General features: G+C 48.1%; 49 protein-coding genes (2 of these 49 running past the window's edge). 45 read left to right on the top strand and 4 right to left on the bottom strand.

Annotated elements, in window-relative coordinates:
- Positions 1–1,113, top strand: partial view of a leucine--tRNA ligase gene (leuS, locus tag CRO25_RS20450; protein WP_079696223.1) — the final stretch only. 1,332 nt of this gene lie to the left of the window's left edge; only the last 1,113 of its 2,445 coding nucleotides appear in the window; its start codon lies off the left edge, out of view; its stop codon occupies positions 1,111–1,113.
- Here the strand turns inward: leuS and comER are convergent.
- Positions 1,094–1,939: a late competence protein ComER gene (comER, locus tag CRO25_RS20445; protein ID WP_063567276.1), complete on the bottom strand. Its 846-nt coding sequence runs from the start codon at positions 1,937–1,939 to the stop codon at positions 1,094–1,096. The two genes, leuS and comER, sit on opposite strands and share 20 nt — an antisense overlap.
- 187 nt (positions 1,940–2,126) lie before the next feature.
- On the opposite strand from comER, the gene CRO25_RS20440 reads away from it, so the two are divergent.
- The 3 genes from CRO25_RS20440 to CRO25_RS20430 all read left to right on the top strand — a co-directional run bounded on the left by CRO25_RS20440 (position 2,127) and on the right by CRO25_RS20430 (position 6,297).
- Positions 2,127–2,714, top strand: coding sequence for a helix-hairpin-helix domain-containing protein (locus CRO25_RS20440; protein WP_256863707.1), 588 nt, complete (start codon positions 2,127–2,129; stop codon positions 2,712–2,714).
- Between the two features lie 95 nt (positions 2,715–2,809).
- On the top strand, positions 2,810–3,331 hold the full coding sequence (locus CRO25_RS20435) for a cytidine/deoxycytidylate deaminase family protein (protein ID WP_079696222.1): 522 nt from the start codon (positions 2,810–2,812) through the stop codon (positions 3,329–3,331).
- Positions 3,332–3,435: 104 nt separating this feature from the next.
- The gene (locus tag CRO25_RS20430; RefSeq protein WP_079696221.1) at positions 3,436–6,297 is read left to right on the top strand and encodes a ComEC/Rec2 family competence protein; all 2,862 of its coding nucleotides are present in this window, start codon (positions 3,436–3,438) and stop codon (positions 6,295–6,297) included.
- Between the two features lie 620 nt (positions 6,298–6,917).
- On the opposite strand, the gene CRO25_RS20420 is transcribed toward CRO25_RS20430, so the two are convergent.
- Positions 6,918–7,220, bottom strand: coding sequence for a hypothetical protein (locus tag CRO25_RS20420; protein WP_053781298.1), 303 nt, complete (start codon positions 7,218–7,220; stop codon positions 6,918–6,920).
- A gap of 350 nt (positions 7,221–7,570) precedes the next feature.
- Between CRO25_RS20420 and CRO25_RS20415 the strand changes: the two genes are divergently transcribed.
- From CRO25_RS20415 to holA, 3 genes are all read left to right on the top strand, one after another.
- Positions 7,571–8,119 carry an RNA polymerase sigma factor gene (locus CRO25_RS20415; RefSeq protein ID WP_024628507.1) on the top strand — a complete coding sequence of 183 codons (549 nt, stop codon included), beginning with the start codon at positions 7,571–7,573 and terminating at the stop codon, positions 8,117–8,119.
- Positions 8,116–9,375, top strand: coding sequence for an anti-sigma factor (locus CRO25_RS20410; protein WP_079696220.1), 1,260 nt, complete (start codon positions 8,116–8,118; stop codon positions 9,373–9,375). The genes CRO25_RS20415 and CRO25_RS20410 overlap by 4 nt, the downstream gene beginning before the upstream one ends.
- Before the next feature lie 257 nt (positions 9,376–9,632).
- A complete protein-coding gene (gene holA / locus CRO25_RS20405) occupies positions 9,633–10,649 on the top strand; it encodes a DNA polymerase III subunit delta (RefSeq protein ID WP_079696219.1) in 1,017 nt (338 codons plus the stop codon).
- Between the two features lie 165 nt (positions 10,650–10,814).
- Here holA and rpsT read toward each other — a convergent pair whose 3' ends face one another.
- On the bottom strand, positions 10,815–11,087 hold the full coding sequence (rpsT, locus tag CRO25_RS20400) for a 30S ribosomal protein S20 (protein ID WP_024628504.1): 273 nt from the start codon (positions 11,085–11,087) through the stop codon (positions 10,815–10,817).
- A gap of 175 nt (positions 11,088–11,262) precedes the next feature.
- Here rpsT and gpr point away from each other — a divergent pair, with 175 nt between their 5' ends.
- The 18 genes from gpr (at position 11,263) to CRO25_RS20310 (ending at position 29,305) form a co-directional block, all read left to right on the top strand.
- A complete protein-coding gene (gene gpr, locus CRO25_RS20395) occupies positions 11,263–12,264 on the top strand; it encodes a GPR endopeptidase (RefSeq protein ID WP_063567283.1) in 1,002 nt (333 codons plus the stop codon).
- 160 nt (positions 12,265–12,424) lie between these two features.
- Entirely contained in the window at positions 12,425–13,720 is a 1,296-nt protein-coding gene (locus tag CRO25_RS20390; protein ID WP_064636355.1) for a stage II sporulation protein P, read from the top strand.
- 54 nt (positions 13,721–13,774) lie between these two features.
- Complete coding sequence (locus CRO25_RS20385) at positions 13,775–14,134, top strand: hypothetical protein (RefSeq protein ID WP_079696218.1); 360 nt, start codon at positions 13,775–13,777, stop codon at positions 14,132–14,134.
- 146 nt (positions 14,135–14,280) lie between these two features.
- Positions 14,281–16,095: a translation elongation factor 4 gene (gene lepA / locus CRO25_RS20380; protein WP_063567286.1), complete on the top strand. Its 1,815-nt coding sequence runs from the start codon at positions 14,281–14,283 to the stop codon at positions 16,093–16,095.
- A gap of 322 nt (positions 16,096–16,417) precedes the next feature.
- Positions 16,418–17,602 carry a radical SAM family heme chaperone HemW gene (gene hemW, locus CRO25_RS20375; protein WP_024628499.1) on the top strand — a complete coding sequence of 395 codons (1,185 nt, stop codon included), beginning with the start codon at positions 16,418–16,420 and terminating at the stop codon, positions 17,600–17,602.
- 117 nt (positions 17,603–17,719) lie between these two features.
- Positions 17,720–18,190 (top strand): N-acetyltransferase, encoded by a 471-nt coding sequence (locus CRO25_RS20370; protein WP_063567287.1) that lies wholly within the window; start codon positions 17,720–17,722, stop codon positions 18,188–18,190.
- A 254-nt stretch (positions 18,191–18,444) separates the two neighbouring features.
- On the top strand, positions 18,445–19,476 hold the full coding sequence (hrcA, locus tag CRO25_RS20365; protein WP_062328691.1) for a heat-inducible transcriptional repressor HrcA: 1,032 nt from the start codon (positions 18,445–18,447) through the stop codon (positions 19,474–19,476).
- A 39-nt stretch (positions 19,477–19,515) separates the two neighbouring features.
- A complete protein-coding gene (gene grpE / locus CRO25_RS20360; RefSeq protein ID WP_063567288.1) occupies positions 19,516–20,091 on the top strand; it encodes a nucleotide exchange factor GrpE in 576 nt (191 codons plus the stop codon).
- Between the two features lie 156 nt (positions 20,092–20,247).
- Complete coding sequence (gene dnaK / locus CRO25_RS20355; protein ID WP_063567289.1) at positions 20,248–22,092, top strand: molecular chaperone DnaK; 1,845 nt, start codon at positions 20,248–20,250, stop codon at positions 22,090–22,092.
- A gap of 129 nt (positions 22,093–22,221) precedes the next feature.
- Positions 22,222–23,343, top strand: a complete 1,122-nt coding sequence (dnaJ, locus tag CRO25_RS20350; protein WP_063567290.1) for a molecular chaperone DnaJ — start codon at positions 22,222–22,224, stop codon at positions 23,341–23,343.
- Positions 23,344–23,494: 151 nt separating this feature from the next.
- A complete protein-coding gene (locus tag CRO25_RS20345; protein ID WP_063567301.1) occupies positions 23,495–23,863 on the top strand; it encodes a hypothetical protein in 369 nt (122 codons plus the stop codon).
- A 271-nt stretch (positions 23,864–24,134) separates the two neighbouring features.
- The gene (locus CRO25_RS20340; RefSeq protein WP_024628492.1) at positions 24,135–24,314 is read left to right on the top strand and encodes a YfhD family protein; all 180 of its coding nucleotides are present in this window, start codon (positions 24,135–24,137) and stop codon (positions 24,312–24,314) included.
- Positions 24,307–24,699, top strand: coding sequence for a hypothetical protein (locus CRO25_RS20335; protein WP_072734512.1), 393 nt, complete (start codon positions 24,307–24,309; stop codon positions 24,697–24,699). Before CRO25_RS20340 ends, CRO25_RS20335 begins: the two co-directional genes overlap by 8 nt.
- 161 nt (positions 24,700–24,860) lie before the next feature.
- Positions 24,861–25,826 (top strand): 50S ribosomal protein L11 methyltransferase, encoded by a 966-nt coding sequence (prmA, locus tag CRO25_RS20330; RefSeq protein WP_079696217.1) that lies wholly within the window; start codon positions 24,861–24,863, stop codon positions 25,824–25,826.
- 3 nt (positions 25,827–25,829) lie between these two features.
- Positions 25,830–26,507, top strand: coding sequence for a site-2 protease family protein (locus CRO25_RS20325; protein WP_063567293.1), 678 nt, complete (start codon positions 25,830–25,832; stop codon positions 26,505–26,507).
- A gap of 138 nt (positions 26,508–26,645) precedes the next feature.
- The gene (locus CRO25_RS20320; protein ID WP_063567294.1) at positions 26,646–27,410 is read left to right on the top strand and encodes a 16S rRNA (uracil(1498)-N(3))-methyltransferase; all 765 of its coding nucleotides are present in this window, start codon (positions 26,646–26,648) and stop codon (positions 27,408–27,410) included.
- A gap of 2 nt (positions 27,411–27,412) precedes the next feature.
- Entirely contained in the window at positions 27,413–28,759 is a 1,347-nt protein-coding gene (gene mtaB / locus CRO25_RS20315; RefSeq protein WP_079696216.1) for a tRNA (N(6)-L-threonylcarbamoyladenosine(37)-C(2))-methylthiotransferase MtaB, read from the top strand.
- A 111-nt stretch (positions 28,760–28,870) separates the two neighbouring features.
- Entirely contained in the window at positions 28,871–29,305 is a 435-nt protein-coding gene (locus CRO25_RS20310) for an NUDIX hydrolase (protein ID WP_064636374.1), read from the top strand.
- A gap of 53 nt (positions 29,306–29,358) precedes the next feature.
- On the opposite strand, the gene CRO25_RS20305 is transcribed toward CRO25_RS20310, so the two are convergent.
- Positions 29,359–30,360: a Na/Pi cotransporter family protein gene (locus CRO25_RS20305; RefSeq protein WP_079696215.1), complete on the bottom strand. Its 1,002-nt coding sequence runs from the start codon at positions 30,358–30,360 to the stop codon at positions 29,359–29,361.
- Positions 30,361–30,722: 362 nt separating this feature from the next.
- Here CRO25_RS20305 and CRO25_RS20300 point away from each other — a divergent pair, with 362 nt between their 5' ends.
- The 20 genes from CRO25_RS20300 to era form a co-directional block, all read left to right on the top strand.
- Positions 30,723–32,099, top strand: a complete 1,377-nt coding sequence (locus CRO25_RS20300) for a class I SAM-dependent rRNA methyltransferase (protein WP_079696214.1) — start codon at positions 30,723–30,725, stop codon at positions 32,097–32,099.
- 194 nt (positions 32,100–32,293) lie between these two features.
- On the top strand, positions 32,294–35,797 hold the full coding sequence (gene addB / locus CRO25_RS20295) for a helicase-exonuclease AddAB subunit AddB (protein WP_079696213.1): 3,504 nt from the start codon (positions 32,294–32,296) through the stop codon (positions 35,795–35,797).
- Positions 35,794–40,119 (top strand): helicase-exonuclease AddAB subunit AddA, encoded by a 4,326-nt coding sequence (gene addA, locus CRO25_RS20290; RefSeq protein WP_079696212.1) that lies wholly within the window; start codon positions 35,794–35,796, stop codon positions 40,117–40,119. The genes addB and addA overlap by 4 nt, the downstream gene beginning before the upstream one ends.
- Before the next feature lie 71 nt (positions 40,120–40,190).
- A complete protein-coding gene (locus tag CRO25_RS20285) occupies positions 40,191–41,375 on the top strand; it encodes an exonuclease SbcCD subunit D (protein WP_063567299.1) in 1,185 nt (394 codons plus the stop codon).
- Positions 41,372–44,791, top strand: a complete 3,420-nt coding sequence (locus tag CRO25_RS20280) for an AAA family ATPase (RefSeq protein WP_079696211.1) — start codon at positions 41,372–41,374, stop codon at positions 44,789–44,791. The genes CRO25_RS20285 and CRO25_RS20280 overlap by 4 nt, the downstream gene beginning before the upstream one ends.
- Positions 44,792–45,214: 423 nt before the next feature.
- Complete coding sequence (locus CRO25_RS20275; protein ID WP_063567035.1) at positions 45,215–45,553, top strand: hypothetical protein; 339 nt, start codon at positions 45,215–45,217, stop codon at positions 45,551–45,553.
- A gap of 203 nt (positions 45,554–45,756) precedes the next feature.
- Complete coding sequence (locus tag CRO25_RS20270; protein ID WP_079696210.1) at positions 45,757–46,116, top strand: histidine triad nucleotide-binding protein; 360 nt, start codon at positions 45,757–45,759, stop codon at positions 46,114–46,116.
- Between the two features lie 189 nt (positions 46,117–46,305).
- Entirely contained in the window at positions 46,306–46,479 is a 174-nt protein-coding gene (gene rpsU, locus CRO25_RS20265) for a 30S ribosomal protein S21 (RefSeq protein WP_005547957.1), read from the top strand.
- Positions 46,480–46,494: 15 nt separating this feature from the next.
- Positions 46,495–46,938: a GatB/YqeY domain-containing protein gene (locus CRO25_RS20260; RefSeq protein ID WP_053781272.1), complete on the top strand. Its 444-nt coding sequence runs from the start codon at positions 46,495–46,497 to the stop codon at positions 46,936–46,938.
- Positions 46,939–47,274: 336 nt separating this feature from the next.
- On the top strand, positions 47,275–48,597 hold the full coding sequence (locus CRO25_RS20255; RefSeq protein ID WP_097115806.1) for a nodulation protein NfeD: 1,323 nt from the start codon (positions 47,275–47,277) through the stop codon (positions 48,595–48,597).
- Between the two features lie 162 nt (positions 48,598–48,759).
- Positions 48,760–49,770 carry a flotillin-like protein FloA gene (floA, locus tag CRO25_RS20250; RefSeq protein ID WP_162493573.1) on the top strand — a complete coding sequence of 337 codons (1,011 nt, stop codon included), beginning with the start codon at positions 48,760–48,762 and terminating at the stop codon, positions 49,768–49,770.
- Positions 49,771–49,783: 13 nt separating this feature from the next.
- Entirely contained in the window at positions 49,784–50,401 is a 618-nt protein-coding gene (locus CRO25_RS20245) for a hypothetical protein (RefSeq protein WP_079696208.1), read from the top strand.
- A gap of 172 nt (positions 50,402–50,573) precedes the next feature.
- The gene (gene yqfC, locus CRO25_RS20240) at positions 50,574–50,867 is read left to right on the top strand and encodes a sporulation protein YqfC (protein WP_024628472.1); all 294 of its coding nucleotides are present in this window, start codon (positions 50,574–50,576) and stop codon (positions 50,865–50,867) included.
- Complete coding sequence (yqfD, locus tag CRO25_RS20235; RefSeq protein ID WP_064636389.1) at positions 50,864–52,057, top strand: sporulation protein YqfD; 1,194 nt, start codon at positions 50,864–50,866, stop codon at positions 52,055–52,057. The genes yqfC and yqfD overlap by 4 nt, the downstream gene beginning before the upstream one ends.
- 6 nt (positions 52,058–52,063) lie before the next feature.
- Positions 52,064–53,035 carry a PhoH family protein gene (locus CRO25_RS20230; RefSeq protein WP_063567030.1) on the top strand — a complete coding sequence of 324 codons (972 nt, stop codon included), beginning with the start codon at positions 52,064–52,066 and terminating at the stop codon, positions 53,033–53,035.
- A 15-nt stretch (positions 53,036–53,050) separates the two neighbouring features.
- Positions 53,051–55,300 (top strand): HD family phosphohydrolase, encoded by a 2,250-nt coding sequence (locus CRO25_RS20225; RefSeq protein WP_064636393.1) that lies wholly within the window; start codon positions 53,051–53,053, stop codon positions 55,298–55,300.
- A gap of 33 nt (positions 55,301–55,333) precedes the next feature.
- A complete protein-coding gene (ybeY, locus tag CRO25_RS20220; protein WP_063567028.1) occupies positions 55,334–55,831 on the top strand; it encodes an rRNA maturation RNase YbeY in 498 nt (165 codons plus the stop codon).
- On the top strand, positions 55,831–56,202 hold the full coding sequence (locus tag CRO25_RS20215; RefSeq protein WP_063567027.1) for a diacylglycerol kinase family protein: 372 nt from the start codon (positions 55,831–55,833) through the stop codon (positions 56,200–56,202). The genes ybeY and CRO25_RS20215 overlap by 1 nt, the downstream gene beginning before the upstream one ends.
- 290 nt (positions 56,203–56,492) lie before the next feature.
- Complete coding sequence (locus tag CRO25_RS20210; protein WP_063567026.1) at positions 56,493–56,906, top strand: cytidine deaminase; 414 nt, start codon at positions 56,493–56,495, stop codon at positions 56,904–56,906.
- Positions 56,907–56,947: 41 nt separating this feature from the next.
- Positions 56,948–57,671 carry the 5' portion of a GTPase Era gene (gene era / locus CRO25_RS20205; RefSeq protein WP_063567025.1) on the top strand. Its footprint extends 176 nt past the window's final position, so the window shows 724 of its 900 coding nt (coding positions 1–724); its start codon is at positions 56,948–56,950; its stop codon lies beyond the right edge, outside the window.

Genomic DNA, 57,671 nt, shown 5'->3' with positions numbered 1-57,671 from the left:
ATGAAGACGGTGCCGGAAGATCAACTGCCTCTGCTGTTGCCGGATATTGACCAGATCAAACCCTCGGGCACTGGAGAGTCACCACTGGCGAATGTTACGGAATGGGTTAACACCGTAGATCCGGAAACGGGAATGAAAGCACGTCGCGAGACGAACACAATGCCACAATGGGCCGGTAGCTGCTGGTATTACCTGCGCTTTATTGATCCACACAATGACAAGGAACTGATCTCTCAGGAGAAACAGCAGCAATGGCTGCCAGTTGATCTGTATATCGGGGGAGCAGAGCACGCGGTGCTTCACTTGCTGTACGCTCGTTTCTGGCATAAAGTGCTGTATGATCTGGGTGTGGTGCATACCAAAGAGCCGTTCCACAAACTGGTCAACCAAGGGATGATCCTGGGAACCAACAATGAGAAGATGAGTAAATCCCGTGGTAATGTTATTAACCCGGATGAGATCGTCAATGAATTCGGTGCAGATACATTGCGTCTGTATGAAATGTTCATGGGGCCTCTGGAGGCGACAAAACCTTGGAACGCTAACGGGGTTGAGGGCATGCACCGCTTCCTGTCACGTGTATGGCGTCTGTTCATCAATGAAGATACAGGTGCAATTAATGACAAGATCACAGCAGATGGTGGAACCGATGAGTTCAAGCGGACTGCACACAAGACAATCAAAAAGGTTACAGAGGATATGGAACATCTGCGTTTCAACACAGCGATCAGCCAGTTGATGATCTTCATCAACGATGCGTACAAAGCAGATACGCTGCCGCGTGAAGCAATGGAGAACTTTGTACAGCTGTTGTCACCGCTGGCACCGCATATGGCAGAGGAGCTGTGGAGCCGTCTCGGTCATGAAGGTGGAATCTCTTACGTAGCTTGGCCTGAGTATGATGAGTCCATGACGGTGGACGCCGAAGTGGAGATTGTTGTTCAAGTGAATGGCAAAATTGTTACCCGTGCTACGATCGCGAAGGATCTGGACGCACAGGGCATGCAGGACTTTACAATGGAACTGGCACCTGTGAAACAGGCACTGGAAGGCAAGACCATTCGCAAGGTCATTGCCGTTCCAGGCAAACTCGTTAATATTGTTGCCGGTTAATCTCACCGGCTTTGAATAGTTCATCCAGCTTCAACAAATCTTCATCATATTTGTCATGAGTCGTCTGGATCAGGCTGTCAAAAACCCCATTCAGACTGACCTTTAGCAGGGCAAGTGCCTGTGCGGTGATGCCGCCAGGTACAGCCACGCGAGCCTGAAGTTCTTGCGGGGTGTATCCTCCTTCGGTGAGCAGCTTGCCTGTTCCCAGGAGCATCTCGCCGGCAAGAGCGCAGGCGTCGGCTCGTTTGATGCCTGTAAGCTTGACGGCACTCTCAATCCATTGCTCCAGAAAGAACGATATGAATGCAGGTCCGCAGCTGGAGAAGTCGGATGTGATCCGGGTACAGGCTTCATCCACTTGATAGGGTCTGCCGATATGACTGAGCAGCCCTTCCAGCACCGCGCGGTCTTCGGTAGTCATTCGCTCACCGTGTATACACAGGGACGCTCCGCTGCCGACCTGGTGCGTAACGCTGGGGATAACTTTGGAGACTTTGCAAGGAAGTGAAGATTCCAGATGGCGCAGCTGCACGGGACTGGTGATCGAGACGATTATATGATTGGGATTCACGACAGGCAGGATGTCGTCAATGACATGTTTGAATTCAAGTGGCTTCACGCACAAAAAGATGATATTGCTGCGGATGACGGTTTCCCGGTTGCTCTGTGATTCATGCAGACCGGGGTAACGGAGGGATAGCTGCCGTACTTTGGAAGGGGTTCTATTGCTGGCGGCGATCTGCCGTGGCTCAAGTGCACCGGATTGAATCAAGGCATAGATCAGCAGGCTGCCCATGCTGCCGGTTCCGATAAATCCAACCTTCATTGTTCAGGCCTCCTTTCATGCTTTACGGTAATGGCGCAGTTCTTTCCCTCTAGTGTATGCGTCAGGACCTGCTTCACATGACATGAAAATAGTACAGCTTGGTTTACCAGGCAAATCCAACGGTTCGGAAGCACCGCCCGTGTTCAGAATAGATTTATTTTGAATCCAGGGAGAGGTGTGGAAGAAAATGAGATGGAACAAGGGGATGACCATTGCTGCGGCGGTGGTCGGATGTATTCTGATATTATGGTCGGGCAAAAGTGAACAGCCGCCTTCGGGCTGGGAACCTATGCAGCTCGCCACCGAGAAGCCGACGATAGAGCAGGAAACCCCTGCTGTACAGTCGGCTACTTTGGTTCAGGAACAAACGAAGGCTTCCGATGCAGAACAGAGATCGTCAACAACAGAGGCCCCAGTAGAGACTAATCAGGTTGATGCCGCAGTAGGGAAAGTGGCTGATCAGACAGTTGAAGTTAAGCAAACGGATACTTCTACAAGTGGGACACAAACGAAATCCGAGGCAGCGGTTGTTTTACCAGACAATAACCAACCATTGGTGAGCAATGAAGCTGTCGACAATGGCAAAATTGATGTCAATACAGCTCCGGCAGCGAAGCTGATGGACCTTCCTGGAATTGGGGAGAAAAAGGCGCAAGCCATTATTGATTATCGTAATTCACATGGTCCGTTTACCAAAGTCAGCGATCTGACCAAGGTGAAAGGAATCGGAATGAAGATGCTGGAGAAAATGGCTCCTTATGTTCAGATTAGGTAATCACGCAATATTAAATATTAGGATATAAGTTGAATTGGAAATGACATAAGAACGAAGGATGGGTTCAACTTGTATCCAATGGGAGGGAAACGGTTATGAGCACGGCAGACGTACGCAAAGACTGGGATACGTATTTCATGGACATCGCATATATGGTCTCTACCCGTTCCCGCTGTTCACGCCGTCATGTTGGGGCTGTACTTGTGCAGGGGAAGAAACTGCTTGGAACAGCCTATAATGGTGCGCCCATGGGGGTTCCGGACTGCTCTGAAGCAGGATGCATGATCTCGGAAGAATATGAGCTGGTGGTAACCGACGGTCAGGAGGAAATGGTTAAAAAGCAACGCTGTATTCGTACCATTCATGCGGAGCAGAATTTGCTTTTGTTCACCGATCGAATTGACCGTGAAGGCTCTTCTGTATATGTCACGGATGAACCTTGCTGGACTTGCTCCAATATGCTCGCGAATAGCGGTATTACAGAAATCGTGTTTCATCGCCCGTATCCCAAGGACACAGGCAAGGTGACAGATATGATGAAGCAAAAAGGTATTACGTTTCGTAAGCTGGAAAATTACCAGCCTCCACGTGAGACGATGATGACGGTAAGTGATTAGAACCAATATAATATTCGAATTTGCGGGGAAGAACCTCCGGTTGCTGTATCAGCTGCCGGGGGTTTTTCTGCGTTCATACGGGTGACACAAAGGAGGGGAAGAAAATGAAAGGCAGACCTTTACTGGTATTTACCGTCTGCTGGTTATGCGGTAGTGGGATGGCATGTGCATTATCGGGTTGGTCCTTGATCGTGGGAATGATCGGGGCATTCGTTTGTCTGCCACTTTTACTACGATGGATTGATATACGCGGTTGGTCCATCTTGTTACTGATTGGAGCACTCGTTGGCGGTGCTGTGCACTGGGAATGGAATGATGCGCGGAATCGGAGCAGTCTGCCCGATATCACACATACGACAGCCGAGGATTTGGACGGTTATGCAGCTACATTCGAAGGAACCCTTATGTCGGATGTACGCATAGATGGGGATCGGGCCGATTTTGAAATGCAGGTCACGTCGATGCTTCCACTATCCGATGCATCCTCGGCGCCAGCGTCGGAAGCGCGAACTGCGCCTAACGTGAGAGAACGTCTAATGGTCCAAGTTCGCCTGGTTGAGGAAGAAGAACAGCAAGTAGCAGCAGGGTGGAAGCGAGGAGATACGATCACGTTAACGGGTGCGCTTGCGCTTCCCAGCGAAGCTAGAAATTTTGGTGGGTTTGACTATCGAAATTACTTAAGGACTCTTCATATCCATTGGTTGTTTAAAGTGAAGGGTGCCAGCTCGGTAACCACCTTTCCGCCGGAAGGGCTGGGGAAACTCAATATCCTCCGGTGGAATGACATCGTAAGGCATAAGCTTGGCGCAGCGGTAGAACAGATATTTCCCCAACCTCATGCGGGCTATATGAAAGGCCTCATTATCGGGATGGCTAATGATATCGATCCGGATACATATGGACAATTTTCACAGCTTGGTTTAACTCATATATTGGCGATCTCCGGAACACATGTCGCGGTGTATGTGGCATCGCTGCTTCTCCTTTTATCATGGCTTAGGTTAACCCGAGAAACCTCGCTCACCATTGTGTTGCTGCTAATACCTGCATATGTACTGTTGTCTGGCGGTTCGCCATCAGTCATTCGTGCGGGTATCATGTCGATGATTGGTTTGTATATGGCGCGGCGCGGGCTTGCGAGGGATGGATTGCAGATGATCAGTGCAGCAGCGTTGTTGATGATGTGGTGGAACCCGTATTTTTTACTGAGCGTGAGCTTTCAGCTATCTTTTCTTGTAACGGCTGGACTGATGATTTACATGCCACTGATTAATCGGATATTTAGCAGTTGGCCCAAGGGCCTTGCAGCAACAGCTTCTGTGACGGTAACAGCACAGCTCATTTCTTTTCCGGTCACGATTCTGTATTTCAACCAGTTTTCACTGCTTTCATTTGTCGCAAACTTCCTGCTTGTATCTTTGATCAGTGCCATTGTACTTCCTCTTGGAACGGTTGCCCTGATTTTATCGTTCATTTGGATACCTCTGGCTAAACCATTGGCGTGGATTGCTATTATGTTGAACAAATTGACCTTTGTAAGTGTGGAGTGGATGAATAGTTTGCCTGGATTTATGCTGATCTGGGCTACCCCATCGCTACTGTGGATAACAGCATATTATGCCGTTCTCTATGCGCTTCTGCGGGTCCTTCATCGTGGTCGAGGTGACCAGCCTGTAGTTCAGGGCACAGAAGAGGATACGGCTCCGCTGGATCGCCGATTTGTCGGGGGAACGCATAAAGCGGCTCTGGGGCTGTCTGGGTTGTCTAATGTATCATCACAAGGATTAAACAAAGGTGGACGTGAGACTAGCCCGGGTTCGATGACAACATTAAGTGCAAGTATTGCCTGGCCGGAATATACCAGTGCATTTGCTGCGCGTGGGGCGGGTTTTTACTCTGGTGAACGGATGAACGTCTTCCACAAATGGATGTGTGCGCTGCTGGCTCTCAGCTTTGTGGTGGGATTATGGTGGGCATACCAGACACCGCAGCCTGCGGGGACAGGAGTGGTGCAGTTTTTGGATATCGGACAAGGGGACAGTACACTTATTACAACACCTGAAGGTAAACATATTTTGGTCGATGGTGGAGGTACGGTCCAGTTCGGGAAGTCTGAACAATCCTGGAAGGCACGGCGTGATCCATACGAAGTAGGGGCCAAGGTGGTCGTTCCTTTATTGAAAAAGCGGGGCATTCATCGGCTGGACGCCGTAATCGTAACCCATGCCGATCAGGATCATGCTGGTGGATTACAGGCCGTGCTCGAACAGATTCCAGTGGAACGATTCATGTTCAATGGGACAACCAGCGGTACAGCCAATTTCGAGAAATTGCTGGATACCGTTATAGACAAGCAGATTCCGTTATATGCCATTCGCCAAGGGATGTCCTACGCTCCGGATGGGGAGACCAGACTACATTTTATATATCCGGATCTGGAGAAAGCGATGGATACAGAAGAAAGATTGCCCTTCTCGGAACATCAGAATCATGATTCGGTTGTCTTTATGCTGGAAATGGCAGGCGCCTCATTATTGTTCACAGGAGACATGGATGCTGCAGCCGAGCAGGATCTGCTCTATATGATTCAAGATGGATCGCTCTCAGCCTCGTTTGGACAGTACGATGCGGATGCTACGTTAGTAGATGTTACTATTCAGGAGATGTTTACACGTCATTTGGGGGAGAATCATGAGGTTCCTGTCACCATAGACGTATTAAAAGTTGCACACCACGGTAGCAAAACATCGTCAACGGAAGCTTGGTTACAGTACTGGAATGCATCTGCATCCGTGATATCTGCTGGGGCCAACAATACATATGGACATCCCAATCCTGGGGTGCTTGAACGTCTTGTAGATTCGGGTACAGAGATCTATCGAACAGATCAAATGGGGGAGATTCAGATGAAGATCAAAGATGGGAAGATTGATGTGCGCTACAAGTTGACGATGGATGATTCATGAATTTCTGTGGGAGTTGGCTAAAATGGATTACTCTCTTGCTTTTGAAATACCAACTATTAAGCTAATTATAGTCGCACTGAATAAGTTAATCGTGTGATCGATTTGATCCCAAGTTTTATGGCGTATCATCATATTATATACAATAAATAATAGACTACAGAGTAGAAAAAATCCCAGGAAGTACTTTAAAAAGATTTTCAAATTCATTTAATCTGCCTCATATCTGCTTAGAAATTTTGTTGCGCCGTTGTGAGTTCTAGTCCGTCTGTGCGACTTGAATTACTATTAAATAGTGTCCAGTTTTCCGTTAGTTGTCTGATTTCGCTCCTCTACGTGCCTATATTTTCTATTTTAAGTTATAAAATGGGATTGATTATGCTGTTTATGTGAAATTAATGTAAAATTTCGTGAAAGATACGTAATACTTCTGTGTTCATCATGTTCGCTCAATAAAGATAAAATCTATACAGTCCCAATCTACAACTGGTTGTCATTTATTAATTTTCTGTATGAAGTACATCATTTGCTCGAAGAATGAAAACAAAAGCCCGCTTTCCGGTATACTCCTCGGGGAGAATGCAGGAAAGCGGGCTAATTTTGAAATGACTTATAACAACGAATTATTCAACGCCATCTTTGAAGTGTTTACTCCAATGTTTGTCGCCTTTGTGCAACAGATCTTCTACGGTTTTCTCAAGCGTCAGCAAGAGCTGTGCTCGTACATCAAGCACGGTTTCTCTGTACAAGCGTTCTTCCGATCCGACGATTTTATCGCCGTATAATGCCTGTGCAGCGGTGTATTTCCGATGTTCCTCAACCAGGGTATCAATAGACTGCAAAGCATGTTCCACAAAATGGGATATGCTTTGATATTCTTTGGGCATTTGTTCTTTTAACGCTTGAATTTTTGCAAGAGCTGGCATGCTCATCACCTCGTGTTATGAATGTAAATTTACAATACACTGTTTTCATGAAAATTACATTAAAACGAGCTTAAATTTGTACAAAATTTGAACTTTTTTATTTTCAATGCTATAAGTGTTGTTGAGCTATAATGTATGCCATTGTAATAAAATTGAGTCGTGTAAGTACTGGAATGACTTTTGAGCTGGCTTGATGACTCGTTATGCAATTTCTGTTATTCTAAGAGAAGATTTCAGCGGCCCCAATACATAAGCCGTTATTTTGTTATGGCAATAAAAAAAATACTTAACTTTGCAACAATTTTATTGATGGTCACGTCTGTAAGGTTGCAGGGAGAGGGGGATCCTTTGTGGTAGAGCCGGAACTCATCAGAGCCGCTCAATCGGGCGATCGCGACGCTCTAATTACCCTATTGCGGGACATTGAACAGCATGTTTATCGGACCGCATATTACATTCTAAATAATGAACAAGACGCTTTGGATGCTGCTCAGGAAGCGTTGATCCGAATTTACACCAAGATTAATTCATATGAGGAAAAGGCCCAGTTTAAGACATGGGTTCAGCGCATCGTCACGAATATCTGTATTGACAAATTCAGAAGAACCAAGCCCTCCGTCTCCATTGACGAGCATGATATGGTTTTTCAGGACAATCAGGATGTGGAATTCGAAGTGATGTCCACATATGTGGCAAAGGATATTCAGGATGCCATTAACAAGCTGCCTGAGCATCATCGTACCGTTATTGTTCTAAGATATTTGCAGGACTTATCCTATAACGAAATTGCGGATTGCCTCGATCTTCCGTTGAATACGGTTAAATCTTATTTATTTAGAGCCAGACAGCAATTACAGAATCTACTACAGGAGTATCAGAAAGGTGGTGTGACAGGATGAAATGCGAAGAGGTGGTGGAATGGATGCACCGGTATCTGGATCATGATCTGGGCGAGGCGGAAACTGCGCAGATGCTACAGCATGTGGCCCAATGCGCGGAGTGCGCCGAAAATTTTAGTTTGCTCAGAGCTCTCTCCAGAGAACTGGAAGATTTGCCGCAGGTAACCCCGAGATTCAGTCTGGTTGATGCCATTATGCCGCAACTGGATGCAATCGACGAAGCGAAAAGGGAACAAAGCAGTACAATACAGGAAATGAGTCCTGTCCCTGCTGCATTTGAGAATTTACAGCGTTCAAGTGAGCGGAAACCGAAGCAAAAATGGTTGAATTCTATGGCGGGCCGGATGTCCATGGGCGCAGCAGCAGCCGCTGTTGTACTGGGCGTTGCCATTTTCGGATATCAGCCAGAGAAGATTGAAAATGCAGAAATGATAATGAGCACGGGCAGTACCCAAGAAGGCGGGAATGAGGATCAAAATCCACTGAGCAGAGAGATCAACAATGAAGATTCCTCCTCCTCACTACAGAGCGATAACAGTGTGTGGATCGATAGTTCGGAAAGTCAGCCATCCGCTGAAGATAAACAAGCTCAAGAGGTTGGTCCTGAAGAAAATGGTTCAGAAAAGGTGCAGGAACCAGAATTGAAGGAAGACCAACCTTCTAAACAGCCGGATACTGGATCAGAATTGAAAAAGAGTGATGCAACGAAAAACGCCCCTTCCAGTTCCAATCCTGCCGATAGTACCAAGAGTGCAGATCAGCAAAAAAGTCAGGGTTCAGGAGCTGCTACCGGACCTTCGGCAGGTTCTACTGAGAGCGGAGCAACGGAGCCTGAAAATGGGGATGCACAATCATTCACTACTTCTCAGGATATGCCTGATGTTAAGGTAGAAGAGCCAACAGAGGGCGTGACGAGTCCTGATTCCGAGACAGGCATGGATGCAGCGGGAGGAAATAAGGGATTGGCTGCCACGGATTCAGGTGCACTTGCTACGACGACTCCAAAAGAATGGAAGTCACCCGATGGCTCCTATCTGGTCATGCTGCTCGGCGATCAGATCAGCATTTACTCTAAACCTGCCGCTGACCCGGATGTGCTTAATCTGGTCGAGCAACGTAGTGTGGAGGGTACACTAAAATCTGCGAGCTGGTCCAAGGATAGCACCGTATTCAATTACGAGACAGATCAAGATGGCACAACAGTGAAGAAATCGTTTAATGTGTCCAATGGTTCAAGCGGGACCTCTGGCAAATAGGCTGTAAATTATACGTTTGGCCTCAAGACTTGCCGAACATTTCAGTTATATCAAGAATATATTGAAAGTAACAACAACGTCCTATCTCAGTTGGCATAACTGACGTCGTATGACCGCGCACCAGCTTTTTCTAGAATTGTTGGTGTCAGCGTTTATATAGATGTAGGACAGGGGGCCTTCATCCGTTAACCGGATGTAAGGCCCCTTTGTTGTCTGTCACTTTTTCTGGTAGGATAAGAGGATAAGGGGGCACCGTGATGGATGTAAAGAGTGCGACAAAGGCAATACGTAATGGAGAAACGGCTCCGGTATATGTGCTGTACGGAACGGAGAAGTACCAGATACAGCAATTTACGGATATGTTAAAACAACAGGTAATTGAAGAAGAACACCGAGAATTTGCGATCATTCCATATGATCTCTCTGAGACACCTGTGGAGGTGGTCATTGAAGAAGCGGAGACGGTTCCTTTTCTTGTTCCACGTAAACTCATTATCGTTCGCGATGCTAATTTGTTTACAGCAGGCAAGGATTCCAAAATTGATCACCAGATTGATCGGCTGCTTACATATATGGACAATCCGGCAGATTATAGTACTATTGTGTTTCTGGCCCAAGGGGGTAAGCTGGATGAGCGTAAAAAACTAGTCAAGGCAGCCAAGAAGAAAGCCGTTGTCCTTGCGTTCGCTCCGCTAAGTGGTGAAGAGCTGCTGGTTTGGATTGTAAAGCTGGCGAAGCAACGGGATGTATCTTTTGAGACTGGAGCGGCTGACACGCTTGTGAGTTATGCAGGAACAGGCTTGCAGACGTTATCTGCGGAAGTGGACAAGTTGTGTTTGTTCGCTGGTAACGGAGGCACGATTAAACGCGCGGATATCGAATCACTGGTGGCGCGAAGCACCGAGCAGAATGTGTTCGCTTTGGTGGAGGAGCTTGCTAACTTGCGGCTGGAGAAAGCGTTGGGTCTTTTTTATGAATTGCTGAAGCAGCGTGAAGAACCAATCAAAATTGCAGCGTTGATTGCCCGTCAATTTCGAATTATGATTCAGGTAAAAGAGTTAGGGCAGCAGAGTTACTCCCAACAGCAGATTGCCAGCCAGCTTGGTCTGCATCCGTATGCTGTCAAAATTGCTGGTGAACAGGCTCGCAAGTTTCAGGCAGAACGTTTGAGGCTAATTCTGAGTCATCTCAGTGAACTGGATTATCAGATGAAGACCGGGGCAGTGGATAAAGTGCTCGGACTGGAGCTTTTCTTGTTAAGGCTCGGTGCTTAAAATTAGATATAACTGTAACACAAAGCGGCCTCTATTCCGTTGATGGTGAGATCATCGGAATAGAGGCCGCCCGTTTGAATGAGTGCTTATAGAATCAGATACTAAAAAATCCTGAAAGCTCGTGCTGTTCAGGATTTTTCCATTAGATCGTATAAGTAACGCTTCTTACGCTTGTGCGGAAAGAGCGTTCAGTTTTTTCGCCAAGCGAGACTTTTTGCGGGCTGCAGCATTTTTATGAACCAGACCTTTAGTTACAGCCTTGTCCAGCTTTTTGGAAGCAGCTTGAATCGCAGCTTTTGCAGTATCAACTTCGTTACTTACCAGAGCAGCATCAGCAGCTTTAACAGCTGTACGGAGTGCAGATTTCTGGGAAGCGTTGAGTGCGCGGCGCTTGTCGCTCGTTTTTACGCGTTTAACAGCGGATTTGATGTTTGGCATTACATTCACCTCCTGTAAGGCATTTGCATGAATACAAACGTTTCACAACTTAAAATATTCTAGCACGCTGGCATGCAAATTGCAACAGATTTTCCTATGATGTTCGATGGTGCTGCATAAAGCACACCATTTTCCCACACAATATGCTCAAATGCGGTAAGGGAGGCAGGGACAGATGACACTGGATTTGCAAAATTATGCAGTTCGTACCGACTTGGCAATTGACTCCAAGGAGATGGCTCAGGGGGGGCAGAAACAGACGATTCCCGGGCTGCGGGAGGATGTGGATGAGAAAGACGGTATCAAAATCACACGTATTGATGTGCTTGATGATGCAGCCGCTACAGCAATTGGGCGTGTAAAGGGGCACTATGTCACTTTGGAGGTTCCATCGCTTCGTAACGGGGATACCGATCTTCAGGAGCGGGTGGCGGCAGAATTCACGCGAGAGATGGAAGATTTTTTGGCCAAAGCGGGAATTAACAAGACGTCCAAGGTGCTGATTGTGGGTTTGGGCAACCTAAACGTCACGCCTGATTCACTTGGTCCGCTGGTAGTGGAGAATCTGATGGTTACCCGTCAGTATTTTGAGCTGGTTCCGGATCAGGTTGCACCCGGTTATCGGGAAGTCAGTGCTATCGCGCCAGGTGTGCTGGGGACAACGGGTATAGAATCCAGTGACATCGTGCAAGCGATCGTGGATCGAACGAAACCGGATGCAATCATTGCGATTGATGCGCTAGCTTCACGCTCCCTCGAACGTGTTAATACAACGATTCAAGTGGCAGACATCGGCATTCATCCTGGCTCAGGAATTGGGAACAAGCGACGTGGACTGACACGTGAAATATTGGGTGTTCCCTGCATTGCCATCGGTGTACCTACCGTATGTTATGCGTCAACCATCGTGAATAACGTCATCGAAATGATGCGTACTCATTTTCGGCAAGAGACCGACCAAACGAAACAGATTATGGGCATGCTGGACGATATCGGCGAAAATGACCGTCTCAGTTTGGTAAAAGAGGTACTGGAGCCACTAGGTCATGATCTGATCGTTACGCCCAAAGAAATCGACGAATTTGTCGAAGATATTGCCAATATTATTGCAACCGGTCTAAATGCAGCGCTCCATGATGCGGTAAATGCTGAGAATGTAGCTGCCTACACCCATTAATTAACATTTGAAATTTAAATGCTTGAGACTCCTGTGAAGAAGGTCCGAATCTATCGGACTTTCTTTTTTTGTGCAATCTTCTTTTTCCTGTTCTATCAAATCTGGCAGGCTCATAGAGTTGAAGTATAAGCGTTGTCCAGCAGGGAAGGAGACAGAAGCAATGAACAAAATATTGGCCTGGAATATTGGTAAATGGAAAAAGAGATGTTTGCACGTGCTGGCCATGGGCCGTACGTTGTTGTTGCTTATGATCATATCTGCTTTGTTTTTTGTTGTACTCGGTCTAGGGGGCATGGCAGAGAAGCGTTTGAATAGCTCACCCGTTTCTTCTATGAAAGGGTTTGCGGGAGCCGTATCAAGCAGCTTTTTTGTGGACATGCTCGGCATGGAAATGCCGCATCTAACTCAGAAGGAACAAGCCTCTGCATTTTCTGGTGAAAATCTGACTTCATTTGTGTTCCAACTGCTGACGAATGTGAATCCGCAAGACCCCAAAAGCCTGATCGCTAGAGAAATGCCTGGCATGGGTTCCAATCAACCCGTACTGCTGCGACCGGGCTCGGGAAATGAAAAAGCTGAAGCTCCAGAAGATTATCAGCCGGGTCCTGGACTCATTGATACGGCATCGGCAGGCGGAGGGAAATCAGGTGGCGAGCAGCATATCCCACCAGGTCAGGATAACCCCGATCCATCTGATCCACAGAATCCGGGTGATGGTGAAGTAAAGGGTGATCCCCCACCGAAGAGTGGCGGTAAAGATGAACCGAGCAAACCAACGACAGGAAAAAAAGCGATTCTTGTCTACCATTCCCATCCACGTGAAGGATACAATCCTCTCTTGGGCACAAAGAGTGACAATCCTTCTTCTGGTAAATCGACGGGCAATGTTTTTCAAGTGGGAACCTACTTATCCGACAGTTTGGAGAAGCTGGGGATTGGGGTGGAGCATGCACAGGAAGATTATCCGACCAAGGTGAAGGATTATAACTGGAATTATTCCTATAAATACTCTCGTCAGACGGTGAAAACTGCACTCGCTCAAAATGACGATCTTACGTATCTCATCGATATCCACCGTGACTCACAACGTCATAACAAAACAACAACGACCATTAATAATCTGGGTTATGCCAAAGTATATTTTATTATAGGACATGAAAATCCAAACTGGCAGCAGAATGAGGCCTTTGCGGCCAAAATTCATAAGAAGCTGGAAGCGAAATATCCAGGGGTATCTCGGGGCGTATGGGGCAAGGACGGCGGCGGGGCCAACAATGGTGAATACAACCAGACGCTTTCTCCCAACAGCATATTGATTGAGATTGGCGGCATCGACAATACAGCTGCTGAACTGGAGCGGACATCCAAAGTACTCGCCGACATGATTGCAGAGGTGTACTGGAATGATCAGAAGGTGGACAAAGCTAGTGCGGAAAAGACATCACAAGGTGGCTAGTATTCCTGATATGGAAGAATAGAAGAATTGAAGATATAACAGGAGGCGAGGAATGTGTCCAGATTCGGCAAAAGATTGTTTTCCATCTGTTTATTAATGTTGCTGGGTGTGCTGTTTGGAATGCAGCTGGCAGGCAACAACTTTAATAGGGGCGATGATTCGACTGGCAACCCTGCAGTGGTGAAAACTGAGCCGGCGGCACCGGCTGCCGAGTCTGTTCCGATCGCGGCGGTACAACAGGAGGTCAAAGAACCCCCAGCCGTACCTGTTCTGTCACCGAGTCAAGTGCTTGGCGCAGAGCAGAGCAAAGCACCGGTCGACGTGCTGGCTGACAAAACGGCAGGTCTTCTTCAAAATCTGTCCCATAACGGAATGAAGTGGGTAGTATCCTTATTTAGCGGAGTCGCTGAATAAAAGGTTATGAAATATAGGCAAAATATACCCTTGGGAGTTCGCAATTGTGACGATAATTATAAAGTTGGGGCAACGCGGGATTGATGCACCCTGCATCAACTGTTATAATGATGTGATTGACACTAGGCTGTTTCTGGGGGTAAGGAATGACTGACATTCGGGCAAGACAACGTAAAATTCGTAACTTTTCAATTATTGCACATATAGATCACGGCAAATCAACACTTGCGGACCGGATCTTGGAGCACACAGGTGCGCTCACGTCACGTGAAATGCAGGAACAGGTTCTCGATAAAATGGACCTTGAACGCGAACGTGGAATAACGATCAAGCTACAAGCAGTAGCCTTGACTTACAAAGCGGATGACGGTGAAGAGTATTTATTGAATCTGATTGATACACCAGGACACGTAGACTTCACGTATGAAGTATCACGCAGTCTTGCTGCATGTGAAGGTGCTCTGCTGGTTGTGGATGCGGCTCAGGGAATTGAAGCCCAAACACTTGCCAACGTGTATCTGGCGTTGGATAACAATCTTGAAATTTTACCGGTTATCAACAAAATTGACCTTCCGAGCGCTGATCCTGAACGGGTGAAGCAGGAAGTGGAAGATGTTATTGGTTTGGACACAAGTAATGCGGTTTTGGCTTCGGCCAAATCAGGAATCGGAATCAAAGAAATTTTGGAGCAAGTGGTGAAAAGTGTTCCGGCACCAACTGGTGATCCTGAACAGCCTTTGAAAGCGCTGATTTTTGACTCGCACTACGACCCGTACAAAGGTGTAATCGTATATGTGCGTGTTGTTGACGGCAAAATCAAATCCGGTTCCAAAATCAAAATGATGGCAACAGGTAAATCATTTGAAGTCATTGAAGTTGGAGCGTTCAAACCTCGTATGACCATCGTGGACGAGCTGAACGTCGGGGATGTTGGATTTATTGTTGCCGGTATTCGGCATGTAGGCGATACACAAGTCGGGGATACGGTAACGGATGCCAAAAATCCAACACCGGAACCTTTGCCGGGTTATCGTAAAATTAACCCAATGGTATATTGTGGTCTCTATCCGATTGAAACATCGGACTATGTTGATCTGCGTGAAGCGTTGGAGAAATTGCAGTTGAACGATGCGTCTCTGAGCTTTGAACCTGAAACATCCAGTGCACTCGGTTTTGGATTCCGTTGCGGATTCCTTGGACTGCTTCACATGGACGTTATCCAGGAGCGGATCGAGCGGGAGTTTAATATTCCGTTGATCACAACGGCACCAAGTGTAATCTATCACGTCACCTTAACGAATGGTGAAGTGATGAAAATCGACAACCCATCCAACTATCCTGAGGTGGGACGGATTGATTACGTCGAGGAACCATATGTCAAGGCAGACATTATCGTACCGAATGATTATGTAGGTACCATTATGGAGCTGTGTCAGAATAAACGTGGTGAATATGTGAATATGGAATATCTGGACACAACCCGGGTTACCATTACCTATGAGATTCCGTTGTCCGAGATTGTATATGACTTCTTCGACCAGCTGAAATCCGGTACCAAAGGATATGCATCCCTTGATTATGAGCTGTCCGGTTACCGTCAGTCCAATCTGGCGAAAATGGATATTGTACTCAATGGCGAACAGGTGGATGCTCTGTCCTTCATCGTTCACCGTGACCGTGCCTATAACCGTGGACGCATTGTCTGTGAGAAACTGCGCGAGCTGATTCCACGGCAAATGTTCGAGGTGCCAATTCAGGCATCTGTAGGTACCAAAGTTGTAGCTCGTGAAACGGTAAAAGCAATGCGTAAAAACGTACTTGCGAAGTGTTATGGCGGTGACATCTCGCGGAAACGGAAACTGCTTGAGAAGCAGAAGGAAGGTAAGAAGCGGATGAAGCAGGTTGGTAACGTAGAGGTGCCGCAAGAAGCATTCATGGCGGTGCTGAAAATTGATGATTAAGAACGCAATCTCTGAGTACATCAAATTTTGTGTATCGGAGAATGCGTTTAAAAAGACGTTTGCTTGCAAACGTCACGTGAACCCTTTCGGTACATCAATAATTTGTGTATGAAAGGATGAACGGATTTTTGAGGTACAGCACAAATGTGTGTATTTAAATTAGATTAATAATTCATTTTTGGGTACAACACTGAGTGTGTGTATCAAAATTGAATTGCAAGACGTTTGCTTGCAAACGTAAGTACAACACAGAATAACCAATAAACCAAGCTGAAAGGGAAGCCGGATGGCTTTCCTTTTTTCAAATAGAGGGGGACTTGCCATGACATTGGCAGCACACAGCCGGAAAACAGGTGCACCCCAAGCGGTGTATCTTCACATTCCCTTTTGCACAAATAAATGTTTCTACTGCGATTTTAACTCTTATGTATTGAAGGACCAGCCTGTTATGCAGTACCTTGAAGCGCTGGAACGGGAGATGGAACATACGGTTAAAGCGAATCCGCCGGGAGAAATCAAAACCATATTTGTGGGCGGCGGTACGCCTACTGCACTGAAACCGGATGAAATGGCCGTATTCCTGAAGTCCGTTAAGACCTATTTCCCCAATTGGGCAGATGATATTGAGTTTTCGATGGAAGCTAATCCGGGCACGACCGATGCGGAGAAACTCGCCGTTATGAAAGAAGGCGGAGTGAACCGCGTCAGCTTTGGGGTACAGGCTTTTCAAAATGATCTGCTGACAGGTATTGGCCGGATTCATAATACAGATGATGTATACCGCAGTTTGGAAAATGCCCGAGCAGCTGGATTGCATAACTTGTCCATTGACCTCATGTTTGGTTTGCCAAACCAAACTGTCGAGATGCTGAACGAGAGTATTGATAAAGCGCTGGAACTGGATTTGCCGCATTACTCCATATACAGCCTGAAGGTGGAAGAGAATACTCTTTTCCATACGTTGTATCAGAAGAACCAGCTACCGCTTCCTCATGAAGACGACGAGTTGCAAATGTATCTTCTATTAATGAAGCGTATGAAAGAAGCAGGTTACGGACAATACGAGATCAGTAACTTTGCCAAACCCGGCTTCGAGAGCCGTCACAATATCACGTACTGGCGTAATGAGGACTATTACGGTCTGGGTGCAGGTGCACATGGATATGTAGGCCGCGAACGCCATATGAATATAAAAGGTATAAACCCGTATGTTGAAGCTTCCAAAGGAGGTCTGCCGCGTCTCGATCATTTTGAGATCAGCCGCGCCGAGGCAATGGAAGATTATCTGATGGTTGGATTGAGAATGCTGGAAGGTGCTTCATCCTCACGGTTTAGCGATCAGTTCGGGGAGCCTATGGAGGAAGTGTTTGCGAAGCCTTTGGGCAAAATGCTGAATGCAGGACTGCTGGAGAAGACGCCAGACGGCTTCCGGCTTAGTGAACAGGGCATCCTGTTCGGAAATGACGTTTTTGCCGAGTTTATCGGGTCTATATCGCTGAATTCGTAGCTTGAAATTCTATACGCTCTGTTGTATATTTATTCATATTGATTTTACAGAGCGTGTAATTTATACAACTACGAAGTCAGCTTTCCTCTGGAAAGCTTCTTATAGGAGGAGAGCTGGATGTCGGCCATATGCAGAAAAGCCGTACCGGAAGATGTTGAACCATTATTTGAAATGATTAAGGGCTATGCAGAGCGTGGGATCATGCTTCCGCGTTCACGGGAAGTACTGCAACGGCAGCTGGAGCACTTTGTTGTAGCAGAAGTGAATGGTCAGGTTGTAGGCTGTGGATCTCTCTGCCGTTTGGGAAATGATCTGGTGGAAGTCAGATCGCTCGGCATCTCCGAAGGTCACAAAGGCATGGGCATTGGCTCACTGCTGCTGGACCGGCTGGTAGAGGAAGCGGAGAAACAGCAAATTCCCAAGGTCATGGCGTTGACATATGAGGTTTCCTTTTTTCTCAAAAACGGTTTTGCCGTGGTGAACAAGGAGATTTTCCCGGAAAAAGTATGGACCGACTGTGTTCATTGCAGCAAGCAGGATTGCTGTGATGAGATTGCTGTATTGAAAGAGTTGAATATTTCAGCCTGATAAATGAATGAACCGTATGGATTGAGCCGAGTATACTCTATCTCACCTGCGGTTCTTTTTAATTCATGAGATGTACAGTAAAGTTGTTATGTCTTGGAGACATTGGTCTATACTAATAAATAGATGAGCGTACTCATCAAACTGACTTGACAATGCTCACGTCATTTTGGTATTTTTGTATTACCGCTTAGCACTCATCTAACCGGAGTGCTAACGACATGGGACAGTACAGTCAGAAGGAGGGAATACTCACCATGTTAACAGAGCGTCAACGAATGATTCTGAACGCTATAGTGGATGACTATATCCGTTCAGCTGAGCCCGTAGGGTCCCGGAGCATTTCCAAAAGGGGAGATGTTGGATACAGTCCGGCGACGATCCGTAATGAAATGGCGGACCTTGAAGATATGGGCTTTCTGGAACAGCCGCATACATCGGCTGGTCGCATACCTTCGCACAAAGGCTATCGATATTATGTCGATCATTTGGTTCCCTGGAATCAGGTGGAGCCGCAAGAGTTGGACGACCTGAAATCATTTTTCGCAGAAAAGCTGAACGTGATGGAACAAGTTATTCAGCATGCCTCAGTCATTTTGTCACATATGACGAATTATACTTCGATCCTGCTTGGACCGGAAGTTTTCCACACGTCACTTCGTCATTTTCAACTGCTTCCGCTTAATGAAAGCGAGGCTGTAGCCATCATCGTAACGAACACGGGTCAGGTAGAGAACAAGACAGTTCAGATTCCACCTGAAATTTCGGTAGCGGAGATGGAGAATGTAGTTCGTTTATTAAACAGCAAGCTGGTCGGCGTGCCGATTTACAAATTAAAGTCTCGTCTCTACACCGAGCTTGGGCAAGAGATGGAACGGCATATTACACGTTATGAGGAAGTCATGCAGGTGCTGAACAGTGCCTTTGACAACGAGCATGACAATCGTCTGTTCCTTAGTGGTGCAACCAATATGTTGACCCAGCCAGAGTTTAAAGATATTGAAAAGGTAAAAGATATTCTTGACCTGCTGGATGAGACACCAACACTCATGAAATTGATGATGCCCGTGCAGGGTGGATCTGGTATTCAGGTGCGAATAGGCACCGAGAATGATCATGAAGCCTTCGCCAATTGCAGCCTGATAACGGCATCCTATTCATTGGATGGAGAGGCTTTGGGCTCCATCGGAATTCTGGGACCTACGCGAATGGATTACGCACGTGTCATTCATATTTTAAATACATTATCCCGTGATTTGACGGCCATGCTAACGCATCGCTTCAAATAAGGGAATGAACCATTTCATTCTTATAAGGAGGTGAACATCTTGAAAGAGGAGCAATCATTCGCAGCAGAAGAACAGGAACAGCAAGCAACTACAGCAGCGGAGCAGGAGCCTGTCAACGAAGCCGGAGCTGCAGAAGCGCAGGCGGAAGAGATGACAGATCAGGAGCAAGATGAGATCGCACGTTTGAAGGCGGAAGCTGAGGAACATCAACAGCGTTTTGTCCGTGCGCAAGCTGATTTTGATAACTTCCGTCGTCGTACACAAAAAGAAAAAGAAGAACTGGCGAAATACGCTTCGATGAAGCTGGTCACCGAACTGGTGCCGGTCATTGATAACTTCGAGCGTGCCATGGCTACTGTACCGGAAGGTGCTGAAGTCGAGTCCTTCTCCAAAGGTATCCAAATGATCTTCCGTCAGCTGGAAACTGTGCTGAACAATGAAGGTCTGACGTCAATGGATACGGTAGGACAACCGTTTAATCCCGAATTCCACCAGGCGATTATGTCCGTGGAGAGCGACGAGTATGAAGAAGGTACCGTTGTCGAGGAAGTCCAAAAAGGCTATATGCTGAAGGATAAAGTACTTCGTCCGGCTATGGTTAAAGTTAGCTCATAATTTCTATTAAAAAATGAAATGAGTTCACTCTTGATTGTACGATGCCACCGAAGTTTAATATAAAGGTTAGTACACACATAGAGCACGATTAGGAATAACAAATACAAATAAGGATCAATCTGATCCATTTAAATTGTCGAGGGAGGAAATTTTCCGATGAGCAAAGTAATCGGTATTGACTTAGGAACAACAAACTCATGTGTAGCGGTTATGGAAGGCGGCGAGGCTGTCGTTATTCCAAATCCGGAAGGCGCACGTACAACCCCATCCGTAGTGGGTTTCAAAAAAGATGGAGAACGCGTTGTCGGTGAAACGGCTAAACGTCAAGCGATCACGAATCCGGATCGTACGATCATCTCGATCAAACGTCATATGGGTACATCCCACAAAGAAACAATCGATAGCAAAGACTACTCACCACAAGAGATCTCTGCAATCATCCTGCAAAAACTGAAATCCGATGCTGAAGCTTATCTGGGTCAAACGGTAACTCAAGCGGTTATCACAGTACCAGCTTACTTCAATGACAGCCAGCGTCAAGCAACAAAGGATGCAGGGAAAATCGCAGGTCTGGAAGTTCTGCGTATCGTCAACGAGCCAACAGCAGCAGCTTTGGCATACGGTATGGAGAAATCCGAAGACCAAACGATTCTCGTATATGACTTGGGTGGTGGTACATTCGACGTATCCATCCTTGAACTGGGTGACGGCTTCTTCGAAGTTAAAGCAACTAGTGGTGATAACCAACTGGGTGGCGATGACTTTGACCAAGTGATCATTGATTATCTCGTAAGTGAGTTCAAAAAAGATCAAGGCATTGACTTGAGTAAAGATAAAGCAGCGGTTCAACGTTTGAAAGATGCAGCGGAAAAAGCGAAAAAAGAACTTTCCGGCGTATTGACTACAACTATTTCCCTGCCGTTCATTACTGTGGCTGATGGCGTTCCTCAACATTTGGAGTTGAACCTGAGCCGTGCGAAATTCGAAGAAATCTCTGCTGGTCTGGTTGAGCGTACGCTTGAACCAACTCGTCGTGCACTGAGCGATGCTGGAATGACAGCTAACGATATCGACAAAATCGTCTTGGTTGGTGGTTCCACACGTATTCCTGCAGTACAGGAAGCAATCAAAAAACTGACAGGTAAAGACCCTCACAAAGGTGTTAACCCGGATGAAGTTGTAGCTTTGGGTGCTGCTGTACAAGCGGGCGTACTGACAGGTGACGTGAAAGACGTTGTATTGCTTGACGTAACTCCATTGTCCCTGGGTATTGAAACTGCGGGTGGCGTATTCACTAAAATGATCGAGCGCAACACAACGATCCCTACAAGCAAATCCCAAGTATTCTCCACTTATGCAGACAACCAACCAAGCGTTGAGATTCATGTTCTGCAAGGGGAGCGTGAGATGGCAGCGGGTAACAAATCCCTCGGTCGCTTCATGCTGGGAGATATTCCTCCAGCTCCACGTGGCGTTCCACAAATCGAAGTTAGCTTCGATATTGATGCCAACGGTATTGTTAACGTATCTGCAACAGACAAAGGTACTAACAAAACTCAAAAAATCACCATCACTTCTTCTAGCGGTCTGAGTGATGCTGAAGTTGAACAAATGATGAAAGATGCTGAGTTGCATGCTGAAGAAGACAAAAAACGCAAAGAACTCGTTGAAGCGAAAAACAGCGCAGATCAACTGATCTACTCTGTTGACAAAACGATCAAAGATCTTGGCGAAAAAGCTGACGCTGGTGAAGTTGAAAAAGCGAATGCTGCAAAAGAAAAACTGCAAGGCGTTCTGGCTTCCGACAATCTGGAAGACATCAAAGCCGCTACAGAAGAATTGACAGAGATCGTTCAACAACTGTCCGTAAAACTGTATGAGCAAGCACAAGCTCAAGAGCAAGCAGCTCAAGGTGCTGAAGAGCAACAAGGTTCTGCAAAACGTGACAACGTCGTAGACGCTGATTACGAAGTTGTGGATGAAGATAAAAAACAAAACTAATTCACGATTTCTAGTGAATTAATCATCGGTGACGTTCGGATCGAAGGGAAAGTCATAGCCGGGGCTCCCGTGCTTTGGCTTTCCTTTTGTCACGATGTGCGATATGGTGAATGATATGGGGGTGGAAGAGTGGCTGAAAAACGTGATTATTATGAGGTACTCGGCGTCGGCAAAAATGCCAGCGACGAGGAAATCAAAAAGGCATACCGCAAGCTTGCCCGTCAGTATCACCCTGACGTAAACAAGGCTGCTGACGCGGAAGCCAAGTTTAAGGAAGTTAAAGAAGCTTATGATGTGGTCAGTGACGGCCAGAAGCGGGCGCAGTATGATCAATACGGTCATATTGATCCAAATCAGGGCGGATTCGGCGGCGGTGGCGATTTTGGCGGCGGCGGCTTTGGCGACATCTTCGATATGTTCTTTGGCGGTGGCGGTGGACGACGTGATCCAAATGCTCCGCAACGGGGGAACGATCTGCAATACACCATGACGATTGAGTTCAAGGAAGCGGTATTTGGTAAGGAAACTGACATTACCATTCCTCGTACCGAAGGCTGTGATACTTGTCATGGCTCAGGTGCGAAACCGGGAACCAAACCAGAAACCTGTTCCGTCTGCCAAGGTAGTGGTCAACAGGAAGTGGTTCAAAATACACCGTTTGGCCGTATGGTCAACCGTCGTGCTTGTTCGAACTGTAATGGTTCGGGACAAATTATCAAGGAAAAATGTACTACGTGCAGCGGCAGCGGTAAAGTACGTAAACAACGCAAAATTCATGTTCGCATTCCAGCGGGTGTAGATGATGGCGCTCAATTGCGTATGACTGGTGAAGGCGAAGGTGGTCTGCGCGGAGGACCAGCAGGAGATCTGTATATTGTCATCCGTGTGAAATCACATGATTTCTTCGAGCGTGAAGGCGATGATATCTATTGCGAAATTCCGCTTACCTTCGCTCAGGCAGCATTGGGAGATGAGATTGAAATTCCAACGCTGTCCGAGAAAGTGAAGCTGAAAGTACCTGCCGGTACACAGACAGGAACGTATTTCCGTCTCAAAGGCAAAGGCGTACCACGCCTGCGCGGTATGGGGCAAGGGGATCAGCATGTGAAAGTCGTTGTAGTTACGCCTAGCAAGCTGAATGACGAGCAGAAAGATCTGCTTCGCCAAATTGCTGCGCTGGATGGAGAACAAACTCATGAGCATGAGCAATCCTTCTTTGACCGGGTGAAACGGGCCTTCCGTGGAGACTGAGTCTTAATCATTAATTTAAAAAAGGACACCACAGCGGTTTTTCCGCAGGGTGTCCTTTTTTGCATAATATGGACACGCTTGCGGAAAGATACCAGACATGAGCATTCAGTGGTTTACTGATGTGCCGAAACTAGGGAAGCAGGTGAACCGGATGACCGAAAAAAATATTTTGGCTTATTTCCATAGCCCGGAGCAAGCGGAAGGGGCAGCCAAAAAACTGGAGGCATTACGAGTGGAAGACCTGTCTATCAATCGATTCAGTCGTTACGCGGGTGTCGGGCCAAGTGGAGCATCCTATACGCCGGGTGTTTCCGGCAGTTTTTCTTCCTGGGTACCAGGTGCTCTAGGCACAAATGCCAGCGCGGGAATCATGGCTGCAGCAGATCCTTCTGCAAGCGGTATGAGCGATGGCGGACAAGAGGGACCGACAGGCAGAGATGTATTACTGACCGTTGTTGTTGACGAGGCGGTACATCATCGTGCCCTATCCATTATCGAACAAGCCGGCGGTATGATTTAGGTTTTCAAACACTATACACTGAGTAAGTTTCAACCTAAACATTTACACGATAACGGAGAGGACAGAAAAAACCTAGAGAAGCGAAGCGTTCGTCTGAAAGCTTTCGCAAGAAAGCTACTTCGGAAGCATACGCTATCCCTGGATTTTCCCTTTTAAGAAAAGGAATCAAAAAAATCTGGGGATAACAGCGATCGGAAGGTTGTTCTGTCATCGGAGTGCCAGTGTAAATACGCTTAGTTGGACTTATACAATTTGAAGGAGGAGCATAACGATGGCAGAACATGAACGTCCAGGCAAGATTTTAACGAAAACGGAAAAGATGAAGCGGATGCAGTCCGCCAAAAATGAGGATGTGGAATTCAGTGCCGAAGCTGCGGATCATGAAGATATAGAGGCTTTGCGCCGCAGTGAAGCGGCCGATCGTCGTCAGGGTCGGGAGATTCATGACTGAAGATCGCTCTGCAGTGATTATCGAAGCGGTGTTTACGAGCTGGTCCGAGGCTGAATCTGCACGCAGAGCTCTGGAATTGCTGCACCCAAACCAGTTGAGTATCGAGAGTCTGAATGACTCATCGTCTTCAGTGGATCTGGAAGCGCCTGAGAGCACAGATAATTCGACTATGGCTGTGATTGGGGGATTCAGTGGTGAGCTGAATGTACTTTCCCTCATTAGCGATGAGACCGAGGTGTTGTCGGGTGGACAAGTGTATGACGATCCGGATGCTGGCTCTGAAGGCAGGTCCAAGCAAGAAATCTTGCTGACCGTATCCGTATCCAGTGACTCTCTCCCGCAAGCTGCAGAGATGATTACGCAGAACGGTGGACGCTTTTGCTAACAAGTTAATCGAGTTTAGTCATAATTAAAACAGGGTATTCGAGCAGTCAGGCTGCGGGTATCCTGTTTTTGTTGTTTCTTTACTGCCGCGGTTTTGTACTCCTGCTCGCTTGTGTAGTACAATAGTTGGGATGTTTGAAAAATGAGGAGGAAAAACGAAGTATGTTATGGCATGAACTAACAATACATACCACAGAAGAAGCTGTGGAGATGATTTCGAATTTTTTACATGAAGCGGGTGCTGGAGGGGTCTCGATTGAAGAGTCCGGTACTTTAAATAAAAAACGGGATACGACGTATGGCGAATTGTACGAGTCTCCTTTGAATGATATTCCTGAAGGCTTTGCGGTCATTAAAGGATACTTCTCCGAAGGTACGGACATGGACGCATTGCAATCTGAAGTGAGTCCACGCATTGCGCAGCTTTCCGAATTCGATATCCAAACGGGGGAGGTTCGTTTTGAGACTCGAACAGTGGATGAAAATGACTGGGCGAACGCCTGGAAACAATATTTCAAGCCAGTACGTGTCTCGGAACGTCTAACCATTAAACCGACATGGGAAGAGTATACGCCGGAAAGCCCAAATGAGAAAATTATTGAGCTTGATCCAGGCATGGCGTTTGGTACGGGAACACATCCAACCACTTCGCTTTGTCTGCGTACACTAGAATCGGTCATTCAGGGTGGCGAGGAAGTCATTGACGTAGGTACAGGCTCTGGCATCTTGGCCATTGGAGCTGTTCATCTTGGTGCAAAACATGTGTTGGCGCTGGACCTCGATCCAGTTGCGGTAGCAAGTGCCAAAGAAAATGTGGAACTGAATGGGCTGGGACAACAAATTACGGTGAAAGAGAGTGATTTGCTGTCTGTTCTGGGCAGTCAGGACCCTGCGCTGGGCGTGAAGCTTCCGGTGAAAGTTATTGTTGCCAATATTTTGGCCGAAATTATTATGCTGTTTGTGGATGATGTCTATCATGCGCTTGAGTCTGGCGGTGTTTATATTACTTCAGGCATTTGGAAAAATAAAGAGCAGCTCGTCCATGATGCGCTCGTTGCTTCCGGCTTCGAAATAAGTTCGGTTCATCGCGATGAGGACTGGATCGCGTTTGTGGCCAGAAAGAGGTAACCGATGGATTTAAACTCGTTTTTTCGTTATCCACTGGATCAACTGCCGTTTTTCCTGTTGACGATCCTGATTGCTTTTACGGTCCATGAATTCTCTCATGCCTATTTTGCCAACAAATTCGGTGATCCAACAGCCAAGCTGCTAGGCCGGGTTACCCTCAATCCGGTCGTACACTTTGACTTGTTTGGGGTGCTATTGCTCGTTATTGCTGGCTTCGGTTGGGCACGACCCGTTCCAGTTAATCGGGCGAACTTTGACAAACCAAGATTGATGGGTGTTATCGTCTCTGCAGCAGGGCCACTAAGCAATCTTCTGCTTGCGATCATTGGTACAATTATTTACGCTTCATTGGTTGGTTCGGGAGCGCTGGGGAGTATAGAAAATGAGCGATTGCTCACAGCGATATCCATGTTTTTCTCTATTTTTAACCTGACGAACTTTTTCTTGTTTCTGTTTAACCTTATACCGTTGCCGCCCCTGGATGGTTATCGGATTCTTGAAGACGTATTGCCACCATCTATCAGTCGCAAGCTGCAAGGAGTGGAGCAATGGTCGATTTTTATCTTCCTGCTGATTTTGGTTATACCTCCGCTGCAAAATGTGACGATTCAACCGTTGTATGAGTTTGCACAAACGATGTATGTGGATCTGGCAAAACTAATCATTGAATTATATCGATAAGCAACACGTACCTCTAGGGCTGAAATACTGGTCAGATAGACATAAAAGTTGTATGATCATCTGTGGCGATTGGATTCACGCCTGCCATCAGGCGGGGTGAATTCCAGTCATAACAGGACAGAATGGGTGGATAGACGAATGCAGCGTTATTTTGTATCTGCAGAACAGTTTAATGAACATTCCGTAGTCATCACGGGTGATGATGCGCGCCATATCGGCAAAGTGATGCGTGGTAAACCTGGAGATAAACTGATTGTCAGTGACGGAAACTCCAAAGAAGCTTTGGTGGAGATTGAAAGCATCGAAGCCCAGCAAGTAACAGCGAATATTGTGGAACCTCTCGAAATGGACCATGAAGCACGGATACGTGTAACCGTGGCTCAGAGCTTGCCAAAAGGGGATAAGATGGAGACGGTCATCCAAAGATGTACAGAGATCGGAGCAGTTTCCTTTGTTCCTTTCCTGTCTGAGCGTACGATTGTGCAATATGATGCCAAGAAAGAAGGCAAACGGTTGGAGCGGTGGCGGAAAATCGCCAAGGAAGCCGCTGAACAAAGCCATCGGAACCGCATTCCATCCGTCGAGCAGCCACTTTCCTGGAAAGGGCTGCTATCTTCTTTTGAGGGCTACAGTCTGGTATGTTATTGTTATGAAAAGGAAAACGGCAAGCAATTAAGAGACGCATTGAAGCCGTTTGTGGAGCAGCTTGCACCTGGTGCGAGTGCTGAAGTGTTGATCGTTGTTGGACCTGAGGGTGGATTCTCGGAGAGGGAAACGATTGAAGCCGATCAGGCGGGTGCTGTATCCGTTGGACTGGGCAAACGCATCTTGCGGGCCGAGACAGCTGGAATGGCGGCGCTAACTTGCGTCTTATATGAATCCGGAGAAATGGGGGGAATGTAATTATGCCATCCGTGGCGTTTTACACCTTAGGCTGCAAAGTTAATTTTTATGATACAGAGGCGATTTGGCAATTGTTCAAAAACGAAGGATACGATCAGGTAGACTTTGACGAACAGACAGCGGATGTATACTTGATTAATACTTGTACAGTAACCAATACCGGCGACAAAAAGAGCCGCCAGATTATCCGTCGTGCCATTCGGCGCAACCCGGATGCGATTGTAGCCGTTACAGGCTGTTATGCGCAAACTTCTCCGGCAGAGATTTTGGACATCCCTGGTGTGGATCTTGTTATCGGTACACAGGATCGGGACAAAATTTTGCCATATGTCAATGAAATTCAGGAATCACGTCAGCCCGTCAATGCTGTGCGCAACATCATGAAAACGCGGGTATTTGAAGAGATGGACGTACCGGATTTTGCCGATCGTACCCGTGCATTTCTGAAAATTCAGGATGGCTGCAATAACTTCTGTACGTTCTGCATTATTCCGTGGTCACGTGGACTTTCCCGTAGCCGGGAAGCAAATAGCATCATCCAACAGGCTCATCAACTGGTGCACGCCGGGTACAAGGAAATTGTCCTGACAGGCATTCATACTGGTGGATACGGGGATGACATGGAGAATTACGATCTGACGGATCTCCTATGGGACTTGGACAAAGTTGAAGGCCTGGAGCGTATTCGGATCAGTTCGATCGAAGCCAGTCAGATTGATGATCGGATGCTGGATGTGATCAAACGTTCAGACAAACTCGTACGCCACTTCCACATTCCGCTGCAAGCGGGCGATGATACCGTACTGAAACGTATGCGCCGTAAATATACGACCGAAGAGTTTTACAATAAAATGCTTCGCATTCGGGAAGCGATGCCGGATGTAGCGATCACAACTGACGTTATTGTTGGGTTCCCGGGTGAGACGGATGAGATGTTCCGTAATGGCTACGAGTTGATGAAAAAAATTGGTTTTTCCGAAATGCACGTATTCCCATATTCCAAGCGTACCGGAACACCGGCAGCACGTATGGAAGATCAGGTGGATGAAGAAGTCAAAAATGCACGCGTGCATGAACTGATTGATCTATCCGAGCAAATGCAACTGGCATACGCCAAGCAGTTTGTGGGACAAGTACTGGATGTCATTCCTGAAGGTGAAGCCAAGGGCCGTGAAGGCAGTGGTAAACTGAACGGTTACAGTGACAACTACATTCAGCTGGTCTTTGATGGTTCGATGGATATGGTCGGCAAGGTATGCCGTGTCAAAGTGACCGAAGCGGGTGTGAATGAAAGCCAGGCTACGCTGGTTCGTGTGTTGGAAGAAAATCTCAAGTCCGCAGCGATGTAATCGAGGCGTCAGAAACAAGGATTTCATTTCCTTGGGGAGCGTACCCGTGGAGATGAGGTCCTTCTTTTTCCAAAAAAAGATGAAGACAATTCCGTAATGGGGGAGAGCAACATGAACAGAAAAGAAATTTCGGCAGGCGGAGTCGTCTACCGCACGGGAGAAGACGGAAAGCTTCAAATTCAACTGATTGTAGATCGCTACGGCAAAACGACTCTCGCCAAGGGCAAAATGGAAGATGGAGAAACGGTGGAACAGACCGCACTGCGTGAGATTCTGGAAGAGACAGGCATGGTCGGCCGAATAGTAGAACCCGTCGATATCATTTCCTATACGTATCAGCATGCAGAGTTTGGTCCGGTGGACAAGGAAGTTCATTATTATCTCGTTGAAGCGGAAAGCGGCGACCTGCAGCCTCAGATTGAAGAAATCAAAGGTGTGGATTGGTACGCTCCGGAAGAAGCTTGGTCTAGACAGCAGCATAGTGGATACGATAATAACGATGACATTTTACGAGTGGCGCTGAACAAATTAGGCATTAACGTATAGCTGTTTTCTATTGAATGACGTAACGCTACTGTTTGTTGAGAGCGTTTTGAGCATCAGGCCACGGGTGACTTCGCCACTGGGGTGGAGACCGGTGGTTTTTTGTGCCAAATTGGCAAGTAACAGAACGGCAAGGCAAGCAGTGAACTGGTGACGTTAAAAAGGGTCTGGGCATGCGCAATCTGTGCCCCGTTATCCGCTGATAGCCAGGCCGAGACTGCATGCAGCTGGCCGATCAGCGGCATAAATAGCAGCGCCCCCGCAATGTTTAATACGACATGGGAGGCTGCGACAAATTTGCCTGCGGATGCTCCTCCAGCGGCTGCAATCACGGCGGTGATACAGGTCCCTACGTTTGACCCAATCACAATGGCGATGCCGATCTCCACAGGCAGTACTCCTGTGGCTGCAAGCGTAATCGCCATGCTGATTACGGCTGCGCTGCTATGAATGAGCGCCGTCAGACAGGCGCCTGCCAGAAAGCCCCACCACAAGCTGTCTGCTGAGCGATCCAGAAACCACTGGAATACGCCCATACTTCGCAGGGGTACGGCAATGGATTGCATTACTTGAATGCCTGTCATGACGAGGGCAAATCCGGCGGACGCGAGAAAGCTGTATTGCATGGTAGACAGCGTCCGACGCGTGCGTTCAGGAGCGAACTGATTTCGTTCACCAAGCACAACAAAGACGGCCCAGCCTGTCAGTGACAAGGCAAGCAGAGGCAGGGAAACCCGTCCGATCTGCAGTCCGACCAGCTCGGTGGTCAGGCACGTTCCGATGTTGGTTCCAAGAATAATGCCAAGTGTGCGTCCGTAGGTAATTAATCTGGCGTTCGCCAGTCCAATAGTGAGTACGGTGACGGCGGTACTGCTTTGCAGCAGGGCAGTAGTGCCTGCGCTAAAAGCCATGCCTTTCCAGGGAGCAGAGGTAGCTCGGCCCAGCCATCCAGCCAGCATGGGCCCGGCCATCCGCTGTAAGGCTGTTTCCATCAGCTTCATCCCACCAAAAAAGATAAGAAGCCCATATAACAGGGGCAGCACAACATCTCTGAACATGAGTTAACATCATTCCTTCCGTGCATATCCTTATTCTCATCCTATGAGTAAATAAGGACAACCATGACAGGCTAACGGAATTCTGGAGTCAACAGAGTTTGAAAGACCTATAAGTTTCCTTAACGGTCACCCAAATTACCACCACAATTCAAAAGATACGGAGACTCTGCAAACGTAGCGAAAGGGATGGAATTGGAACTGTAGAAGCTAAGCGTGCGCCTTTATCCCCGGATTTTCCCTTTCAAGAAAGGGAATCAGAAAAATCTGGGGATAACAGCGATCGAAGTCCAATCCATCACCGCAGCGGTCTCTCTTGCACAAAGCCTATCTTTTCAACTAACTATGAAAGAAGTGGATCTATCTTGCCATCAGTTACACTGGAACGCAGCCGCAAAAAGCGGCTTGAACATGCACATCCATGGATATATAACAATGAAATTGCCTCTGTTGAAGGAAACCCCGAGCCGGGAGATCTGGTCAACGTATTGAATCACCAAGGTCGCTATCTTGCGACGGGATACTATAATCCTGCATCTCAAATCACAGTTCGAGTCGTGGCCTATCAACCTTTGGAGTTTGAACAGATGGACACCGCGTTTTTTGCAGCGCGTTTCCGCGATTGCTTGCGCCACCGGGAGCGTTTTATCCAGGATGGAGAGGCATACCGTCTCGTTTATGGGGAAGCTGATTTCCTGCCAGGACTGATCGTTGACCGTTTTGGCAGCATCCTTGTTGTTCAATTGCTCACACTGGGCATGGACCGTTGCCGCGAAGCGATCGTACAAGCTCTAATTGAAGTGATGCAGCCGGAAGGCATCTATGAACGCAGTGATGTGTCCATTCGTGAACTGGAAGGCTTGGAGCAGACGAAAGGACCATTGTATGGGGATTGCCCGCGTCATGTCACGGTAACGGAGAATGGATTGCTCATTAAGGTGGATATCGTAGAAGGCCAGAAGACAGGGTACTTCTTTGACCAGCGAGAGAATCGTGCAGCCATCGAACCACTTATGAAGGGTTGGGGTTACAAGAGTGGCATTACGCTCCAACAGACCGAGCAGGATGGTACGCAGCAGTTGCTTCCTGTGAATAAAAGTGGCAAGGTTGTGACGTTCCCTTATTGGGATGGGGCTACTGTGCTGGAATGTTTCTCCCACACAGGCAGCTTCACATTGAACGCCTGCAAATATGGAGCCAAAAAAGTAACATGTCTTGATATCTCAGAGCATGCGATTGAAAGTGCACGTACTAACGTAGAGCTGAACGGTTTCACTGATCGGGTCGAATTTGTCGTTGCGGATGCATTCCAATACTTGCGTGAGCAGGTGAAAGGCCTCGATGAGCGTAACGTACGTGCGCGTGCTGGCGAACAGAAAGTGGATACGTCCAAAGCGCTTGCAACCGGTGGTAAAACATTTGATGTGGTTATCCTCGATCCACCAGCCTTTGCCAAAACGAAATCAGCTGTCAAAGGCGCATGCCGTGGATATAAGGATATCAATCTGCAAGGAATGAAGCTGGTGAATGAGGGCGGGTATCTGGTAACGGCAAGCTGTTCATACCACATGCGTCCGGATCTCTTCCTGGAAACCATTGCGGATGCAGCCGAAGATGCAGGCAAAGTACTGCGTCTGATCGACTGGAAAGCAGCCGGTAAGGATCACCCGCAAATTCTGGGCGTAGACGAAGGTCATTACCTGAAATTTGCCATCTTCGAAGTGCGCAGCAAAAAGAATTAATCGAGCGATTTCCATTTAAGTCGAACATACATTTACGCAAAGAGTCCACAGTTTTCATAAGCTGCGGGCTTTTTGCTATGCTCGTGCATATGATCTCTGGAATTGCCGGATAGTGGCAAACGTATGTTCCGAACCAAGTCAGATATGTTATACTGGGAATTAAAATCTGTTCGTGATGGTTTGGAGGATTAAACATGTCCGTACGCTTTGTTATTGGCCGGGCAGGCAGCGGCAAGAGTACGCTGATTACCCGGGAAATCACATCCCTGCTACAAAAGGAACCGCAAGGTAAACCACTGATTCTGCTGGTCCCGGAACAGAGTTCGTTTCGAACCGAACAGTCACTGGTTTCTTCAGGTGCTATAAAAGGTACCATGCGTGCTGAAGTGCTTGGTTTTCGCCGATTGGCCTATCGGGTAATGCAGGAGGCAGGTGGTTCTGCACGTATTCCCATTGGAGCTGAAGGTAAAAAAATGCTGCTCTACAAAGTGCTCCAGCGTCGTAAGGAAGAATTGAAGCTGTTTGCAGCATCAGGCAGTCAGCTGGGATTTATCGGAGACTTGAATGATCTATACAGTGAGTTTAAACGTTATGAACTTGACCCCACTTCACTGGAAGAAGGACTTTCCGCATGGAATACTTCCTCTTCTGCACCGATTCTGGGAGACAAGCTGCATGACTTGCTTCTTATATACCGTGATTATGAAAAGGAATTAACCGAACTATATATCGATGATGAAGACACGTTGACTGAACTAACAGAGCGGTTGCCGGAGAGCACGCTGCTGCAAGATGCACAGATCTGGATCGATGGATTTCAGGGATTTACCCCGCAGGAAATGAGTGTCATTGGAAGATTGATGCTGCAAGCTTCTTCCGTCACAATTGCATTGACGTTGGATCGTGCTTACGACCACGGCGCACTTCCAGGAGAACTGGAGCTGTTCCATCCCACAGCGAGTGCATATGCACGTCTCAAAGGTATGGCTGAGGATCTGGGTGTTTTTAATGAGACAACCGTGCTTCAACCGGAAGTTTTGCCAAGATATGAAGGCAGTCCTGGACTGGCGCATTTGGAGGCTGGCTTTGATCGTAGAGTCCGCTGGAAGAGTGAGGGGCGTGATGCGGGTGTCCGACTTTACGCCGCTGAGAACCGCCGGGCTGAGATGGAAGGAGCACTTCGTGAGATGCGTCGTCTGGCGCAAGATGAAGGTGCGCGTTATCGAGATATGGCAGTGCTCGTTCGTCAGTTGGATACATATGCCGACATTGCTGAGCCTCTATTCAGGGATTATGGCGTGCCTGTCTTTCTGGATCGGAGAAGAAATGAACTACATCATCCATTATCGGAATTTATTCGTTCAGCACTCGATATCGTTCGCCGTCGCTGGCGTTATGAGGATGTATTTCGCTGTGTGAAAACGGATTTGCTGCTTCCACGGGGCGGTTCCATTACACGTGAAGATATGGACCAGCTCGAAAATTATATATTAGCTTGCGGAATTCACGGATACCGCTGGACAGATGGCAAGCCATGGAAGTATGTACCCAGCCTGTCCCTGGAAGACAACGATCAGGATGTCCGCAGCCGGGGCCGGGAACAAATGCTGTCCTTAATGGAAAAATGCCGTACGGTGATTGTTGATCCACTGGGTGCTTTTGAGAAACGAATGAGCAAGGCAAAGACAGCTAAAGACCAATGTGCGGCGCTTTACAGATTACTGGAAGATGCCGAGATTCCTTGGAAGCTGGATCAGATGTCTGCAGAAGCCAAGGCCCAGGGTGATCCGGAACGTTCGAGAGAGCATCGTCAAATGTGGGGTGCCGTCCTTGATCTATTAGATCAGATGGTTGATATGATGGGGGCCGAACGGCTGGATATCGATTTATTTGCCGGGCTAATGGAGACCGGATTAACCGAACTGAAGCTGGGACTTGTTCCTCCAGCGCTTGATCAAGTGTTGATTGGATCGATGGATCGTACACGTCTTCAGGGTATCAAGTACGTATTTATTCTGGGTGCAGTAGAGGGTGAACTGCCTGCTGTCCCTCAAGATGATGGTGTATTAACTGAGCAGGAACGGCTGCTGTTGACGGAGAGAGGTTTGGGGCTTGGGCCAGGAGCAACAAGACAAATGTTGGATGAACGCTTTCTGATATATACAGCCCTGACAGCGGCGAGCAATCAGTTATGGCTGAGTTATCCCGTTGCAGATGATGAAGGGAAAACATTGCTACCCTCAGAAATTGTACGACATGTACGTAAGATGTTCGGTCTACATGAGCAGCCATTACTTGCCCAGCCGCCGGTTACAAATGCTGAAGAGGTGCACTGGTCTTATGTTATTCATCCTGGTCAGAGCCTCTCTTATCTCATCGGACAGTTGCGCAGATGGCGCCGTGGAGAAGATATTCCTGAAATGTGGTGGGCGATCTATAACTGGCATGTCTCTCGGGAGACAAGCAGACCTCAGCTGAAACAATTGCTTGGATCGGTCTTTTATCGCAATCGGGCGTTACCTTTGCGTACGGCTACCAGCCGTAGATTATATGGTACAGAGGTAAGGACCAGTGTCTCCAGAATGGAGCGTTTTGTGGCGTGTGCGTTCTCCCATTTTGCATCCCATGGGCTGCGACTGAAAGAGCGCCAGTTGTACCGCTTGCAAGCCCCTGATATAGGACAATTGTTCCATGCTGCCTTGAGTCAGCTTGCCATGCGTTTGCGTGAGCAGAATCGCAGTTGGGGCAGTCTGTCTCCGGATGAATGTCGGAAGGAAGCGGAGCACACCGTGGAGCAGATTGCACCACAGTTGCAGGGAGAGATTTTGCTTAGCACGAAACGGTATGGTTATATCTTCCGCAAGCTGAAGGATATCGTTAGCCGGGCGTCGGTTATTCTGGGTGAACAGTCCAGACGAGGAAGCTTTGAACCGATTGGGTTGGAGCTTGATTTTGGGCCAGGTAAACCCCTGCCACCGCTTCGTTTTGAATTGGAAAATGGCTGTGTGATGGAGATTGTGGGGCGGATCGACCGCGTGGATGTGGCCGAAGGAGAGAACGGCCTGCTGCTGCGGGTTATTGATTACAAATCGAGCCAGACCGACCTCAAACTGCATGAAGTGTATTATGGCCTGTCATTACAGATGCTCACGTACTTGGAGGTGCTGCTTAGTGCTGCCGAGGAGTGGCTTGGAGAATCGGCGATGCCTGGAGGAACACTCTATTTCCATGTGCATAATCCGTTGCTTCAATCCGCGAACGGCATGACTTCTGAGCAGGCAGGACAAGAACTGCTGAAACGGTTCAAAATGAAAGGCTTGCTGCTCGCGGATCGGGATGCGATCGCTCAAATGGACAATACCCTGGACAAAGGCTACTCAGCTATTATTCCAGTTGCGCTTAAGGCGGATGGCAGCTTTTATAGTAGCGCTGCTGTAGCTACGCCGGAGCAATGGGATACATTGCTTGCTTCAGTTCGCAGCAATATACGTGAGATTGGCACCCGGATTACGGAAGGGGATGTCGCGATTGAACCTTACCGTATCCAGCAGGAGGTTGCATGCACCTTCTGTCCGTACAAGCCAGTCTGTCAATTTGATGAAAATATCGAAGGTAATGAATACAATCTGTTGTCCAAACCGGGCAAACAGCAAATCTGGGACATGCTGTCTCATGGCAAAGGAGGGGAAACATCATGACGAATATGCCAAAACCGGAGGGAAGCTTCTGGAGTGATGACCAATGGAGTGCCATCTCACAGAGTGGAGAAGACATTCTGGTTGCTGCTGCAGCGGGTTCCGGGAAGACGGCTGTATTGGTTGAACGGATTATTCGCAAGATTGCAGACCCTTCCCGTGGATTCAGCGTAGATCGTTTGCTGGTTGCGACATTTACGAAAGCTGCTGCTGCTGAGATGAAGCAGCGGATTCGGGAAGCACTGGAACGTGCACTTGAAGAGCAACCTGCCGAAGAACATCTGCGCAAACAACTGTCATTGCTCGGGCGAGCATCCATTACGACACTGCATTCATTCTGTATGGAAGTCATTCGTCGTTATTATCAGCAAATACCGCTAAACCCGGCTTTCCGGATTCTGAATGAAAATGAAGCCGAAATTATGCGGCAGGAATTGTTGGAGCAGTTGTTTGAGGAAAAGTATGGGGAAGAAGACGAAGGCAGTACATTCCGTGAATTAGTGGATTGGTTCAGTGGGGAACGAAACGATGATGCCATGCATCGACTTGTGCAGCGTTTGTATGATTTCTCACGCAGTCATTCTTGGCCGGATCATTGGCTTGCGGAGATGGCATCTGCTTTTCAGGTGGAAAGTGTCGAGGCACTTGGACATTCTGCATGGGTTCAGAGTATTTTGCGTGATGCAGCTCTTGCCCTAAGTGGTGCTGCTGGTCTGCTGCGTCAAGGGATCAGCATATCGATGCAGCCGGAAGGTCCGAAACCTTATGCAGATACATTAAAAGAAGATTTAGCAATGGTCGAAGAGCTTCTGTCAGCTGTTGAGGTCATGCCATGGGAAAGATTGCCTGAAGTGTTTCAGCCAGCAGCTTTTGGCAAGCTGAAGCCTTGCAAAAAGGACCAGACAGACCCGGGGTTACAAGAACAGGTCAAGGAACTTCGTGAGGCTGCGAAAAAAGCCGTGACGGACCTGAAAGGGTCATTGTTTGGAAGAAGTGCGTTTTCTTTCTGGCAGGAGCTGGAGCAGGCGGCACCACTAATGCAGGAGCTATCCAAGCTGGTCAGTGCATTTGGAGAGCGATACCGACAGGCCAAGCAGGAGCGCGGTCAGGTCGATTTTAGTGACCTGGAGCATTACTGTCTTCATATTTTGCGCCATGAAGATTCAACCCCTGAGCTGTCCATGCCTTCGGATGCAGCAATGGAATACCGGGCACGTTTCGATGAAGTTCTGCTGGATGAATATCAGGATACCAATACAGTGCAGGAAGATATCGTCCGACTGATTTCCAGAGAAAATCCAGGAAACCGATTCATGGTTGGGGATGTAAAACAGAGTATTTACCGTTTTCGTCTGGCTGAACCCGGTCTGTTCCTGAACAAGTACCGTCAATACGCAGCGAATTCGGATATGGATATGAAAATGGACGGAGAGAGAGAATCACTGCATGCAGGAAGACGTATTGATCTTGCACGTAACTTCCGTAGTCGTGCAGAAGTAGTCCATTCGGTCAACGTGTTATTCAAGCAGCTCATGAATGAAGGGGTAGCCGAGATTGCCTATGATGAACGAGCTCAGCTCGCTTATGGGGCTACTTTCCCGGCAGAGACGCTTGGAGATGAGGCATACACACCTGAACTCATATTGATCGATCGTCAAGGCGGAGGACCTGATCTGACGGAAAGCACGGATGAGAATGGGGATGCGTTACCTTCTGCTGAGCTGGAGAGTGCCGAGCTTGAAACCGCTCAGCTGGAGGCTCGGGCCATGGCTCGCCGTATTCGTGAAATGGTCGGAGATACGGATAAACCAGCCCTCAACGTTTATGATAAAGCCCTCAAATCCATGCGACCTGCGCGTTATGGAGACATTGTTATTTTGCTGCGTTCTGCCCTGATGTGGGCTCCACTCATGATTGAGGAATTCAGACAGCAGGGTATTCCTGCCGGAGGGGAGCAAAGCAAAGGGTATTTTCAGGCGACGGAAGTGGAAGTGATGTTGTCCTTGCTGCAGATTGTGGATAATCCAAGGCAGGATATACCGCTTGCTTCCGTGCTTCGTTCGCCGATTGTCGGACTGGATGAAGAGGAACTGGCTCAGATTCGCCTTGGGGACAAGAGACAGTCTTTCTATGATGCTGTTATATCAGCTACAGGAGCATTCTCAAGTTCGTTGAATGTTTTCGGGCAGCATGGTGAGAAAGCTTCGAATCCGGATTCATCTGCAATCCAGCTGCAATGGCCCGAAGTCTGGTCAGAAATGGAACAGGGGCAGCGGGAGTCGGCAGTATCCGCCGAAGCAGAACTTATCGAACGTATACATGAAACCTCTGTACATGCAGATAAAGATGAGATTATGGATGCTGGTATAGATGCAAGTATGGGTGGACGTATAAGCGACGATGCGGATAGGGACAACGGTACCAGCACAGAGCTGCAACAAAAGTTAATTCGATTTATGCGTCAGTTGGAACATTGGCGACTTGAAGCCAGACAAGGCAGCTTGAGTGAACTCATTTGGTGCATGTACCGGGAAACGGGTTATCTGGACTGGGTTGGCGGCCTACCGGGAGGCATGCAGCGTCAAAGTAATTTGAAGGCTCTGTATGATCGCGCGCGGCAATATGAGGAGGCAACGGCCAATCGTGGATTGTTTCGCTTCCTGACCTATGTATCCAGACTACGGGAGAACGGGGGAGATCTTGGCACCGTAGCAAGTGGTTCTGGTGAGCAGGACAATGCTGTACGCATCATGACGATTCACCGGAGTAAGGGCTTGGAATTCCCTATTGTTTTTGTCGGGGGTATATCCAAGATGTTCAATCAGCAGGATCTGAACTCGCCGTTTCTGATGCATAAGGAGCTGGGGTTTGGCCCGAGGTTTGTAGATCGTGAGAATCGGGTTGCCTACCCAACCTTGGCGAATCTGGCGATTCGTCGTCGTGCCCAGTTTGAGCTGCTTGCCGAAGAGATGCGGGTGCTCTATGTGGCTCTAACCCGTCCAAAAGAGAAAATGATTTTGGTCGGTACTGTAAAAGATGTTGTTAAAAAGGCAGTGGCCTGGTCTCAGATTAAGGACAGTCCGGAACGGGTATTGCCTGACTATCTGCTTGCAGCCGGACGGAGTTATCTGGACTGGATCGGTCCATCCCTGATGAGACATCCAGACGCAGCTTTGCTGCGTGAACTTGCGGGAGGCACTGATTCATATGCTGCCTGTCTTGTGGATGATGAATCACGCTGGGGCATTTCCGTCATTTCTGCTGATCAAGTATCCCGGGAAATATTTGTGGATCAGACACTTGGTGAAGAAGACGGCATGACAGAAGTGCGGAAACATCGAATTGCTGCCCTAAAAGCAGTTCAGCCTGTGGAGCTGTTTCCTTCCTCCACTGAAGAAGAGATGGTCGAGGATACTCAAGATGCAACACTACGAGACATCAGTGAGGAAGATGTATTTACAATAGGTGAGCAAGAGGGTGTACAGCTGCTTCGTGAAGTTGATAAACGGCTTTCATGGGCGTATCCTCATCAAGCAGCAACGCAAGTAGCTGCCAGTACATCGGTTACCGAACTAAAAACATTGCTAGCCATGCAAGACCATCAGTCTTTACAGATGATGGAGGAAGTTGAAGAACAATCTGAGGCTTCTGTGGATTATGAGGGCCGTGAAGTGAAGGATGGAGGCTCGTCCTTTAAATTGCATCTACGTCGTCCCAAATTCATGGAGGAGAAACAATTGACTGGAGCCGAGCGGGGAACGGTGTATCATACGTTGATGCAGCATCTTCCTGTAGATGGTTCACCCGTTGATTCGCAAATCGTTGAGCAGACACTTTTGCGGTTAGTTGAGCTCCAGATTTTGCTCCCCCATCAGGCAGAGGTTATTGAGTCTGATCAACTGGCTGGATTTTTCAATACAGAGCCTGGGACAGAATTGTTGCGTGCAGAGTGGATGAAACGGGAGATTCCATTTATTTATGGACTTCCGGCACATCATTCTCCTGCCGAATGGCTTCATAGTCTATCACCAGATTCAGGGATACAAACTTTGGAAGAAGACGGTAAGATGCAGGCATCACTAGAAAATGAGACGGTGCTAGTACAGGGGATTATTGACTGCCTGTATGAGGTGGATGGCGAGCTTGTTTTGCTAGATTACAAGACAGACCGGGTGTTGGAGCATCGCGGTGGACTGGACAAACTGACGGAAAACTATCGCTTTCAGCTGGAGCTGTATGGCCGGGCTATTGAAGATATTCTGGGTCGGAAAGTCGACCGGAAGTGGCTGTACTTTTTTGATGGCGGACATGCTGTGAAACTATAAAGTGAAATTTTAAAACGGCCAGATGGAATTTGTATCATCGGATTTTGCATGAGAGAGGGGTTGAACGGACGATGCGTATTTTGCACACAGGGGACTGGCATCTGGGGAAAACGCTGGAGGGACGGAGCCGGCTGCGAGAGCAGGAGGATTTTGTGGATGAGCTTGTTAGACTCGCGGATGAGCAGCAGGCAGATGCCATATTGATGGCTGGAGACGTGTATGATTCTGTAAATCCGCCTGCATCGGCGGAACAGCTTTTTTATGAGGCTGCGGCGCGTCTGACGGAACAAGGGAGACCTCTTGTGGTGATCGCGGGAAACCATGATCAGCCGGAGCGAGTGGCTTCGGTAACCCCGCTTGTGAACAGACAGGGAATTACACTTGTAGGTATGCCTACTTCAGAAGCAGTCACTATCCATGCAAAGCGAACTGGGGAGACAGCGCAGATTGCTGCATTGCCATACCCCTCGGAAGCGCGACTGAACGAACTGCTGACAACGGATGGGGACGAAAATGTGCTTCGTCAGGCATACAGTCGCCGGGTTGGCATGTTAATGCAGCGTCTGGCTGCTTCTTTTCGTCCGGATACGGTGAATTTGGCGATGAGTCATATTTATGTTCTGGGCGGAGTGGAAAGTGATTCGGAACGTCCCATTCAGGTAGGGGGGGCCTATACGGTTGACCCTTCTGCATTGTCAACAGGTGCGCAATATACAGCACTGGGGCATCTTCATCGTGCGCAGGCAGTTAAAGGGGACGGTGTGATTCGGTATAGTGGCTCTCCACTGGCCTACAGTTTCTCCGAAGCGGGGCAGAGTAAGTCCGTCACCATGGTTGATGTGGCACCAGGAGGCGCCGCAAACGTGGAAGAAGTGCTGTTGACCTCCGGACGTCCCCTTGTACGCTGGAAGGCGCGTGGCGGACTGGCTGAGGTTTATCGGTGGCTGGATGAAGGGCGTGATCCTCAGGCTTTTATTGATATGGAAGTATGGCTGGATGACGCCATGTCTCTGAAAGAAATTCAGCAGCTCCGTAAGTCGCATGACGGGATCATCCATATCCGTCCGGTGTATCCCGAGATGGCAGCCGCAGGGCTTTTGGAGCAACGATCCGAGCTTCCGGTACATGAGCTTTTCCGCAAATTTTATCAGCGTCAGACAGGTGGGGCATTACCTGAAGACAGTCTGGTTCAACTGTTCCTGGAACTCGTAGATGAGGACGAGCCGGGCGTGCGTGAGGAGGTCGAGGGAAATTGAAGCCGATTTTATTGAAAGTCGCAGGTCTGCAAAGTTATCGGGAGACTCAGGAGATTGATTTTACTGTATTGACGGAAACGGGACTGTTCGGTATTTTTGGTCCTACAGGCAGTGGGAAATCTTCTTTACTCGACGCGATTACGCTGGCCATGTACGGAAAAGTGGAACGTGCTGTTAATGGTACCCAGGGAATCATGAACCACGCTGAGGATTCGTTGTCCGTAGCTTTTACATTTGAACTTGTATCGGCGGAAGGCACAAGAAGATTTCGGGTGGAACGACGCTTCAAACGAAACAATGAGGTATCGGTAAGCAACACAATAAGCAAATTCATTGAGACCGTCAACGGAGAGGAACAGGTGCTGGCTGATAAACTGGCAGACGTGAATCGATGCGTTGAAGATGTCATTGGGTTGAAAATGGATGATTTTACGCGGGCCGTTGTGCTTCCACAAGGGAAATTTGCTGAGTTTCTGTCACTGAAAGGCAGTGAACGACGCCAGATGCTGCAACGTTTATTCCATCTGGAGAAGTATGGAGATCAGCTTGCCATCAAGCTCAGCCGTCGGGTGAAGGACAATGATATGGTTCATCAGTCATTGGCCGCGGAGCAGCAGGGGCTTGGGAATGCCAGCAAAGAGACGTTGGCAGAAACGGAGCTTCTTCTTCAAGCTGCTGTGAAACAGTCTGAATTGTCACGCAAAACGCTTGATGAAGCGATGAAGGAAGCCGAGCAACTCGGTAAAGTCCGTGAGTTAAGCCATGAACGCCAGGCTCGTATGGAGGAACACGAAAAGCTGAAAGCACGTGCACCACAAATCGAAGCTGGGGAACAACGGCTGAAACTGGCCGGGGCGGCAGACGCGATACTGCCTTCATTGCAGACGATGCGTGACGCAGCAGCACAGCAGAAGTTACGTGAGGATGCAGCCGGGATTGCTCACCAGCAAGCGGTAGAACATGAACGGCTGTCTGTACTGGAAGCCGAGAAGGCCGAAACGGCCCGTGTACAGATGGCTGAGGAAGAACCCAAGCTGCTGCTTCGATTGGAACAGCTTGAACAGGCCAAGGAGTTGCAACGGGAACGGGATGGGCTACGAGAGGATAGTACCCGTCTTAAGCAGCTTTTGGACAAAGGACAGGCTGAACAGAGTGTCATCGGACAACAGCTGGAGAAGGAAAAAGAACTACAGCAGCGTGGCCGCAAACGGCGGGAAGAATTACAGGAAAGCCTGAAGCCGAATGAAGTGAAGTCCGAAGAACGTAGACAGCTGCAGGCTGCACTGGAATTGAAGCATCGTTTGGATACTGCGGCGGAGCAATTGCGCCAGAACAAGGCTGAGATGGAAGCCAATAAGCAGTCGGCTGAACAGGGGGCAGATCGGCTGAAGCTGGCTGCCCAGGAAGAGACCCGTCTGAGTGAACAGCGTCAGCATCTGATCGAACAGGCGGCAGTGGGCCTTGAGGCCTTGCTTGCCTGTGAGCAGGACATTGGCCGCGAACAGAGCCTGCTGGCCAGGGCGGAGGAGCAGCTGCGCGGAACCATGCGTGAGCAGGAGCTGCATAGGCTCTCCTCCGCCTTGCGCGCCGAGCTGCGCGACGGCGAGCCATGCCCGGTGTGCGGCTCCGCACACCACCCGCTCCCGGCTGCGCCGCCGGGAGAAGGTCCGCCCGCAGGCGATGCGGACCTGGAACTGCTGCGCAGCCTGCACGCGGAGCTGCAGGAGCTGCGCTTTGGGCTGCGCCAGCAGCTGCACGAACGTCGCAGCCTGCTGACGCAGCTTGGCGCTGCGGCCGGCGAAGCCCCGGCCGCAGCCGAGGCCGCGCCTGCGGCGGCGAAGCCAGAGCCCGCCGGTTCGCCCGTACACGGGCGCTCCCCGGCGGACTGGGCGGAGCGTGCCGCCGCACTGCGCGAAGCCGCGCGGGCGCTGGCCGCTGACGCAGCGCCGCTGCAAGCGGAAGCCGCCGCGTTGCAGCAGGCGGCTGTAGGCGCGCAGCAGCGCCGCATGGAAGCGGCTGCTGCGCAGGAGGCAGGCCAAGCCGGACTCGCACAGGCGGAGCGCCGGTTGGCCGAGAGTGAGGCCGCCGCAGCCGCATTGCACGGCCGCTGGGCCGCGGAACTGCCCGGCATCGTTCAAGAGCAGGCCATGGCCCTTCACCAGGCGATGCAGGAGCGAGACGCGCGCGCAGAAGACATCAAGGAACGGCTGAACAAGAGCGTGACGTTCCTTGAAGAAAAGGAACAGTTGGTACAGTCCCTTCAGCAGAAGCTGGTTGAATTGGACAAACAGCTGATTCAATGGCAAACGGAATGGCAAGGAAACAGCAAACAGCTTGCCGAGAAGGAAGAACGTCTGCGTCAATGGGTTGGCGAGCAACGGGTCGAGGATTTGATTGCTGCGGCCCAGACTCGTCTGGATGGACTACGGAAAATTGCTGCCGATTCAGCACAGCGTTTCAAGGAAGCGGATGTGTTGAAACAGGAATCGGCCAAGAAGGATGTCATGGCTCAACAAGCAGCAGCCTCGGCAGCAGAGCATTTGCAGCAGGCACAGGAACGCTGGAAGCAATTGATGGAACAATCGCCATTTGATTCGGAGAATGCTGTTGTGGAGGCAGCCCTCCCTTCCCAAGAAGCGGAGCGTCTTGCCGCGGAAATTCAGCAGCATCGTGAGCGTGATCGTGAACTTATTTCTCAATTGCGTGAGCTGGAACAAAAATTGGGCGGAGTCGTTGTATCCGAGGAACAATGGTTGGCATGCTCAGAGCGACTGAAACTGTCTCGTGCAGAGGATGAAGCAGCTCTTAGAGCCAAGGCGCGTGCAGAGCGGGATCTGGAAGATGTGCAGCAGCGACACGTTCGCTGGACCGAGTTGGAGAACAAACGGGTAGAAGTGAGCAGACAAGGTGAGATGCTTAGCAAACTGCAAGCAGCTTTCAGAGGTAATGCATTTGTCGAGTATATTGCAGAAGAACAACTGATGCAGGTAAGTCAGGCTGCTTCACAGCGTCTGCGCTTCCTGACCAAACAACGTTATTCACTTGAGGTGGATTCAGGCGGGGGCTTTGTCATCTGTGACGATGCAAACGGTGGAGTTAAACGTCCGGTGTCCACCTTGTCTGGTGGAGAGACGTTCCTGACCTCATTGTCACTGGCCCTGGCTCTGTCTGCCCAGATTCAGCTGCGCGGTCAGTATCCGCTGCAATTCTTCTTCCTGGATGAAGGGTTTGGCACATTGGACCCTGAACTGCTGGATACCGTCATTACATCGTTAGAAAAATTGCATGATGACCGTCTTGCCGTCGGTATTATCAGCCACGTTCCGGAGCTGCGAGCACGCTTGCCACGCAAACTTGTAGTTATTCCAGCGGGCGAGGCCGGAGCTGGCTCTCGCGTAGTATTGGAAACATTATAGGAACTTGAACACAGAACACATACGAATGAATGACCCCAATTGGGATGCCCTCAGGAACCGGCCGTACAAGGTTGTTCCTGAGGGGGAAATCTCCTGATTGATTGAGTTTTGTTGGTTTGAATCTCATTTATATACTCGTTGTAACAGTTGAGTGAGATAGCTCACAGATACAGGTTCATCCTGTTGTTATACTACAGTTAAGCCGACAAACTTATGTTAAGCACCCCGGCGGACGTCTGATCAGGAATAATCCTGGTTAGACGTCCGCGACAGCAGACTTCCGCATGGAAACTGCAACGGGGTGCTTCTTTTTTTAATAGGCCCTTATCTTGAAACTCTTGTCATTCACAGTGTCATTTCGCCCAGATCTGAATACGATGAAAGGGTGATGAAGAGCAGAACAGATTCGGGAGGCGATCGAACGTGGAAAAGGTAGAAGCGAAGAAACTGTGTAAGGAACACATGCATCGCTATGTATGTATACAGATGCATGACGGTGCCCATTATGATGGCATTGTGGAAAATGTGGATGATGACATGATTTATTTGGCTGTTCCCGTGGGGCATGAAGCTGTGGTTAATCATGCAAACGCAAACTGGGGACCCAATATGATGCCAGTTACTTATCCCGCTCATGCACGGGGATTCTTCCCGGGCTATGGCTACCCATACCCTTATTATGGTTACGGTCGCAGACGGTTTAACAGGCTGGTCCTTCCGTTGGTCGGCCTGACTGCATTATCTTTGTTACCTTATTATTAATAGGGCCTTGAAAGCATTATCTTTTACCAATGAAAACTGAACCTTTCACATCTTCGGTGTATTCTTTGCACTTCACTGAGATGTGAGAGGTTCTTTTGTTGCTATTATTATTGAATTGAAACAGGTTAAATTGGACGTGAGTTTTCAGTTCCGGTATGATAGTAGGGTATACATAATTTTTAATTCGAAGGAGGGTATGAACAATGGATTGCTTATTTTGCAAAATTGTAGAGGGCAGCATTCCCTCCAATAAGGTACTGGAGAATGACCATGTCATCGTCTTTCATGACATCCAGCCCGCTGCACCGACCCATGTACTCGTTATTCCCAAGAAACATATTGCTTCCATGAATGAAGTAACGGCGGAAGACTTGCCGTTGATCGGTGAGATTCATTTGGCTGCGCAGGAAGCGGCCAAGCGTCTCGGCGTGGAAGAAACAGGTTACCGACTGATTAATAACTGCGGCAAGGATGGAGAACAAACCGTTCATCATCTGCACTATCATTTGCTTGGTGGGACCCGACTTGGCGTGTTGACAAGTTTGTCAGACTCACACCAATAAACGATCCAAGTTACTTTAAATCAGGACTGATTCATATATGCATAAAAGGCATGAATATGGAGCTGAAGTTCACATAAAATAAATGATCATTACGTTAAGGTTGACACCTTTATTACCTTTCGCCTATAATGAAAGGTGATGAACCGTGTTATTGCTCTTGGACGGTCTGGTCGGAGGGAGGGAAAACTGGTGTCTGAAACTAAAGTTCGCAAAAACGAGACTATTGATGCTGCACTTCGTCGCTTTAAACGTTCCATCGCAAAAGATGGCGTATTGGCTGAGGTGAAGAAACGTAAGCATTATGAGAAGCCAAGCGTAAAGCGCAAGAAAAAGTCCGAGGCTGCTCGTAAGAGAAAGTTTTAGGAGGATTTTAACTACATGAATCTTAGCGAACGATTGAACGAAGATATGAAGCAAGCGATGAAGAGCAAGGACAAGTTCAAGCTCTCCAACATTCGGTTGATTCGTTCGACGATCAAGAATCTTGAAATAGATTTGAAAAGAGATTTGGATGATAACGAAGTGCTTGATATTCTGAGTCGTGAAATCAAACAGCGCAAAGATGCCCTCCAAGAATTTGACAAAGCGGGCCGTGAAGACCTCGCGGCAAATGCAAAAGCGGAAATTGAATTACTCAGTCAGTACCTTCCCGCACAGCTTACCGAAGAAGAAATTAAAGTTATTGTACAGCAGACCATCCAGGAAACCGGTGCTTCTTCGAAAGCCGAGATGGGGAAAGTCATGTCTGCCCTTATGCCGAAAGTCAAAGGCAAAGCGGATGGCAAACTGGTAAATCAAGCAGTTCAACAATTTCTGCAATAAAGCAAATCAATAAACACCTCCTGACTTGTCAGGGGGTGTTTTTTCCATTTTACATCATTGATACGGTACTCATTTCCCAGAAGAAATTTGAAACGTAATTAGTAATCGTTCATTTGTTCATGGAAATTCACAAATATTGCTTTTAAATGGATAATATATATGATTATGGATTTAAAATGTTGCAATTGCTTCCAGTTTCAAATATAATTTTAAGATTTTGAAACGAAATGTTGCATTGTACGTAATAAATACCATAAGCTGGACAGTATAACATTAATGGAAAAGGGGGGACTATTTGTGAAGGGAAAGCGCCGGAAGAAGCTTACGGGGCCATTGATGCTCATGATGCTACTGACGCTGCTGCTTCCTGTCTGGATTGGATCACCGTCAGCGCATGCAGCTGAGAAAAGTGGCGCCGTATATATCATTCCGGTGGATAAACCAATCGAGCAGGGACTTGGCAAGTTTATGGAACGCGGGTTCAAAGAAGCAGAAGAGATGAATGCTGGCCTGATCGTTCTGGATATCAATACGCCAGGAGGGCGTGTCGACACGGCAGAAGAACTGGGTACATTAATTAAGGAAAGCCCAGTTGAAACCGTTGCATTTGTCCGTGGAGATGCTGCCTCGGCCGGAAGTTTTCTGGCTTTGAATGCAGATAAGATCGTAATGTCGCCAGGGAGTATGATTGGTGCGGCAGCGATGGTAGACAGCACGGGTAAACATGTTGATGATCCGAAGCTGGTTGCATTCTGGAAGAGCAAGATGCAGGGAGCGGCTGAGAAAAGTGGCCGTGACGGCAAAATTGCAGCCGGAATGACGGATGTTAACATGGTCGTGGAGATGCCTGAGATTAATAAAACTAAGCAAAAAGGTGAAATTATTGCTCTCTCGGCCGAAGAAGCGCTGAAAGTGGGCTATGCGGACCATATCAGCAACACGCCGGAAGAAGCTGCAGCTTGGATTGGTTACAGTCAGGATGATGTGTTCACTGTTCAGAGAACAGCTGCAGAGAACATATCCACATTTCTCACCAATCCTGTCGTCATGACTGTATTGCTATTCCTCGGAATAGCTGGTGTGATCATTGAGTTAATTGTACCTGGGTTCGGAGTGCCTGGTATTGTTGGTATCGTGTGCTTTGTGCTTTATTTCTCAGGGAACTACATTGCCGGTTTTGCCGGAGCGGAGACATGGGTGTTATTCACTGTCGGACTCATCATGATGATCCTCGAGATGTTTATCCCGAGCTTCGGTATTCTGGGGATTTTGGGATCGATTGCGCTTGTCGCTGGTGTCGTGCGAGCTGCCTATGATACAAGTGATGCATTTATATCGTTAGGTATTGCTTTTGGAGCCGCGCTGGTAGTCATTGCAATCGTTGTTATTCTGTTTAAGGATCGAGGCATATGGAATCGATTCATATTAAGTGACAGGCTGTCTGCTGATCAAGGATACTCTTCGGCGACAGAACGCAAAGAGTTGATCGGTTTGCAGGGCATCAGTTTGACTCCACTTCGTCCCTCGGGAACAGCGATACTTAACGGAGAGCGTGTCGATGTGGTGTCGGATGGAGATTTCATTCCGATTGATACACCAATTATTGTGATCAAAGCGGAAGGTACCCGGATTGTGGTTCAACAAGCATTACCGGTGTAACCCGCTCTGTTGCCGGAGTTGATTAAAGCTTCGGCAATGTACATAACCATTCTACGGAGGCTGCTAGTCGAGTGGTGTAAATCAATGCACAGCAGCAAAGTTCCACACTGTTTTTATCATGTTTCTTACAAAAATTAAATTGCAAATGGAGGAATTTTGACTATGGAACCAACCTTGATTACGGTTTTGCTTATTGCGGTAGTTGCGATTATCGTATTGAGCGTATTCTTCAGCTTTTTCCCGGTTATGCTCTGGATCTCAGCCCTTGCATCGGGCGTACGCGTGGGGATTATCACGCTGGTAGCGATGAGACTAAGACGTGTAACACCTAGCAGGATCGTAAATCCACTGATTAAAGCAACCAAAGCTGGACTTCAATTGACAATGAATCAACTGGAGAGTCACTTCCTAGCCGGTGGTAACGTAGACCGAGTGGTCAACGCCCTGATTGCTGCACAACGTGCGAACATTCCACTCGAATTTGAACGTGCTGCTGCGATCGACCTTGCGGGTCGTGACGTATTGCAAGCCGTACAGATGAGTGTAAACCCACGTGTTATTGAAACGCCGATTGTTTCTGCGGTAGCCAAAGATGGTATCGAAGTTAAAGTAAGAGCGCGGGTTACGGTTCGTGCCAATATTGACCGCCTCGTCGGTGGTGCGGGTGAAGAGACGATTATTGCCCGTGTCGGTGAAGGTATCGTAAGTACAAACGGTTCCTCGAATTCCCATAAAGACGTCCTGGAAAATCCGGATCTGATCTCCCGTACCGTATTGTCCAAAGGTCTGGATGCAGGTACCGCTTTTGAAATCCTGTCTATTGATATCGCGGACGTGGATGTAGGTAAAAACATTGGTGCCTTCCTGCAAACGGAGCAGGCAGAGGCTGACAAACGTATTGCACAGGCAAAAGCGGAAGAGCGCCGCGCAATGGCCGTAGCCCAAGAACAAGAGATGAAAGCGCGCGTAGTGGAAATGAGAGCGCGTGTAGTTGAATCCGAATCCCAAGTACCTCTTGCTATGGCTGAAGCACTCCGTAGCGGTAAAATTGGTGTAATGGACTACATGAACCTGAAAAACATTGAAGCAGATACTCAAATGCGCAACACATTAGGAAAACCTGGTGAAAATACAAACTCCAACGATCACGGTGATTCCAAAAACGGAAGATAGGCGGTGAGTGCATATGGGCCTATTTGAATGGATTTTTAACAATCTGTATATTGTAGCAGTCATCGCTTTTGCACTCTTTTCCTTCCTTGGAAAAGCAGCCAAATCGGCTGATCCGAACAAAAAGCGTGCAAATAACGGGATGCCTACGTTTGGAGGGAGTGGTGATTCGGACCGGAATGATCGCTCGCGGGGAAATACCGCACCGCAGCAGTCATCGGCTCCTTCAGATCCCCGCTATGATGAGCAGTATGACGAACGATACGACGAGCGGTATGATGACGATCAGTACGATGATCGATATGATCAAACCTATTCGCAGCCAGCAACGACATCTGCCCGTCCTGTGAATGACGACTTTGGAGGGCAGAGTTCTCTGGGTGGAATGGAAAACTCCCTCGAAGAACAAATGAAAGTGATGGAGCAACGACAACGTGAAATTCGGGAGCGACTCGATCGTATTTCTACTGCAAATACACCGGTTGTGTCTGACTCCAGTTGGGATGAAGTTCCATCCAACGAGTCTGGACCGTCCCAGCTTCGCCGGGAAGACATTCGTACTGGTGTGTTATGGGCAGAGGTTCTCGGTTCTCCGCGCTCTAAACAACCCTTTGGAACACGAGGCAAACTATAACTTCATATGGTTTTAAAAAGTGAAAAGCCGTCTCTGGTGAGCATAATCCCAGACGACGGCTTTTTTCTGTTTCGGCCTCTTTTTATTTTCACATCTAACACGGTCCGTAGTTTTCATAATTTCAAGAATCTGCGCATAAGTTGAACTGTAGAGGAAGGGGGAAGACCTTCGAATGACCCGGATCAGCCGCAAGCTGCGCAGATGGACCAGTGAAGTTCTGGATCTGCCGCAGGACGTGCTTTACGATATGCCACGGTTAACCCTGATCGGCACAAAGCAATTGTATATAGAGAATCATCGTGGTGTCATTCATTTTACACCGGATCGCATCGTTCTGGCTCTCTCACAGGGTCAGCTGGAGATCAAAGGAACTGAACTGATGATTCGCAATATTTTGCCGGATGAAGTGGCTGTTGAAGGAACAATTCTGGATATTCATATGAATGGAGCGGAGGGGAACGGATGAAGCAGCCCAGTCTGTACAAACTGCGCGGAGCAGTCCGAATCACGGTCACTGGGGGGGATATTGAAGCATTAATCAATACGGTGGCAGAGCAGGGACTGGAAGTATGGGACCTGCGTGCCCATGATGGACGCAAGGCAGAAATGAATATTCTGCTACCGCATTTTTTCAGGCTGCGTCCTTTGCTGAAACGGACAGGCTGCCGGGTAAAGGTGACACACCGGAGTGGATTTCCTTTTTTTGCAGCCCGTTTGTTAAGAAGGAAGTTCTTTCTGGGCGGCATGCTATTTTTTGTAGCAGCTCTGTTTGCGTTATCATCAATGGTTTGGAATGTAGAAGTGAAAGGCAATGTGACGATTCCCACGGATGAAGTGCTCGCGGCAGCAAAGAAAGAAGGCATCTACCCCTTCCAGTGGGGATTTCGGCTGCAAAGCCAGGACAAGCTCTCCAGACAGCTCGCGCTGGCTCTGCCAGATGTAACCTGGATTGGGGTGAGCAAAGAAGGGACAACCATCACCATCCAGGTTGTGGAGTCAGCACAGCCTAAGCGTGAACCGCTGCTGAACCCGAGACATCTGGTCAGTAAAACAGACGCTGTAATCACTCAAATTTACGCGGAGCAGGGGCGCCCTGTCGTGCAGAAGGACATGCGTGTCAAGAAGGGGCAGGTACTAATATCCGGTATTTTGGGAGATGAAGAGAATACAAAGACCATTGTAGCCAAAGGGGAAGTGCGTGGACTGGTGTGGCGTGAATATCAAGTCGAAGTCCCTCTTGTGCAGAAACATAATACGATGACTGGAGATAGCAAGGAACGTTTTTACATTGTGCTGGGGAAATGGGCGATACAACTCTGGGGATACGGGAATACGCCTTTTACCACATTTGATACCGAAAGTGATCATAAACCGCTGACCTGGAGATCCTTCACACTTCCCATGGGATGGCTGACAGAGAAAGATTTGGAAACTCGGGAACAAGAGGAGCAGCATACGATTGAATGGGCTAGAACGAAAGGATTGGAAGGAGCAAGAAACGATATTATCGCCAAAAACGGCAAAGGAACGAAAATTTTAAGCGAAAAAATTTTGCATGAGAAGAAAGAGAATGGTAAAGTTTATATGAAAGTATTATTTGAAGTGGAAGAAAGCATTGCGGAAGAACTTCCGTTAGTCCATAGTCAAGGAGAATGAGGCTATTTGTCAGAGCAAACACGCAGCATACGAATCTCCCTCCAAAGTGCGGGAGAGGGTCAATCTCTTTTTGGACCCCAAGATATTTTTCTGAAACTGATTGAATCCGAGATTCCCGCCCAGATCGCATCCCGTGAAGCGGAGATTGTGATCCATGGCAACATCCAGAATGTGGAATCGCTTGAACAATTATTTGATGTGTTGTTGCAATTGGTACGTAACGGATATGTGTTAACCGAAAGGGACGTTAAGTATGCCATCGAGCTTGCAAAGGAACTGCGTGCAGACCAGCTTCTGGATCTGTTCAAAGGCGAGATTACAACGACGTACCGTGGTAAGCCGATCCGTGTTAAAACGATTGGACAGAAACACTATGTAACTACAATTAAAAAACGTGATGTTGTATTTGGTATCGGTCCAGCCGGTACAGGTAAAACGTATCTTGCTGTTGTCCTGGCTGTGGCAGCAATTAAGGAAGGAAGCGTCAAGCGGATCGTGCTCACAAGACCTGCTGTTGAAGCGGGAGAGAGTCTTGGTTTCTTGCCTGGTGATCTTCAGGAAAAAGTTGATCCTTATTTACGGCCGCTGTACGATGCTTTGTACGATGTTATGGGACAAGAGCAGACTGCGAAGGCACTGGAGCGCGGTTTGATCGAAATTGCACCTCTTGCCTATATGCGGGGACGTACACTGGATGATTCGTTTATTATCCTGGATGAAGCTCAGAATACGACACCGGAGCAGATGAAGATGTTTCTGACTCGTCTCGGTTTTGGTTCCAAAATGGTCATTACCGGTGACGTGACACAAATTGATTTACCGCGCGGCAAAAAGTCAGGGCTTGTGGAAGCCAATGCAATACTGGGCCAAGTGGAAGAGATTGGATTTGTCTATTTTGCCGAGCAAGATGTTGTACGGCACTCCCTCGTCCAGAAAATCATCGTCGCCTATAACCACGCCGCAGAAAATCAAGAATAGAAAGGGATTGTCTCGATGACCTCGAAGGAACTGTCAAAAGGCAAATCTTTTCAAAATAGAGCTACAGGATGGAAGTATAGCGTGTGGGCACGCTATCTTCTGTTTTTGTTTCTGGTGATCCTCTTCTACGTGAGTCTTGCTTCCAAGCTACTACCAGAGCGGTATGATATTCAGGAAGGCACACGAAGTGAAGTGAATATTGCTGCGCCCATGCAGATCCCGAATACCAAGGCTACACTGAAAGCACAAGAAGAAGCCGCTGAACGTGTACAGCCGATGTTTCAGATCGTGCAGATGCGGAACGAAAATCTGATGACGACTCTGCTTGATCGTATTGATCGACTGAATCAGGATGATCAGATTTCCAGTCAGGACAAGATTGACATCTATCGTGATGAAATACCGCAGCGTCAGAAAGATTTTGTTTCCAATTTCATCAACAACAACCGGAAAGCGGGTACATACTCCGAAACTCTGTTGGAAGAGATCAGAAATGTGGTACAGGAGCAAAGCTACCGTATCCCGGAAGAGACATATATCAAAATTTCACGTCTGACTTCGGATGATATTCAGGAGATGAAGGCCGTTGCTCGGGATATCGTCTCCAGATTAATGACCGACCAGATTAGTGAGGCTACAACAGCTCGTGCCAAAGTGGCCGAGATGGTGAGTGTGAGCTCTCTAAGCAAGCGTACGCAGCGTGAAGTTGTACAGGAGCTTGCTCGTCTTGTGGTAACGTCTAACCGCTTCTACGATGAAGAGGGTACAAAAGAAGCTAAAGTACAGGCTCGTGAGAACACTCAAACGGTCTTTATCAAGCAAGGAGATACGCTTGTTGCCAAGGGTGAGATGATTACCCCGGAGATGTACACCCTTCTGGGCGAGAACGATTTGCTGAAAAACGAAGTGAACTATTGGCCTCAGCTTGGACTGCTTATGTTGTCTTGTCTGTTGTCGGCAGCGATTCTCATGTATATTCAGCAATTCAGCGGAACGCATTTCAAATATAATAATGCTCAGCTGCTGATGCTTGTTCTCATATTTATTATTACGATTGTGGTTATGCATGTTACAGCGATACTCCAGACCAGTGAGAATTCATACGTAGGCTTTCTTGCTCCTGTTGCCGTAGGCGCAATGTTAATTGCATTGCTGCTGGATACATCGCTAGCCTTTGTCTGCTCGATTATTATCGGCATGCTGTCGAGCATTATTTTGAATACACATCAGGGTCAGATTTTTGACTTTGAACTTGGATTCTTCGCGGTGTTGGTATCGTTTGTTGCGATCTTCGCCACCCATCGAGCAAGTCAGCGGTCTACGATCCTGAAAGGCGCCATTATGGTCTGTCTGTTCGGATCGATGGCAGTCTTCACGCTGGCGTTGATTGACTCAAGTGACTGGAACCGTACGACAACGCTCTATGGCATTGGATTTGCGTTTGCCGGAGGCGTACTGACCGCCATATTGGTTATTGGGCTAATGCCATTTTTCGAAACCTCATTTGGCATCTTGTCTGCGCTGAAGCTGGTGGAACTGTCTAATCCCAATCACCCGCTACTACGTAAACTGCTAACAGAGACACCGGGAACCTATCACCACAGTGTGATGGTAGGAAACCTGTCAGAAGCCGCCGCAGAGGCGATCGGTGCCAATGGGTTGTTATGTCGGGTCGGCTCGTATTACCATGATATTGGCAAGACCAAGCGACCGATTTATTTCATTGAAAATCAAAACAATATGGAAAATCCGCATGATTCGATTGATCCAAAGCTGAGCAAGTCCATTATCGTGGCTCACGCACGCGATGGTGTGGAAATGCAGAAGGACTACAAGCTGCCGAGGCCTATTCGGGATATTGCTGAGCAGCATCATGGAACAACCTTCCTGCATTACTTCTATCACAAAGCACTGCGTCAGGCTGAGGAAGCAGGAGTGGAACCTGATTTTACGGAAGATGATTTCCGTTATCCGGGTCCCAAGGCTCAGTCCAAAGAGTCGGCGATTGTTGGTATTGCTGACAGCGTGGAAGCTGCGGTCCGTTCCTTGCGGAAGCCTACTGTAGAGCAAGTGGAGTCCATGATCGAAAAGATTATTAAAGGTCGACTGGACGATCATCAGTTTAACGACTGTGATCTGACAATGCGGGAGCTGGATATCGTCGCCAAGACCCTTAAGGAAACCGTCATGGGTATATTCCACTCCAGGATTGAATATCCGGAAGAAATGAAGAAACCGAAGCCAACCTCGCCTGAAGCGGGTTGATTCGCTAATATGAGAAGACAGGAGTATGAAAGAATGAGTCTTAACCTAGCATGGAATAATGAACAACAGGATAAAGAAATCACCGAACCGATGATCGCAATGCTGGAGCAGCTGCTGAACCTTGCAGGGGAAGCAGAGGGTGTTGCGGACGGGGAAGTGGCCCTGACTTTCGTAGATGATGAGCAGATTCATGAGCTGAACCGTGACTATCGCGGCATTGATCGTCCAACAGATGTATTGTCTTTTGCAATGAATGAGACTGTGGATGAGGAACTGGATATCATCTACGAACTGGACGAAGATGAAGAAATGGAAGAAATGCCGGATGTTCTGGGGGATATTATTATTTCTGTTCCACGGACCATCCTGCAGAGTGAAGAATATGGGCATTCATTTGAACGTGAGCTCGGGTTCCTGTTTGTTCATGGCTTCTTGCACTTGCTTGGATATGATCATCAGGATGAAGCCAGCGAAGCCGAAATGATGGGCAAACAGGAAGCGGTACTCGCCCAAGCCGGGTTGACACGATAATGAAAAGGCGCTCCTGGGGGATGGTATTCCGCAATGCTGCGGAAGGAATCGTATACGGGCTGCGGACTCAGCGGAATGTAAGAGTTCATACAGGAGTCGCCATTTTGATGTGTGCAGCCGGCTTTTTTTTCGGGATTTCCAGAACGGACTGGATGTTTGTACTGACAGCCGTTTTTCTGGTTCTTGTGACGGAGCTGATGAATACAGCAGTGGAAGCTGCTGTAGATCTGGCGCATCCGCATATACATCCGCTGGCAAAAGCGGCGAAGGACACCGCGGCCGGTGCGGTTTTGCTGGCTGCGGTGTTCGCCGTCATCATCGGGAGTATCGTTTTCATTAAGCCGGTGATGAGCTGGCTAGGTTTGCTCTGATTTTGTTTTTGTTTTGATTTTAATATTACACACTAATTATAAAGTTGGACTCATCTTTAAGTTGGACTTCTGGTTTGCACAATAACGGAGAGGTCAGAAAAAACCTGTAGAAGCGAAGCGTTCGCCTTTATCACCGGATTTTCACTTTGGAAAAGGGAATCAATAAAATCCGGGGATAACAGCGATCGTAAGGTTGTTCTGACAGCGGAGAGGCTAGTGCAAATATTTTTAAGTTGAACTTAACTCATTGAGTGCAACTTTATAGTACACCCCAAAGGGAGAGATTAATTATGGATAATGATTTGTTGATGCAAGAAGCAATTAAGGCACGTACGAAAGCGTATACGCCTTATTCTCATTTTGGTGTAGGTGCAGCTTTGCTTGACAGTGAGGGACATGTGCATCATGGTTGTAATATTGAGAATGCTGCTTATACGCCAGGCAACTGTGCTGAGCGTACAGCCATGTTCAGTGCGATAGCAGGAGGTAAGCAACCACGCAGTTTCAAAGCCATTGCCATTGTAGGAGATACAGACGGCCCGATTGCTCCATGCGGCGTATGTCGTCAAGTGATGTATGAACTGTGTGAACCGGATATGAAAGTTATTCTGGGTAACATGAAAGGTGATCTGCAGGAGACTACAGTTGCCGAACTATTGCCATGGGCTTTTGGACCATCTGATCTGAACTCTGCTAAAAAGTAAAAACCAATACATTCCAGGCCTAGGCGCCTGAGGAGGAACATATGAAAAAACAAGCATTCAAATCCGGCTTTGTAGCCATTATTGGACGTCCCAATGTAGGTAAATCCACACTGATGAACCAAGTCATTGGACAGAAAATTGCGATTATGTCGGACAAGCCACAAACGACTCGTAATAAGATTCATGGTGTTTATACATCGGAACACCAACAAATCGTTTTCCTGGATACGCCAGGGATTCACAAACGTCAATCCAAGCTGGGCGATTACATGAACCAGACCGCTTTGAATACGCTCGGAGAAGTCGAAGCTGCTCTGTTCCTGATCGATGCCTCGGAAGGCATGGGCGGTGGTGACCGTTATATTGCAGAACAATTGAAAAATGTACGGACGCCTGTCATTCTTGTCATGAACAAAATTGATAAAATTGAGCCGGAAGCATTGCTTCCGCTGATTGAGGAATATCGCAAGCTGCATGATTTCGCTGAAATCGTACCTGTTTCTGCCATGCTCGGCAGCAACGTAAGTACCTTGCTTGAGCAGCTCGGCAAGTATTTGCCGGAAGGTCCGCAGTACTATCCAGATGACCAGGTTACAGACCATCCGGAGCAGTTCGTTTGTGCTGAGTTGATTCGGGAGAAAATTTTGCAAATGACGCGTGAAGAAGTGCCTCACTCCATTGCGGTCACGATTGAGGATATGAAAGTACAGGACAACGGCGTCGTTTATATTTCTGCCGTCATTTTTGTGGAGCGTGATTCGCAAA

Source organism: Paenibacillus sp. RU5M (genome assembly GCF_900221055.1).
Classification (GTDB): domain Bacteria; phylum Bacillota; class Bacilli; order Paenibacillales; family Paenibacillaceae; genus Paenibacillus; species Paenibacillus marchantiae.
Note: the sequence above shows the minus strand (reverse complement) of the source record. Positions and strands in the feature narration are given on the sequence as shown.

What these genes read in the sequence shown, in the direction of transcription:
- CRO25_RS20260 (WP_053781272.1), top strand. Translation starts at nt 46,495, where the DNA reads ATGAATCTTAGCGAACGATTGAACGAAGATATGAAGCAAGCGATGAAG.
- yqfC (WP_024628472.1), top strand. Translation starts at nt 50,574, where the DNA reads ATGACCCGGATCAGCCGCAAGCTGCGCAGATGGACCAGTGAAGTTCTG.
- addB (WP_079696213.1), top strand. Translation starts at nt 32,294, where the DNA reads ATGTCCGTACGCTTTGTTATTGGCCGGGCAGGCAGCGGCAAGAGTACG.
- CRO25_RS20340 (WP_024628492.1), top strand. Translation starts at nt 24,135, where the DNA reads ATGGCAGAACATGAACGTCCAGGCAAGATTTTAACGAAAACGGAAAAG.
- CRO25_RS20420 (WP_053781298.1), bottom strand. Translation starts at nt 7,220, where the DNA reads ATGCCAGCTCTTGCAAAAATTCAAGCGTTAAAAGAACAAATGCCCAAA.
- CRO25_RS20210 (WP_063567026.1), top strand. Translation starts at nt 56,493, where the DNA reads ATGGATAATGATTTGTTGATGCAAGAAGCAATTAAGGCACGTACGAAA.
- ybeY (WP_063567028.1), top strand. Translation starts at nt 55,334, where the DNA reads ATGAGTCTTAACCTAGCATGGAATAATGAACAACAGGATAAAGAAATC.
- CRO25_RS20345 (WP_063567301.1), top strand. Translation starts at nt 23,495, where the DNA reads ATGACCGAAAAAAATATTTTGGCTTATTTCCATAGCCCGGAGCAAGCG.
- dnaK (WP_063567289.1), top strand. Translation starts at nt 20,248, where the DNA reads ATGAGCAAAGTAATCGGTATTGACTTAGGAACAACAAACTCATGTGTA.
- CRO25_RS20245 (WP_079696208.1), top strand. Translation starts at nt 49,784, where the DNA reads ATGGGCCTATTTGAATGGATTTTTAACAATCTGTATATTGTAGCAGTC.
- prmA (WP_079696217.1), top strand. Translation starts at nt 24,861, where the DNA reads ATGTTATGGCATGAACTAACAATACATACCACAGAAGAAGCTGTGGAG.
- comER (WP_063567276.1), bottom strand. Translation starts at nt 1,939, where the DNA reads ATGAAGGTTGGATTTATCGGAACCGGCAGCATGGGCAGCCTGCTGATC.
- lepA (WP_063567286.1), top strand. Translation starts at nt 14,281, where the DNA reads ATGACTGACATTCGGGCAAGACAACGTAAAATTCGTAACTTTTCAATT.
- CRO25_RS20255 (WP_097115806.1), top strand. Translation starts at nt 47,275, where the DNA reads ATGCTCATGATGCTACTGACGCTGCTGCTTCCTGTCTGGATTGGATCA.
- CRO25_RS20410 (WP_079696220.1), top strand. Translation starts at nt 8,116, where the DNA reads ATGAAATGCGAAGAGGTGGTGGAATGGATGCACCGGTATCTGGATCAT.
- CRO25_RS20325 (WP_063567293.1), top strand. Translation starts at nt 25,830, where the DNA reads ATGGATTTAAACTCGTTTTTTCGTTATCCACTGGATCAACTGCCGTTT.
- CRO25_RS20310 (WP_064636374.1), top strand. Translation starts at nt 28,871, where the DNA reads ATGAACAGAAAAGAAATTTCGGCAGGCGGAGTCGTCTACCGCACGGGA.
- yqfD (WP_064636389.1), top strand. Translation starts at nt 50,864, where the DNA reads ATGAAGCAGCCCAGTCTGTACAAACTGCGCGGAGCAGTCCGAATCACG.
- CRO25_RS20215 (WP_063567027.1), top strand. Translation starts at nt 55,831, where the DNA reads ATGAAAAGGCGCTCCTGGGGGATGGTATTCCGCAATGCTGCGGAAGGA.
- CRO25_RS20370 (WP_063567287.1), top strand. Translation starts at nt 17,720, where the DNA reads ATGTCGGCCATATGCAGAAAAGCCGTACCGGAAGATGTTGAACCATTA.
- CRO25_RS20305 (WP_079696215.1), bottom strand. Translation starts at nt 30,360, where the DNA reads ATGTTCAGAGATGTTGTGCTGCCCCTGTTATATGGGCTTCTTATCTTT.
- holA (WP_079696219.1), top strand. Translation starts at nt 9,633, where the DNA reads ATGGATGTAAAGAGTGCGACAAAGGCAATACGTAATGGAGAAACGGCT.
- CRO25_RS20430 (WP_079696221.1), top strand. Translation starts at nt 3,436, where the DNA reads ATGAAAGGCAGACCTTTACTGGTATTTACCGTCTGCTGGTTATGCGGT.
- gpr (WP_063567283.1), top strand. Translation starts at nt 11,263, where the DNA reads ATGACACTGGATTTGCAAAATTATGCAGTTCGTACCGACTTGGCAATT.
- mtaB (WP_079696216.1), top strand. Translation starts at nt 27,413, where the DNA reads ATGCCATCCGTGGCGTTTTACACCTTAGGCTGCAAAGTTAATTTTTAT.
- floA (WP_162493573.1), top strand. Translation starts at nt 48,760, where the DNA reads ATGGAACCAACCTTGATTACGGTTTTGCTTATTGCGGTAGTTGCGATT.
- CRO25_RS20225 (WP_064636393.1), top strand. Translation starts at nt 53,051, where the DNA reads ATGACCTCGAAGGAACTGTCAAAAGGCAAATCTTTTCAAAATAGAGCT.
- hemW (WP_024628499.1), top strand. Translation starts at nt 16,418, where the DNA reads ATGACATTGGCAGCACACAGCCGGAAAACAGGTGCACCCCAAGCGGTG.
- CRO25_RS20270 (WP_079696210.1), top strand. Translation starts at nt 45,757, where the DNA reads ATGGATTGCTTATTTTGCAAAATTGTAGAGGGCAGCATTCCCTCCAAT.
- CRO25_RS20440 (WP_256863707.1), top strand. Translation starts at nt 2,127, where the DNA reads ATGAGATGGAACAAGGGGATGACCATTGCTGCGGCGGTGGTCGGATGT.
- CRO25_RS20435 (WP_079696222.1), top strand. Translation starts at nt 2,810, where the DNA reads ATGAGCACGGCAGACGTACGCAAAGACTGGGATACGTATTTCATGGAC.
- addA (WP_079696212.1), top strand. Translation starts at nt 35,794, where the DNA reads ATGACGAATATGCCAAAACCGGAGGGAAGCTTCTGGAGTGATGACCAA.
- CRO25_RS20335 (WP_072734512.1), top strand. Translation starts at nt 24,307, where the DNA reads ATGACTGAAGATCGCTCTGCAGTGATTATCGAAGCGGTGTTTACGAGC.
- CRO25_RS20320 (WP_063567294.1), top strand. Translation starts at nt 26,646, where the DNA reads ATGCAGCGTTATTTTGTATCTGCAGAACAGTTTAATGAACATTCCGTA.
- CRO25_RS20390 (WP_064636355.1), top strand. Translation starts at nt 12,425, where the DNA reads ATGAACAAAATATTGGCCTGGAATATTGGTAAATGGAAAAAGAGATGT.
- CRO25_RS20285 (WP_063567299.1), top strand. Translation starts at nt 40,191, where the DNA reads ATGCGTATTTTGCACACAGGGGACTGGCATCTGGGGAAAACGCTGGAG.
- hrcA (WP_062328691.1), top strand. Translation starts at nt 18,445, where the DNA reads ATGTTAACAGAGCGTCAACGAATGATTCTGAACGCTATAGTGGATGAC.
- rpsT (WP_024628504.1), bottom strand. Translation starts at nt 11,087, where the DNA reads ATGCCAAACATCAAATCCGCTGTTAAACGCGTAAAAACGAGCGACAAG.